Below are 44,077 nucleotides of genomic sequence, written 5' to 3' on the forward strand. Positions count from 1 at the left end.
GAGCGAGCAGTCAGCGCCTGTTAGTAGCGGTAAGCGTGCGGCTTGAACGGGCCTTCGACGGTCACGCCGATGTAGTCAGCCTGTTGCTTGGTCAGTTGAGTGACCACGCCGCCGAAGCCGCGAACCATTTCCAGGGCCACTTCTTCGTCGAGTTTCTTCGGCAGTACTTCAACGGTCAGACGCTCGGCTTTCTGGGCTGGCGACAGGTCGGCGTACTTCTGGCCGAACAGGAAGATCTGCGCCAGAACCTGGTTGGCGAACGAACCGTCCATGATGCGGCTCGGGTGACCGGTGGCGTTGCCCAGGTTCACCAGACGGCCTTCGGCCAGCAGGATCAGGTAGTCGTCGTTCTGAGCGTCGAAAGCGCCCGGGCCGGTACGGTGGATCTTGTGTACCTGTGGCTTCACTTCTTCCCATGCCCAGTTCTTGCGCATGAAAGCGGTGTCGATTTCGTTGTCGAAGTGACCGATGTTGCAGACAACGGCGCGCTTCTTCAGGGCTTTGAGCATGTTTGCGTCGCAAACGTTGACGTTACCGGTGGTGGTCACGATCAGGTCGATCTTGCCCAGCAGCGCTTTGTCGATGCTTGCTTCGGTGCCGTCGTTGATACCGTCGATGAACGGCGAAACCAGTTCGAAACCGTCCATGCAGGCTTGCATGGCGCAGATCGGGTCGACTTCGGAGACCTTAACGATCATGCCTTCCTGACGCAGGGACTGGGCCGAGCCCTTGCCCACGTCACCGTAACCGATGACCAGCGCTTGCTTGCCGGACAGCAGGTGGTCGGTGCCGCGCTTGATGGCATCGTTCAGGCTGTGACGGCAGCCGTACTTGTTGTCGTTCTTGGACTTGGTCACCGAGTCGTTGACGTTGATGGCCGGGATTTTCAGCTCGCCTTTGGCCAGCATGTCCAGCAGACGGTGTACGCCGGTGGTGGTTTCTTCGGTCACGCCGTGAACGCGGTCCAGAACCTGTGGGTACTTGTCGTGCAGCAGCTGGGTCAGGTCGCCGCCGTCGTCGAGGATCATGTTGGCGTCCCATGGCTGGCCATCCTTCAGGATGGTCTGCTCCAGGCACCACTCGTACTCTTCTTCAGTCTCGCCTTTCCAGGCGAAAACCGGGATGCCGGCAGCAGCGATGGAAGCAGCAGCCTGATCCTGAGTCGAGAAGATGTTGCAGGACGACCAGCGTACTTCGGCACCCAGGGCAACCAGGGTTTCGATCAGCACGGCGGTCTGAATGGTCATGTGGATGCAGCCGAGGATTTTTGCGCCTTTCAAAGGCTGCTCGGAAGCGTACTTGCGACGCAGACCCATCAGGGCCGGCATTTCCGACTCGGCGATGATGGTTTCGCGACGGCCCCAGGCAGCCAGGGACATGTCGGCAACTTTGTAATCGTTAAAATCTGCAGGCGTGATAACAGCGCTCATGATGAGCCTCCATTCGTAATGTATGCGAATGGGCGCCGTTGTGCGTTTAGTGTCCGGCGTGAGCCGGTCAACGCCCCATCCGAGCCTGACAGGTTGAACCTGCTGCAGCGCCCCTCGGACAGGTGGCGGGAAAACGGTAGCAAGTGAAGGTTACCGTTTTGAAACGGGGGCGATTATAGCCGTCTAGACTGATCTTCCAAAGGGTTTCTGTCGGCCAGATGAAGATCGCCAATCGCGACCATAGTAGAAGCCTCATGGAGCATGACCGCTCAGTCTGCCAAGATGGCGCCATCATTCGGCAAGACGCTCAGGAGTGAAGATGAATTTCCACACCCGCAAGTGGGTAAAACCCGAAGACCTCAACCCCAACGGCACCCTGTTCGGCGGCAGCCTGCTGCGCTGGATCGACGAAGAAGCGGCGATCTACGCCATCGTTCAACTGGGCAACCAGCGTGTGGTGACCAAGTACATTTCCGAGATCAACTTCGTCAGCGCCTCGCGCCAGGGCGACATCATCGAACTGGGCATCACCGCCACCGAGTTCGGCCGCACCTCGATCACCCTGACCTGTGAAGTGCGCAACAAGATCACCCGCAAGAGCATTCTGACCGTCGAGAAGATGGTCTTCGTCAACCTCGGCGAAGATGGACTGCCGGCGCCGCACGGGCGGACCGAGATCAAGTACGTCAAAGACCAGTTCAAGGATGACGCTGCTGTCACTGAGTAACATCAGCGGTGCCCCCTTTCGCGAGCAAGCTCGCTCCCACAGAATCGCGCAAAACCTGTGGGAGCGAGCTTGCTCGCGAAGGCGATTTTGTAGTCGCAACATAGTTCAGGTCGGCAGTGAACAGCCGGGAATGCCACGGGTCGTAGCTAAAAGCCCCCTATCGGTTCCCACGCCATGACCACGCCAACAGACGGCAAGACCCCCGACCTCTCGGCCAAGGAACAACACGAAGTCGAGAAAAACCAGCCGCCCCGCGCGGCGGTCCTGCATGAAATCATCCGCAAACAGGGCGACCAGGAACTGGAGCGCCGCATCGCCGCGCTGTGGTGGTCGGCGCTCGCAGCCGGGCTGACCATGGGCCTGTCGCTGATGGGCATGGGCCTGCTCAATTCGCGTCTGCCCGAGGGCGACGAATTCAAGGTGATCGCCAGCTTCGGCTACTGTGCAGGTTTTCTCGCGGTGATCCTCGCCCGCCAGCAACTGTTCACCGAAAACACCCTGACCGCCGTGCTGCCGGTGATGACCAAACCTACCCTGGCCAATTTCGGCCGGTTGATCCGGCTGTGGACGGTGGTGCTGTTCGGCAACTTGTGCGGGACGATTCTGGTGGCGTACGTGATGCTCGAACTGCCGATCTTCGACAGCAAGACCGACGAGGCCTTCCTCGAAATCGGCCGCAAGGTCATGGAGCACAGCGCCAGCCAGATGTTTGCCAAGGGGATCATTTCCGGCTGGATGATCGCCACCATGGTCTGGATGATCCCGTCGATGGAGAGCGCGAAGATGTGGATCATCATCCTCATCACCTATTTCATGGCGCTGGGCGATTTCACGCACATCGTGGTGGGGTCGGCGGAGGTGTCGTATCTGGTGTTTGCCGGCGAGTTGCCGTGGAGTGATTTCTGGGCGGTGTTTGCTGGGCCGACCCTGGCGGGGAATATCATCGGCGGCAGTTGCATCTTCGCCCTGATCAGTCATGCGCAGATCCGCAGCGAAAGCGGCGCGCCAAAAGAAACGGACGGGCCGAAAGAATCTGCGGATCAGGCCGAAGAGCCCGATCCGCAGCAGATCAAGAAATGATCAGTGGTGCGCGGGCTCGGCAGCGGTTGCCGGCTCGTCGCGCGTTGCATGCTTGACCAGTTTGCCGATGGTCAGGCCCTGCAACAGGATCGACGACAGCACCACGATGTAGGTGATGCTCAGCAGCAGATCGCGCTCCGGGCCCAGCGGCAGGGCCAGGGCCAGTGCCACCGAAACACCGCCGCGCAAACCACCCCAGGTCAGAATCCGGATCGTGCCGCGCGGCACCGTACGCCAGCGGCGCAGCAGGACGATTGCCGGGGCCACGGTGAGCAGGCGCGACAGCAGAATCGCAAGTGCCAGCAAGCTCGCCGCCGCTACGTGCAGCCAGTTGAACGGCAGCAGCAACAGCTCCATCCCGATCAACGCGAACAGCAAGGCGTTGAGCATGTCGTCGAGCAATTCCCAGAAACCGTCGAGGTATTTGCGCGTCATGTCGTTCATTGCCAGGTTGCGACCGAGGTTCCCGATGATCAGACCGGCAACCACCATCGCAATCGGCGCCGAGACGTGCAGTTCGGTGGCCATCGCCGAACCGCCGATCACCAGCGCCAGGGTCAGCATGACTTCGATCTGGTGCTGCTCGATGCTCTTGATCATCAGGTACACCAGATAACCGATCAGCCCGCCGAACAGCACGCCGCCGATGGCTTCGTGGGCAAACAGCATGGCCGTGGCGCCGACGGTCGGGGTTTCACCCAGTTGCGCGATGCCCAGCAACACGGTGAACACCACTACGGCGGTGCCGTCGTTGAACAGCGATTCGCCGACGATGGTGGTCTTCAGCGGCTTCGAGGCATTGGCCGTACGCAGCACACCGAGTACCGCGATCGGGTCGGTCGGGGAAATCAGCGCGCCGAACAGCAGGCAGTACAGGAAGCTCACGTGCCAGCCGAACAGGGCAAAAATGTAATAGGCGAGGCTGCCGATCACGGCGGTGGCGATCAGTACGCCGAAGGTCGCCAGCAGGCCGATGGGCCAGCGGTAGCTGCGCAGGTCATTCAGGTTCACGTGCAAGGCGCCGGCGAACAGCAGGAACGACAGCATCCAGTTCATCAGCAGATCGCCGAAGTCGATCTGGCCGATCAGTTGCTGCACGCGTTCTTCGAGACCGGGGTAACCGAGCAGGCTCAGGCCTTGCAGCAACAGGGAAAACATCAGTGCGGTAACCATCACGCCGATGGTCGGGGGCAGGCCGATGAAGCGGAAATTCACGAAGGTGAGGAGGGTGGTGAGGCAGATGAAAGCGGCGACGAGTTCAAGCATCCGGGGTCCTTTGGATGGTGGGGTAAAGATAGTGTGGGGTAGTTATACCGTGTGAGCTTCAATCGCGAGCAGGCTCGCTCCCACATTTGGAATGCGATCCTCGTGGGAGCGAGCCTGCTCGCGATGGCAGTGTGTGCGACAACGCAACTCTTCAGCCGGACACATTGACCGCAGCGACACTCCGACGTTGCAGGTAAATGAAAAACAGCGCCGTCAGCACGGTCAGCACGCCCACCAGCGCGCCAGTCCACGGCAAGTCCGCCAAGTCCGCGCCGCTGGCGACCACCAGCCCGCCGATCCACGCGCCGGCGGCATTGCCGAGGTTGAACGCGCTCTGGTTCAGGGTTGAGCCGAGGTTTGGTGCTTCATGCGCCTGATCGATGATCAGCAGTTGCAGGATCGGGCACAGGGCGAAGGCAAAAATCCCCCACAGCACCAGCGTGATCGCTGCCGGAACCACCGAGCGACTGGTCTGGCTGAACGCCGCCAGAATCACCACCACCGCCAGTGCGACACCCACCAGCGACGGCAGCAGGCGGCTGTCGGCCAAGCGTCCGCCGAGCATGCTGCCGCCGGTCAGGCCGACGCCGAATAACAACAGCATCACCGTCACGCCGTGAGGGCTGACGCCGGTGATGTCCTGCAGAATCGGCGCGATGTAGGTGAACACGCTGAACAGACTGGTGGAGGCCAGCACGCTCATGCCCAGCGCCAGCAACACGTTGACCTTGCCCAGCACCTTGAATTCGCTGGCGAGGTTGGCCTTGTCCATCGGGATGTGTTTCGGCAACCACAACCATTGGGCGAGGGCGGCGATCACACCGATCACCGAGACCGCCCAGAAGGTCGAGCGCCAGCCGGCGTACTGGCCGAGGGCAGTGCCCAGCGGTACGCCGAGCACGTTGGCCAGGGTCAGGCCGGTGAACATCATGGCAATCGCCTGCGCCCGTTTGTTCGGCGCGACCAGCCCGGCGGCCACCACCGAACCGATGCCGAAGAACGCGCCGTGGCACAGCGCGGTGACCACTCGCGCCGCCATCAGCGTTGCGTAGTTCGGCGCCAATGCGCACAGCACGTTGCCGAGGATGAACATCAGCGTCATGCCCAGCAGCGTGGCCTTGCGCGGCATGTTGGCGGTGCCGATCGCGAGGATCGGCGCACCGAACACCACGCCCAGGGCGTAGCCGGTGATCAACAGGCCGGCGTGGGGAATGCTCACGGCGAGGTCGCGGGCGACATCGGGCAACAGGCCCATGATGACGAATTCAGTGGTGCCGATGCCGAAAGCGGCAACAGCGAGTGCAAGCAAGGCGAGTGGCATGCGCAAGGTCTCTGTCGGTAGTCTTGACGCTTTGATCAGGCATACGCAGGCCGGCGACCGGTCTCGGACGAGAACGGGGCAGGCAGGAATTATTGGAATTTATCTGTGCGCAACTGAGTGCGGCGTGGTCGCTTGCAGTATAAACAGCTGCTGACACATCGCGAATCAATAATCTGACTAATTGGCTCAGGCTCAACAACAAGAATCAAGGAGTGGCACGTGCTGGCGACAGCTCTGGTGTTGGTGGCGGCGCTGTTGCACGCAGCGTGGAATACGTTGATCAAGTTCAGCGCCGAGCGGCTGCTGGTGGTGGCCTGCATGGACACCGTGGCGCTGTTGTTCGTCGCGCTGGCGTTCCCTTTCATCAGCCTGCCGCCGCCGGAAATCTGGCCATGGATTCTGGCGTCGGCGGCGTTCGAACTGCTCTATCGCTATCTGTTGATTCAGGCTTATCGGGTCGGCGATCTGGGGCTGGTCTATCCGATGATGCGCGGACTGTCGCCGCTGGTGGTGCTGGCGCTGACCCTGATCTTCGCCGGGGAAGTGCTGACCACCCAGCAGATTTTCGGGATCATGTTGATCCCGCTGGGCATGGCTTGCCTGCTCTGGCAGGGCGGCGGCGGGAAACACTTGCCGTGGTCGATGCTGCCGGTGGTGGCGCTGATCGGCTTGTGCATCGGTTGCTACACCTACATCGACGGCCAGGCGTTGCGACGCTGGTCGCATCCGCTGGATTATCTGGTCTGGGTCACGCTGCTCAGTGCCTGGCCTTTCCCGTTGCTGGCGTGGGTGGCCAAGCGTCCGGCGTTCAAGCTGTTCTGGCGCGAGCAATGGAAGCTGGGTCTGGCGGTCGGGTTCTGCGTGTTGTTCAGCTACGCTCTGGTGCTGTGGGCGATGCAGTTGGGCTCGATTGCCGAAGCGGCGGCGTTGCGTGAAATCAGCGTGATCCTGGTGGTGCTGTTCGGCATGCGTTACCTGAAAGAACCTTTCGGCCGGCCGCGGCTCTTAGCCTGTGGGCTGGTGCTGATCGGCATGCTGGTGATGAAGTTCTGACCCGCCAACACTCTAAAAACTGAAGAAGGACGGCGTTATGACGGTGGCTCTGTGGTGCGTTTTGATTGCGATTTTTCTGCCGTATCTGTGCACGGGCGTGGCCAAGGCTGTCGGTGGGTATCGGCTGAGCGACAATCACGATCCCCGGGATTTTCTCGAAAGCCTGAACGGCGTGGCGCGGCGTGCCCATGCGGCGCAACTGAACAGCTTTGAAGTGACGCCGGCGTTTGCGGCAGCGGTGATCGTTGCGCACCTGGTGGGCACGGCAGAACTGGTGACGGTCAATGTGCTGGCGGTGCTGTTTATCACCAGTCGCCTGCTTTACATCATTTGCTATCTGGCGGACTGGGCGATTCTGCGGTCGCTGGTGTGGTTTGTCGGGATGGGGCTGATTGCCAGTTTCTTCTTCGTTTCGGTCTGATTATTGAGTGCTGCCACTGGCCTCATCGCGAGCAGGCTCGCTCCCGCACTTGAGTGCATTTCCCTGTGGGAGCGAGCCTGCTCGCGATGGCGGTCTGACCGCCGAAGTCGTGGTCAGAGTTTATCTTCAACCTGTGGCACTTGCGGCAACGCCGCACCTTTCGGCCAGAGCATCCAGATCTGCCCTTGCTGCTTCATGTCGCCGGCCAGTTGCCCGGCAGCTTCGCCGGTGCCCCAGAACAGATCCGCACGAACCTCACCGGCAATCGCGCCGCCGGTGTCTTGCGCAGCGACTGGGCGTACCAGTGCCGTGCCGTCCGGGCGGGTGGTCGACAGCCACAACAGGCTGCCCAGTGGAATCACCTTGCGATCCACCGCAGCGCTGTAACCGGCGGTCAGCGGCACATTCAGCGAGCCGCGCGGGCCTTCGTTGCTGTCCGGGTTGCGGGTGAAGAACACGTAGCTCGGATTGCTCGCCAGCAGTTCCGGAATGCGCGACGGGTTGGCCTTGGCCCAGTTGCTGATCGCGCCCATGGTCACTTCTTCTTTTTTCAGCTCGCCCTGTTCCACCAGCCAGCGGCCGATCGGCCGGTACGGATGACCATTCTGGTCGGCGTAGGCGATGCGCAGTTGGCGACCGTCATCGGTCTGGATCCGCCCCGAACCCTGAATCTGCAGGAATTGCAGGTTCATCGGATCGGTCAGCCAGGCCACGACCGGCGCCTTGACGCCCTGGCTCTCGATGGTCGCCGCATCGTCGTAAGGCTTGAGTACGCGACCTTCGAGGCGTCCGCGCAGGCGCTTGCCTTTCAGTTCCGGGTAAATGCTGTCCAGCGAGACAATGATCATGTCTTCGGGCACGCCGTACACCGGCACGTTGGCGGTGGCGGTTTGCGTCAGGCTGCCGGGATAGACCGGTTCGTAGTAGCCGGTGATCAGGCCGTTGGGGTTGTCGTTCTCGGCGCGCAGGCCGAAGACGTCGAGGTTCTGCTTGAGGAATGTGCGAATCTCGCCGGCGCTTTGCGGCACGTTGGCGGCTGCCGCACAGGTCGCGCCCCAGACCGGGTCAGCTTTGAGCCGAGTGCAGGCGGTGCGCCACGAACCGAAACCGGCCACCAGATCGCTATCGGATACTGCCGGCAGGGCTTCCCAGGTAGCGCTGGAGTACGTGGCCAGGGCGTGGGTTTTCGGCTTGGCGCTGTCGCCACCGGTGCAGCCGGCGAGGATCGCCAGCAGCGGGAGGGTGGCGATGAGCGGATGACGCCAGGCCTTGAAACGGCTGTTCATGGAGAATTTCCTGTGCCGGTTGCAGAAGTGCTCCATGCGCTCAAGCAACCCTTATTGTTAATAGGGCTATTGGTGTTTGGCGGTGACCCGAGGATACTGGCCGCCGATTTCCGTGACCTGAAGCCACCATGACTCTTAAAAGAATTTCTGTTGTATTGCTGGCCTGTCTGACCTTGTCCGCCTGTGGCGGTGTCGACCCGAATTCCCCGCTGGGTCAGCGCAAGGCGATCTTCAAGCAGATGCTCAAGACCGGCGAAGACCTGGGCGGCATGCTGCGCGGACGCATCGCCTTCGACGGGCCGAAATTTGCGGAAGGTGCGGTCAAGCTCGATGCGTTGTCCCATGAGCCGTGGAAACATTTCCCGCAGGTGCGCGAAGAAGATCACACCAGCGCCAAGGACGATGTCTGGCAGAAACAGGCCCGCTTCCAGGAAATGGCCCGGACCCTCGAAGCGGCCACCGGTGAACTGGTGATCGCCAGCAAGGTTCAACCTTACAAGGCCAGCAACCTGGGGCCGGCGGTGCAGAAAGTCGAAGATGCCTGCAGTGCCTGCCATAAAGAGTTTCGCGACCACTGATGTTCAAGGGATCACGGCTTTTGGCCGTGATCCTTGGTTTGCTTACTTGTCGAGTTCGTCCAGCGCGTCCTGCAATTCCTTGCGCGATTCGGCGAGCTTGTTCTTGCGCTTGTCGATCTTCTCCGGATCTCCCTTCTTCATGGCTTTGTCCAGATCGGCCTGACGCTTGCTCACTTCGTGCTTGGCATCGAGCACCTTGTTTTCGCGTTCTTTCTTCAGGCCGGCGTCGGTGCAGTGTTCGGTGACTTCGCGCAGGGCGGTTTCGAGGCCGGCCTGCTGGTCGGCGTTGCCGCGGGACTTGGCCTGTTCGATCTGATTGATGATGCCCTGCTTCTTGGCGGCACAACCGGTCAGGCCCGGCGCGTCTTCGTCGGCCATCACGGGGGCGGCGAGGACTGCGCAGAATGACAGCAGGGCGAGCGGTGCGAGAAATTTCATAAAAGCTCCATGTGCAAAGGCAATCGGTCGGTGAAGCACTGCGCTGTTGGAGCGCTCCGGCGGACGTTGGGTTCCCGGCGGGCCGGGGATTGCGTGTTCAGAAGCCGTCGACGCCGGCGGCTTGCAAGGTTTCACTCAGGGCCAGTACCTGCGGGTCGCGAAAAAAGGCGCTCAATTGCGCCGCGCGGCCCGGGCCGATTCCGGCTTCTGCCTGCCATTGTTCGGTATTGCGTTGTGCCAGCGCCTGCCATGAATCGGCGAGTGTTGCCTGACCGGTCGGTGGCAATCCCAGGGCTTTGAGCCACTGTAGGAACGGTCGTTGGCGGGCGCCGTGAAAACTGTGTAGCAGGCGAGCACTGCTGCGCTCGCCGAGACCGGCAATGTTAGCAAGCTCCGGCCCGTCGAGGGTCAACCAATCCAACAGGCTGTTCAGGCGGCCTGTTTCCAGAAGTTTCTCCCAGGTGCCGCGACCGACATGGGGCAGGGCCAGTCCCTGCTTGCCGCTGAGCCAGGTCAGGCGCGCGAGGAACTGGCTTTCGCAGCCCGGCGTCGGTTGCCAGCAGCTCAGGGCGTGAAAGTCGCTGGCGAGCGGAACGGTCAGATCGGCGCGTTCGGTGCTGCGAAGCACCACGCTGTCCAGGCGCGGGATCGTCAGCCCGGCCAGGCTGATTGCCACCTGATCGCCGGGGCGAATGTCCAGTTTCTGCCAACGCCTGAGCGAACTGACGCTGACCCGTTTGATCTGTCGGTCATCGAGCATCACTGGCGACAGTTCGAGCACCGGCGTAATGCGCCCGGTGCGGCCGATCTTGAAGTTCACCTTGCGCACATCGGCCAGCGCCTGGGCGAAAGGGTACTTCCAGGCGACAGCCCAGTAGGGCGGGGGAGCCTGCCAGCGTTCGGCGGGCGGTCGCAGGCTCTGACGCAGAACCACCCCGTCCGTAGCGAACGGCAATGGCGAGCGATACCAGTGATCGCGCCAGTGTTGCGCGTCGTTCAGGCTGGCGACGGCCTGGGTGTAGGGCTCCGTGGTAGGGAAACCGAATTGCGCCAGGGCGACGATTCGCTCCGGCAAGTCCTTCGGCCCTTGCGGCCAGTCCCAGACAAACAGCCCGATGCCGGCGGCGTGTTCCGCGTCCAGATCCTTGCGCCCCAGCAGCCCGGCCACGGTGGCGCGAGCGTTGGCGCTGCCAGCACGTGCCTGCGTATGTCCGTTCAAGCGCCAGTAGAGTTCGCCTTGCACAAGCAGATCTGCCGATGGCGTCAGCTGTTGCGGAATGGCTCCGATCTTTTTTGCCGACGCGGTCCAGTCCTGCCCGCGAACACCATCCCCGCGACTGATCGCCTGATGCAGTCGGCCATCGCGATAGATCAAGGTCACCGCTACGCCATCGACCTTGGGTTGTACCCAGACGTTTTGGCGGTCGCGCAGCCAGGTGGCGATGTCCGCTGCGTCGTGAAGCTTGTCCAGACCGGTGTGAGCGACAGGGTGCGCAACCGGGCCTGATGCGGAGCGCACCGGGTCGCGCGGTGACGGAAGTTTGAAACACCGGCGCCATTCGTTCAGGCGCAAGCGGGACTGATCGTAGAGTTCATCGGCGATCACCGAGCGGCCTTCGCGATGATAGGCGTCGTCCCAGCGATCGATCTGTTGTTGCAGGGCGGCGACTTCGCTCGATGCCCGGGCGGCGCCCCAGTCGGGACAATCGTCAGCGAAGGCGTTGAGGTGGAAGACCGGCAGGAAAAACAACAACAGGCGCAGTGTGGCAAGCATCGTGAGCGTCCTTGCTCAGAGAGATGCTTGAAGGCTAGGCGAGGAATTGTTGTTGAGAGCGGTGGGTGTTTTGCGAGCTGTTTCCGATGCGGATGTGATGTCGCTGATTCGGGCCTCATCGCGAGCAAGCTCGCTCCCACGGAGTACGAATGAAAAAGCCCCGCACGGCGAACCGTGCGGGGCTTTTTGTACCGCCAGGAAAATTACAGGCCGGCAGCGGAACGCAGAGCGTCGGCGCGGTCGGTTTTTTCCCAGGTGAACGTGGAGAAGGTGTCTTCGCCAACAGTCTTGGTCTGCGGAGCACGGCCGAAGTGGCCGTAGGCTGCGGTTTCCTGGTACATCGGGTGCAGCAGGTCGAGCATGGTGGTGATCGCGTATGGACGCAGGTCGAACACTTCGCGAACCAGTTTGATGATCTTGTCATCGCTGATCTTGCCGGTGCCGAAGGTGTTCAGCGAGATCGAGGTAGGCTGGGCCACACCGATCGCGTAGGAAACCTGAATCTCGCAACGCTCGGCCAGGCCGGCAGCCACGATGTTCTTGGCAACATAACGGCCAGCGTAGGCAGCCGAACGGTCAACCTTGGATGGATCTTTACCGGAGAACGCGCCGCCGCCGTGACGGGCCATGCCGCCGTAGCTGTCGACGATGATCTTGCGACCGGTCAGACCGCAGTCACCTACCGGGCCGCCAATGATGAACTGGCCGGTCGGGTTGATGTGGAACTGGGTGTCCTTGCTCAGCAGTTCGGCAGGCAGCACGTGCTTGACGATCAGCTCCATCACGCCTTCGCGCAGGTCGTTGTACGACACTTCAGGGTTGTGCTGGGTCGACAGAACCACGGCGTCGATACCGACAACCTTGCCGCCTTCGTAACGGCAGGTCACTTGCGACTTGGCGTCCGGACGCAGCCAAGGCAGCAGACCCGATTTACGGGCTTCGGCCTGACGCTGCACCAGTTGGTGCGAGAAGGTGATCGGTGCTGGCATCAGCACGTCGGTTTCGTTGCTGGCGTAGCCGAACATCAGGCCCTGGTCGCCGGCGCCCTGATCTTCAGGCTTGGCACGGTCAACACCCTGGTTGATGTCAGGGGACTGCTTGCCGATGATGTTCATCACGCCGCAGGTTGCGCCGTCGAAGCCAACGTCGGAGCTGGTGTAGCCGATGTCGCAAATCACGTCACGAACGATCTGCTCCAGGTCGACCCAGGCGCTGGTGGTCACTTCACCGGCAACGATGGCCACGCCAGTCTTGACCAGGGTTTCCACCGCAACGCGTGCGTGCTTGTCCTGGGCGATGATGGCGTCCAGCACTGCATCGGAAATCTGGTCGGCGATTTTGTCCGGATGTCCTTCAGACACGGACTCGGAGGTGAAGAGGGAGTATTCGCTCATCTCGATGTTTTCCTGAATTTACCGATGGTGAGTGTCGCCAGCCGGTCGCTGAAAATGGCGGACCTGAATCTGGAAACCATTACGTAAGCCTACATAGAGGCTTTCCCCGGGAACGAGTCCCGCAGCGGTGGCCCAACGGGCCAGATCGTCCTGTTCAAACCCCAACCACAGATCACCGCAGGCCTCCCTGGCCCAACTCTGGTTGTGGCTACATAACTCTGTCACGAGCAGGCTACCGCCCGGTTGCAGCAGGCTGGCCATGTGCTTGAGCGCTTCGGCCGGCGCGGCGAAATGGTGCAACACCATGTTCAACACCACGCAATCGGCCTGAAGGCTCACGCCATTCAATGCATCGGCCAATTGCAGGCTGACGTTAGTCAGCTTTTCACGTTCACATACCTGGCGGGCCAGTTCGAGCATCGCCGCGCTGTTGTCCAGTGCGGTTACGGTGCCGAAGCGACGCGCCAGTTCCGGCAGGAAAGCTCCATCGCCGGGGCCGACTTCAATGGCCGTGGCAGCGCCATTGAAATTCAGTTTGTCGAGCAGGGCCAGCACGCTTTCACGGTACTGCGGCAGGCCGGCAATCAAATCCTGCTGGGCGCGGAATTTCTCCGCGACCCGGGCGAAAAAGTCCTGGCTGTTGGCCGCGCGTTGCCCGTGAACCTGTGCGATCCGGGATTCAACGTCGGCTGGCAGCGCCAGATTGTCGACTTCTTCTAACAATGCAGCGTGCAACTTGCCGCCCAGCAACTCGGTGTGTGGCAGGGCGCGGCGATAGAAAACCGCATTGCCTTCTCGGCGAGTCGCCACCAGATCCGCCTGCGCCAGCACTTTAAGGTGATGGCTCATGCCGGACTGGCCGATATCGAAAATCTGCGCCAGTTCCAGAACGCCGAACGAGTCATTGGCCAGGGCGCGCAATACATTCAGCCGCAGCGGATCGCCGCCAGCCTTGCACAGGGCCGCCAGCTCGTCGCAATCGTCATGGCGAATGGAAGGCACGCGTAAGTTCATAGGGCTGGCAGTCTAGTGACGGGTGGAATCCATCGCAAGGTCTATATCAAAAAGTTTTGATATTGCTCGATGGATGGCGCATTCGATTGCACTTCTCATCGCCCTGTTAGCTCTACAAACGAACAGCGGAAAGGTTTCACCAACCGAAACCGATGTTATCCATTGGAAAAACGCCTCCGGATGACTATCTGTCATTGCCCCGAGGCGTCTTGGTGAGGGAAAATGCTCGCCTTTTTTCCGTATTGATTTAACAAACCCCAGGAGATCAGCGATGCCTAGCCGTCGTGAGCGTGCCAACGCCATTCGTGCCCTCAGCATGGATGCCGTGCAAAAAGCCAACAGCGGCCATCCCGGTGCACCTATGGGTATGGCAGATATCGCCGAAGTGCTTTGGCGCGACTACCTCAAGCACAACCCGAGCAATCCATCGTTCGCCGACCGTGACCGCTTCGTGCTGTCCAACGGCCACGGCTCGATGTTGATCTACTCGCTGCTGCACCTGACCGGCTACGACCTGTCGATCGACGACCTGAAGCAGTTCCGCCAATTGCACAGCCGCACCCCGGGCCACCCGGAATTCGGTTACACCCCGGGCGTTGAAACCACCACCGGCCCGCTGGGTCAGGGTCTGGCCAACGCCGTGGGCTTCGCCCTGGCAGAAAAAGTACTGGGCGCGCAGTTCAACCGTCCTGGCCACAACATCGTCGACCACCACACCTACGTGTTCCTGGGTGATGGCTGCATGATGGAAGGCATTTCCCACGAAGTCGCTTCCCTGGCCGGCACTCTGGGCCTGGGCAAGCTGATCGCCTTCTACGATGACAACGGCATCTCCATCGACGGCGAAGTCGAAGGCTGGTTCACCGATGACACGCCGAAGCGTTTCGAATCGTACAACTGGCAAGTGATCCGCAACGTCGACGGTCACGACCCGGAGGAGATCAAGACCGCCATCGAGACCGCTCGCAAGAGCCCGCTGCCGACCCTGATCTGCTGCAAGACCACCATCGGTTTCGGTTCGCCGAACAAGCAAGGCAAGGAAGATTGCCACGGCGCCCCGCTGGGTGACGCGGAAATCGCCCTGACCCGTCAGGCGCTGAACTGGAACCACGGCCCGTTCGAAATCCCGGCCGACATTTATGCCGAGTGGGATGCCAAGGAAAAAGGCCGCGCCGCCGAAGCCGAGTGGGACCAGCGTTTTGCTGCCTACTCCGCCGCGTTCCCGACCGAAGCCAACGAGCTGATCCGTCGCCTGAGCGGCGAGCTGCCGGCCGACTTCTCCGAGAAGGCCGATGCCTACATCGCCGAAGTTGCGGCCAAGGGCGAAACCATCGCCAGCCGTAAAGCCAGCCAGAACGCCCTGAACGCGTTCGGCCCGCTGCTGCCGGAAGTGCTGGGTGGTTCGGCTGACCTGGCCGGTTCCAACCTGACCCTGTGGAAAGGCTGCAAAGGCGTCAGCGCCGAAGACGCCAGCGGCAACTACATGTACTACGGCGTGCGCGAGTTCGGCATGACCGCCATCATGAATGGCGTTGCCCTGCACGGTGGTCTGGTGCCTTACGGCGCGACCTTCCTGATGTTCATGGAATACGCCCGCAACGCCGTGCGCATGTCCGCTCTGATGAAGCAGCGCGTGATCCACGTCTACACCCACGACTCCATCGGTCTGGGCGAAGACGGCCCGACGCACCAGCCGATCGAGCAACTGACCAGCCTGCGCAGCACGCCGAACCTCGACACCTGGCGTCCAGCCGATGCCGTTGAATCGGCAGTGGCGTGGAAAAACGCTCTGGAGCGCAAGGATGGTCCTTCCGCGCTGATCTTCTCGCGTCAGAATCTGCAGCACCAGACCCGTGATGCCGGCCAGATCGCCGACATCCGTCGTGGTGGTTACGTGCTGAAGGACTGCGCAGGCGAGCCTGAGCTGATCCTGATCGCTACCGGTTCGGAAGTCGGTCTGGCCGTTCAGGCCTACGACAAACTGACCGAGCAGGGCCGCAAGGTGCGCGTGGTTTCCATGCCATGCACCAGCGCGTTCGACGCTCAGGACGCCAGCTACAAGCAATCGGTCCTGCCGTTGCAGGTTGGCGCGCGTATCGCGATCGAAGCGGCCCACGCCGACTTCTGGTTCAAGTACGTGGGTCTGGAAGGTCGCGTGATCGGCATGACCACCTACGGCGAATCGGCTCCGGCTTCGGCACTTTTCGAAGAGTTCGGCTTCACCCTGGAAAACATCCTGGGTCAGGCTGAAGAGCTGCTGGAAGACTGATCCAGAAAAGGTGTCGCCTGAACTGACGCCTTCGCGAGCAAGCTCGCTCCCACAATGTTTTAGGTTGATCACACATTTGTGTACACCAAAGAACCTGTGGGAGCGAGCTTGCTCGCGATAGCGATGGTTCAGGCGCCATCGCATCAACGGATACGCCACGGTAATCGAGAACCCCATGCCTCAACCGCGTCCCTACAAAGTTGCACTCAACGGCTACGGCCGGATTGGTCGTTGCGTCTTGCGTGCGTTGTTCGAGCGAGGCGAGAAGGCCGGGTTTGAGATTGTCGCGATCAACGATCTGGCCGACATGGCCAGCATCGAATACCTGACACGCTTCGACTCCACCCACGGCCGGTTCCCGGGCGAAGTGAAGGTCGACGGCGATTGTCTGCATATTAATGGCGACTGCGTGAAGGTCCTGCGCAGTGCCACTCCCGAAGGCATCGATTGGGCGTCGCTGGGCGTCGATCTGGTGCTCGAATGCTCCGGCGCCTACCACACCCGCGCAGACGGCCAGCGTTTTCTCGACGCCGGCGCGCCGCGTGTGCTGTTTTCGCAGCCGATGGCCAGCGAGGCGGATGTCGACGCCACCATCGTCTACGGCGTCAATCAGGATTGCCTGACCGGCGACGAACTGCTGGTGTCCAACGCCTCCTGCACTACCAACTGCGGCGTGCCGCTGTTGCGGCTGTTGGATCAGGCGGTCGGCCTGGATTACGTGTCGATCACCACGATTCACTCGGCGATGAACGATCAGCCGGTGATCGACGCCTATCACCACGAAGACCTGCGCCGCACCCGTTCGGCGTTCCAGTCGGTGATCCCGGTGTCCACCGGTCTGGCGCGTGGCATCGAGCGTCTGCTGCCGGAACTTGCCGGGCGAATTCAGGCCAAAGCCGTACGCGTGCCGACGGTCAACGTGTCCTGCCTCGACATCACGATGCAGACCGCCAGCGACACCGACGCCGGCGAGGTCAACCGGATCCTGCGCGACGCCGCCACCAGCGGCCCGCTCAAAGGTTTGTTGGCCTACACCGAGCTTCCCCATGCTAGCTGTGATTTTAATCATGACCCACATTCGGCCATCGTCGATGCCAGTCAGACCCGCGTTTCCGGCCCACGGCTGGTGAACATCCTGGCCTGGTTCGACAACGAATGGGGTTTTGCCAACCGAATGCTGGATGTTGCAGAACACTATCTGCAAACAGCGACTTCAAAAAAACCGTAGGAAGTGCGACCCATGACCGTGTTGAAGATGTCCGACCTCGATCTGCAAGGTAAGCGCGTATTGATCCGCGAAGACCTCAACGTCCCAGTCAAGGACGGTGTTGTCACCAGCGATGCGCGTATCCTGGCTTCGCTGCCGACCATCAAGCTGGCCCTGGAAAAAGGCGCGGCCGTGATGGTCTGCTCGCACCTGGGCCGTCCGACCGAAGGCGAATTCTCTGCCGAGAACAGCCTCAAGCCTGTCGCTGACTACCTGAGCAAGGCCCTGGGCCGCGAAGTGCCGCTGGTGGCCGATTACCTGGGCGGCGTTGACGTCAAGGCCGGCGACATCGTGCTGTTCGAAAACGTGCGCTTCAACAAGGGCGAGAAAAAGAACGCCGACGAGCTGGCCCAGCAATACGCCGCCCTGTGCGACGTGTTCGTGATGGACGCTTTCGGCACCGCTCACCGCGCCGAAGGTTCGACGCATGGTGTTGCCAAGTTCGCCAAAGTCGCCGCTGCCGGCCCGCTGCTGGCCGCTGAACTCGACGCACTGGGCAAAGCCCTGGGCGCACCGGCCAAGCCGATGGCGGCCATCGTTGCCGGTTCCAAGGTCTCGACCAAACTCGACGTACTGAACAGCCTGAGCCAGATCTGCGATCAACTGATCGTCGGCGGCGGCATCGCCAACACCTTCCTGGCTGCGGCCGGTCACCCGGTCGGCAAGTCGCTGTACGAGCCGGACCTGCTGGACACCGCTCGCGCCATCGCCGCCAAGGTCAGCGTGCCGCTGCCGGTCGACGTGGTGGTTGCCAAGGAATTCGCCGAGAGCGCCGAAGCGACCGTGAAACTGATCGCTGACGTCGCTGCCGACGACATGATCCTCGACATCGGCCCGCAAACCGCGGCCAACTTCGCCGAACTGCTGAAGTCGTCGAAAACCATCCTGTGGAACGGCCCGGTCGGCGTGTTCGAATTCGACCAGTTCGGCAACGGCACCAAAGTGCTGGCCGAAGCCATCGCCGAAAGCGCGGCGTTCTCGATTGCCGGCGGTGGCGACACCCTGGCGGCCATCGATAAATATGGCGTGGCGGAAAAGATCTCCTACATTTCCACCGGCGGTGGCGCGTTCCTCGAATTCGTCGAAGGCAAGGTGCTGCCGGCCGTTGAAGTCCTGGAAAGCCGGGCCAAGGCCTGAGGCCGCCCGATTGGCCAGGCAAAGGAGTGTTCAGATGGTCAAGTCGTTAGCGCTGTTGCTGCTGACCGGTACGCTGGCAGCCTGCGGGAGTAACCCGAAGGCCGAGCCGACACCGGCACCCGGCGAGGCACAGAAAGGCTGCTACCAGGCCGACTGGCAGGCCGAAACCAACCCGGTGCTGAACAAGCGCTCGGGCCCGGACGGTCTGGACAAATACGAGACGCAAACCCCGGCCAAGGAACATGGTTGTCCTTGACCGGTCTGACTCTTTACTCAAGTCCGGCGGCGTGCGCTGCCGGTCGAGGAACACGGATGAAAGGCTTGATCGCCGTTGCGGCACTGGGATTGTTGGGTGGTTGTGCGCAGTGGAACCCGTTCCAGTCGTCCGCCCCTGTGGATAACTGGACCACCTGGACCTGCGACAGCCAGGCCAAGGTGCTGTGGCGCTTCACTGATGCCGCCCGCAAGGAAGTCGATGTGCGCCTGGGCGGCGGCGATCAGGTCTATCGCCTGAAAGAAGAGCCGGGCGCCTCGGGCGCGCTGTACAGCGACGACATGCTGGCGTTTCACATCAAAGGTGAGGAAGGCCTGGTTTACTGGGTCGCCACCAATGATTTGATCGGCCGGGGCTGCAAAGCGCAGTAATTGAAACACCACGGACCCAGTGTGGGAGCGAGCCTGCTCGCGATAGCGGTGTAACAGTCACTGCATGGTTGACTGCAAGAATGCTATCGCGAGCAGGCTCGCTCCCACAGGGGCCGGGCAGAATCAAGAATCGAGTAATACCGAATCACCGGACCGGGGCCGACCCCCGATCTGCAATCACTTGAATAGCCGCCGCCGCTCCGGCAGGCTGGCACGATTAACGACCCAAACCGGGAGAGAGACACACAATGGCACTTATCAGCATGCGCCAGATGCTGGACCACGCAGCCGAGTTCGGCTACGGCGTTCCAGCCTTCAACGTCAACAACCTTGAGCAGATGCGCGCCATCATGGAAGCCGCTGACAAGACTGACTCCCCGGTGATCGTTCAGGCTTCGGCCGGTGCCCGCAAATACGCCGGCGCCCCGTTCCTGCGTCACCTGATACTGGCGGCAATCGAAGAATTCCCGCACATTCCGGTGTGCATGCACCAGGACCACGGCACCAGCCCTGACGTCTGCCAGCGTTCCATCCAGCTGGGCTTCAGCTCGGTGATGATGGACGGCTCCCTCGGCGAAGACGGCAAGACGCCGACCGACTACGAATACAACGTTCGCGTGACCCAACAAACCGTTGCCATGGCTCACGCCTGCGGCGTTTCGGTAGAAGGCGAGCTGGGCTGCCTGGGTTCGCTGGAAACCGGCATGGCCGGTGAAGAAGACGGAATCGGCGCCGAAGGCGTTCTGGATCACAGCCAGATGCTGACCGACCCGGAAGAAGCCGCTGACTTCGTCAAGAAGACTCAGGTTGATGCCCTGGCCATCGCCATCGGCACCAGCCACGGCGCCTACAAGTTCACCAAGCCACCTACCGGCGACGTGCTGGCGATCGACCGCATCAAGGAAATCCACAAGCGCATCCCGAACACCCACCTGGTGATGCACGGTTCCTCGTCGGTTCCACAAGAGTGGCTGGCGATCATCAACCAGTACGGCGGCGACATCAAAGAAACCTACGGCGTACCGGTTGAAGAAATCGTCGAAGGCATCAAGCACGGCGTGCGCAAGGTCAACATCGACACCGACCTGCGTCTGGCATCCACCGGCGCCATGCGTCGCCTGATGGCCACCAACCCGAGCGAATTCGACCCGCGTAAATTCTTCGGCGAAACCGTCAAGGCGATGCGCGATGTATGTATCGCTCGTTACGAAGCTTTCGGTACTGCCGGCAACGCTTCGAAGATCAAGCCGATTTCGCTGGAAAGCATGTATCAGCGTTATCTGAAGGGTGAGTTGAACGCCAAGGTCAATTGAGACTGGGTGTTGAGCTGATTTGAAAGAAACCCGCCGCGAGGCGGGTTTTTTTTGCCATGATTTTTCATGGCGAACTCATATTCCTGCTGGGTGAAATGTCACCTATAGCGGATAAAATCCGGATCGGTTTAGCCAAAGTTCGATATGGGTGACATTTTTATGGTCTACACAGCATGTCAGTTTAGTTTGTAGGTTAGCGGTTAAATAATTCCGTCTCCCCGTTTGTTTTCTTGTGTTTTATTTAGTGAAGGTGATGTTGTATGTTCTACCTACATTCGGTCCTCCGCGATCGACGCGAACAGTGCCGTTCAAATTGGAGTAACTTCTGTCAGGTGAACTCATGCTGATAGTGAGTACGTTGTATTCCGGGGATCCTGCTTCTGCCTGAAGGTTAAAAGAAACTGCGGATTCATTCGATAAGTTTTGATAGGTGAAACTTCCTTTAACGGTAAAGGTAAGTCCGTAATAATCCATTGTGGCCTGTGGTATGTTGCCTGTTAGCGGGTCAGAAGCAATAATGCTGAGAGTGGCGTTATGGCTTTCGCCGGCATCATACACTCGCCCGTAATAGGTTCCGTTCGGATTGACTTGACCCATGACCTTTCTCCCTCATTTGTTCGTATGGAATGTTTAAATTTTAGGATGAATGGTTTTCCATCCTTCTTATTGTGCCGTTCACGATGTTAGTTTTTAACTCGAGCTGTGGCGCCTGTTAGAAGTGACAGTTTTTTATAGTTATTTGGAATAGGTCTTGGTTTTTTTTGATATTTGGATAAATGTGGCGAGAAAAGGCAGCGGGTTTGTTTGCTTTGAATATGAAAGATTCGGACGCAGATGCCCGGGGAAATGCTGAGAGTAATAAAAGGGGGCGACTCAATGAAGTCGCCCATTTTGCACTTATTACTTCGGCTCGACATGATCCAGCGCCTGATTCACCGCCAGTTCCCCCAGCATCACCAGTTGCGCAATGCCTATTGCGGTCTTGCGGTCGGCGGGGGCGAGGGAGGCGGCGAAGTTGTTGAACATTTCGCTGGCAATAAATAGATCCGTCCCCTTATCGTAAGGTCCCCTTATCGTCGCCTTATAGTATCGATCCTATCGACGTGGGCGAACAAAGCCTAGGGAAGCCAGAATCCGTAGAAAGAACGAGTGACCGCGTAAACCGTGCCTCCAATCGATATTTCTCCCCAGATTTCATAGCCAGGATCGTTTCCAAAACCATCCGTCCCAGTAACGTTATTTTGATACGGCAGGCTAAACATAGTTGCAGAGTTCGGGGAGGTGATCGTCACCGGAGGAAAGGTAATTGTTGGCGGTGGCGGGTTATAAGGTTGGCCATTAGGTAACATGACACGGTCTGCATATATTGTGAGGAGGCTGCCAGGAACGACGTTTGGTGTGGGTGGAAAAATGAAGCGTGTTCCCGAAGCCTTTTTATAGGGGCCGGGATTTCTTTGGAAAGCGGCTGTCAGAAGATTTCCGTTGACTCCCGGCGTTCCAGCGGGAAGAAACTCAGTAGATTGAAAAGATTGCGCAATGAAGAATGGAGGAGGGGTAGTGGGAGTTGCCATGACGTTTACCTTCCATGCTGTTGGGTTGTTTTTCTTGTGTGGATTTAATCAAAAACAACGAAGATGTTAAGGTTTTCTGGATATGTTGGGCCCGACTTAAGAGAATTAACAGTTCTAGCAAGCTGGTCTTGAGCAAAAAAGAATGCACGTTCGCTTTTAAAGAATATGTAGTCAGGTTCAAGCGCCATCGCGGATAAAAATATAAATCCGGAGTTTTGGGGTGGTTGGGATGGTTGGGGCGGTTTATCATTCGGGTTGTGTATTGAAAAATGTCCATTTTCATCTTTATAAAATTTGCTGATTATCATGGCGTTATCATAAAATCTCTCATCAAGATACACTTTTTTTATGTTTTCGATCTTCACTGTTTTTGTAGTGTTTGTAGGATGTAAAGTTATCCCTATAGTTTTTTGCTCCTCTTCAACAGACTTTATTTCGCCTTCCAGTAATTTAAGTATGTTGTTTTCTGATGCCACAATACTAATTTTGGCGCCAGGCATAAAAATGATTTTTGGCTGAATGTGTGAGTCACTCATTTTTTTCAATCTCCTCGAAGGGTGTTGCATGAGATTGGATTATTTTTTTGTTAACTGAAACTGTCAGAGTTGACAGTTTTTTATGATTTTTTGAATTGCGCGTTATTCAGTTCGGCAATATGAAAACAGGTTTGAGTGGGTGGCTTTTCACATTTGCTGATAAGAAATGGTTCAAGCAATGGGGTCAACCAAAGAACCCGCCATTGGCGGGTTCTTTGGTTTCTCGCTTGCAGATCAGTGATTACATTTTTGGCTCGACATGATTCAGCGCCTGATTCACCGCCAGTTCCCCCAGCATCACCAGTTGCGCGATGCCTATCGCGGTCTTGCGGTCGGCGGGGGGGAGGGAGGCGGCGAAGTTGTTGAGCATTTCGCTGGCGGAGCCGAGGGTTTCGCTGGCGTTGGCCAGCAGGGATTCGGTGTTGTAGGCGGGGTTGGCGAAGTACATGCGGTCGGGTTCGTTGACCGTGGCCATGATGCGGGCGCCGGGGCAGAGGTAGTGGTCGAGGGCGCGTTCGGCGGCTTCGTTGAGTTTTCGGGAATCGATTGATTCGTACGGGGAAGCCGGGTCTGTTTCCGGCGGATGAGGCGTCGATATAGTCATTTGCTCAAAACCTGATTGGAGTGCCCCCGCTCTGGCTACTAATCAAAGTGGAGGCAACTGTACGCAGGTTAGTAGACCGGGGTTTCGAGCAAGCCGGCGCACCCGAGGGTGCCCTGCGCACAGTCGCCATCAGGCGCAGGAATCGAAATTCCTGACTGATAGATGCTTGTGCACAAGCTCGAAGCCACGGGCTACTAAACCCGATCACTGCGAATCAGTGACCCGAATCAAGTTACCGATGGCCCTCCAGGCGCACAAGCCGGCGGATTCTGGCGTACCGGTAGGCAGCGACGCAAGCCGTTGTAGGCTTCGGGAAGTTGCGCCGGGCTGCTTTAAACATGACCGTTTAAACGTCAGCGCTGCTGCAGGCGCCATCGCTGGCAAGTCGAATCGTCGCACCGCAACTCCCACAAGTTATTTATCGTGATCGATATCCAGCTTGCTGAACGTCACCTGCCCACCTTCACTCGTGTATCCAGTGTTGTCCTGCACATACACGCCCGCCTTGAAATACAGCGGCTTGTTGCGCCACGTCGCGCTGATCTGTGAATCCCACTGATACCCGGCCGCACTCACGCCCAGCGCGCCGCCGGGGCTCAGGTGAATGAGGTAATTGAATTCGCGATTGAGTTTGATCCCGGTGGCGAGGGTGATGACGCGGCTTTCGTCCTGATCCGGATGGGTGCGCAGTTTGATCACCAGATTGCCGGTCTCTATTTTGTCCTTGTACTGGTACTCAAGCTTGAGCATCGGCTTCTGGCTTTCATAGGCGTGGATCTGGCCGATGACGATCTTGCCGGAGCTGGGAACCTTGTTGACCGAAAGGGTTGCGCGCAGCAGGTTGTCGGCGTCCGGGTAATACCAGTTGCGCAGGGTGCCGTTGCTGTAGGTTTCGCGCAGTTCGGTGCGGGGATAGATGGCGTTTTCGGTTTTCGAGCCGGTCACCGGGGACCAGAAGAACAGGGTGCCGGTGTCGGAATGGAAGTACTGATCCTTGAAGCCGTTCACCAGTTTGGAGGTTTCGACGGTGTAGGGCGGGCTGCCAACGGGAACGCTGAGGTTCCAGGTTGCGAGGTCGATCATGTCGGTTCTTCCACTCTCTTGCTGTTGCACGCACGTGCCAGAAGCTCTAGCCCGCGGTTCTTGGGGGCGGCCTTTATAAGCGTAGAGGGATTTTTTGTTAACGGCCGTTTGGCGGATGATTGACGTCAAAGTCCTGTCGAAATGCCATCTTCCGCGGTTTTCGCGGGCTGTAGAGGCGACCGTTAGTCGGCTATTTACCGGTTTGGTTAAATGATGGCCCGATGACAGCTACAGCTTTTTCAGATCCCGGACTAGAGTGAAGGCTCAGTGACTGTACGGTTTTCACGAGAAACCACCAGAGCCCGACACAAGATGTCCCGACAAGAGAAGCAGCATGGAATGCGCGCAACCCCTGCCAGGTGAAGGCAGCTCAGTCCTTTTGATCGTTGATGACTACCCTGAAAACCTGATCAGCATGCGCGCGTTGCTGCAGCGCCAGGACTGGCAGGTGATGACCGCTGCGTCCGGTTTCGAAGCCCTCAGCCTGTTGCTCGAACACGACGTCGATCTGGTGCTGCTGGATGTGCAGATGCCGGGCATGGACGGTTTCGAAGTCGCGCGGCTGATGCGCGGCAGTCAGCGCACGCGCCTGACCCCCATCATTTTCCTCACCGCCAACGAGCAGTCCCAGGACGCCGTGATCAAGGGCTACGCCAGCGGTGCGGTGGATTACCTGTTCAAACCGTTCGATCCGCAGATTCTCAAACCCAAAGTGCAGGCGTTGCTCGAGCACCAGCGCAATCGCCGGGCCTTGCAGCGCTTGAGTCAGGATCTGGAATCGGCGCGGGCCTTCAATGCGTCGGTGCTGGATAACGCGGCCGAAGGGATTCTGGTACTGGCCGAGGATGGTTTGATCCGCTTCGCCAATCCGGCGATTTCCCGGCTGCTCAATGCGCCAGTGAAGGAATTGGAAGGGCAGGAGTTTCTCGATTTCCTGCAGAAACCGCACATTCCGCTGTGGGCCGATTCCGAGTTTTATGCCAGTTACAAACGCGGCGAGACGTTGCGCTTACACGACGCGTTGCTGCGTACCGCGCCGGGGCAGCAAGTGCCAGTGGCTTTGTCCTGCGCGCCGTTGCCAAGTGAACAGCACGCGATGGTGGTGACGGTGCTGGACATGTCGGTGGTGCGCCATCTGCATCAGCAGCTGGAATTTCAGGCCGTCACCGACCCGCTGACCGGGCTGCTCAACCGCCGGGGTTTTTACCAGACTGTGGAAAACCTGCTGCTGCGCGGCGAGCGCACGGACAGCAGTTGGGTGTTGATGTACCTCGATCTCGACGGCTTTAAAAGGGTCAACGATTCCCTCGGCCATGATGCCGGGGACCGGGTGTTGCGCTGGGTCTCCGAACAACTGAAAGCCTGTCTGCGGCCATTCGACATTCTGGCGCGGATGGGCGGTGACGAGTTCACCGCGCTGCTGGATCTGGAATTCCCCGAACAAGCGGCGAAGATCGCCGAGAAGCTCATCGAGCGGGTGTCGATCTGTCAGCAGATCGAAGGCCTTGATATTGCTTTGGGTGCGAGCATCGGCATCGCCACCTACCCGGATTGCGGTAACAACCTCGACGGCTTGATGCGCGCCTCGGACATCGCCATGTACGAAGCCAAGCGTGCCGGGCGTCAGCAATATCGCTTCTACGATCATGAAATGAACGGCCGTGCGCGCTCACGGCTGATGCTGGAAGAGAGTGTGCGCAACGCCATCGAGAACCGCGATTTCAATCTGGTGTATCAGCCGCAAGTGGCGATTGGCGACGGTCGGGTTCGCGGTTTCGAGGCGTTGCTGCGCTGGCAGCATCCGAGTGTCGGTGATGTGCCGCCGGGGTTGTTCCTGCCGTTGCTGGAAGAGGCGACGCTGATCAGCCGGCTCGGCAGCTGGATCTATCATCGCAGCGCCGGGCAGCGTAAGGCCTGGGAGGCCGAGTTCTCCAGAGATCTGGTAATCGGCGTGAGCCTGAGCAACACCCAGTTCGGCATGCCGAATCTGGTGACCGAATTGCGTCAGGTACTGGAGCGCCATGGTTTGCAGCCGCACCAGATGGAAGTGGAAGTCACCGAAGAGGCGCTGACGATCAATCCGGACGAGACCCGCAAACAGCTGAAGCTGCTGCGCAATCTCGGGGTGCGGGTGGCGCTGGACGATTTCGGTTCCGGGTCCTGCTCGCTGTCGCATCTGCGCGATCTGGAACTGGACACCCTCAAACTCGATCGCCACCTGATCGCCCGATTGCCGGACTCGTCTCGCGATGCTTCGCTGGTGCGCACGGTCATCGACTTATGCAAGGAATACGGCTTGCTGGTGATTGCCGAAGGCGTGGAAACCGTCGAGCAATACCAGTGGCTGCAAGCCCATGGTTGCGAGTACGTGCAAGGTTTCCTGGTGGCGCGGCCGTTGGTCGCCGAGGACACCGCACGCTTTGCCGAGCCATTCGACTGGAGCGCGTTGGCCGGTTGAATTCGCTACACTGGCGGCCTTTTCATGACCCGTGCCGCCCCATGACTGCGTTGAAATACCTCCAGGCCTATCCCGCGCAATTGCAGGATCAGGTGCGCCAATTGATCGCCGACAACCGCCTCGGTGATTACCTGAGCCAACGCTATCCGGGCCGCCACGATGTGCAGAGCGACAAGGCGTTGTACGGTTATGCGCTGGACTTGAAGCAGGAATACCTGCGCAACGCCCCGGCCATCGACAAGGTCCTGTTCGACAACCGCCTCGACCTGACCCACCGCGCCCTCGGCCTGCACACCACGGTGTCGCGGGTGCAGGGCGGCAAGCTCAAGGCCAAGAAAGAGATTCGCATCGCTTCGCTGTTCAAGGAGGCCGCGCCTGAGTTTTTGAAGATGATCGTCGTGCATGAACTGGCGCACTTCAAGGAATCGGATCACAACAAGGCGTTCTATAAATTATGTGAGCACATGCTGCCGGGCTATCACCAGATCGAGTTCGATCTGCGGGTGTACCTGACGTGGCGGGACATGCAATAAGACATCAAACAACGGAGCGCATGCATGGACGTGAGCAAGACCAAGAGCAGTTTCTACCGGCGCTTGTACGTGGCGTACCTGATCGACAGCGGCCTGGCCAGCAGCGTGCCGGCGCTGACCGACGTTACCGGCATGCCCCGGCGCACGGCGCAGGACACGATTGCGGCGCTGGCGGATCTGGATATCGTTTGCGAGTTCGAACAGGAAGAGGGCGCGCGCAATCATGCGGGGCGCTACCGGATTCGCGAGTGGGGGGCGATTGATCGGGGGTGGATTGAGCGCAATTTGCGGCAGATCAAGGCTGTGCTTGAGTATCCCTGAGTCTTGTGGCGTCAGGGCTGACGCCTTCGCGAGCAAGCTCGCTCCCACATTGAAATGCGTTCCCCCTGTGGGAGCGAGCTTGCTCGCGAGGGCGTTCCGACGAAGAGACCTTCAGGACCGCCGCATCCCGATATGCGGAATGTCATCCTCCAGATATTCCTCACCCGCCACCACAAACCCGTACCGCCCGTAATACCCCTGCAAATGCGCCTGCGCCGACAGGTAGATCGGCACTTCAGGCCAACGCTTCTGCGCCTGTTTCAGCGCCTGTTCCATCATTTCATGCCCCAATCCCTTGCCACGCCCGGCCGGCGCGGTCAGCACGCGGCCGATCACAACGTCACCACCCTGGGATTCCGGGTCCAGCAGGCGTAGATACGCCACCAGCTGATCACCGTCCCAGCCCATCAAATGGCAGGTGTCGCCGTCCAGATCCTGACCGTCCGGATCCAGGTACGCGCAGCGCTGTTCGACCACGAACACTTCCGAGCGCAATTTCAAAATGGCGTACAGCTGCTCCAGTCCCAGATCGCTGTGATGTTTGCAGACCCACTCGATTGTCATCTTCCGATTCCTTGAACTACGTCGCCCGATACTAAGCGCAGCGCCGAAATATGTCTGTATGGCTGAGAAATCTGTGACAAAGGCCAAAATGCCATCATTCCAATATCGCGGCCCGCCGTACTTTGTGTAATCTGCTGGGAAGCGCTGTGCAATGGCTTCAATGAGCTAATGTTAGGGCCTGGGATTCGCCGGTAAGGGGCCTTGGGGTTTTGACTGAAAACACGCCGGGCGGCCCGCCCGCTAAGGATTTTCAAGCATGCCGCGATTGCATCGAGCCTTTGCTTTGATCGGATTGCTGTTGCTGGGTCAAAGCGCTGCAGCGGAGAAATTGCGTCTGGTATTCGACGTCTGGCCACCCTTTACCGATGACACACTGGTCAACGGTGGGCTGGCGACCGACATCGTCAGCACGGCCTTGGCCCGCGCCGGTTATGCCAGCGGTTACGAGCAGGTGCCGTGGGCGCGGGCGCTGCTGGGGGTTGGCGAAGGACGTTACGACGTGTTGGTGAACGCCTGGTACAACGACGAGCGCACGAAGCTCGGGCAGTTTTCTGCCGAGTACCTGCTCAATCGAGTGCGCTTTCTCAAACGCAAAGACGCGCCCATCGAATACAGCAACCTGCAGGAACTGCACACCTATCCGATTGCGGTAGTGCGCGGCTACGCCTATTCGGCGCCGTTCGATGCCGACACCGCATTGCAGAAAGTCCCCGTGCATAACTTCGCCATGGCCGTGCGCATGCTGGCGGCGGATCGGGTCAAGCTGACCCTGGAGGACGAATACGTCGCCCGCTATTACCTGGCCCGGGAGTCACCAAAAGTGCGCAACGCGGTGGAGTTTCTGCCCAAGCCGTTGAGCGAGAACAGCCTGCACATTCTGGTCAGCCTGAAGAACCCGCAACACGAGCAGATCGTTGCCGGATTCGACAAGGCGATTGCGTCGATGAAGGCCGATGGCAGCTATGACAAGTTGCTCAGGCAGCATGGAATGTAGTCTGAAAGATTTTTAGTGCACTAACTGGCCTCTTCGCGGGCAAGCCCGCTCCCACAAGTACAGCGGCAGTTCACATATTTTGTGTACCACACCGACACTGTGGGAGCGGGCTTGCCCGCGAAGAGGCCTGTCCGGCCACCTCAATCCTCGGCGGTATCCTTGATCAGATGCGCCGCCAGCGTGCGCAACGGGCCAAGCTGCCGGCAGATCAGTGCCAGTTGCGTCTGCACCAGTCGCTGGCCTTCGTCGATTTCGTCCGGCATCTGCTCAAGCTCGTTGGCCAGCGCTTCTTCCTCATCGCTCTGAATCGCAATCGGCTGTTTGCTCGCCAGACCTTGGGCGATCTCATCGATGCTTGCCGCCAGACTCACCCCGGCGCCGTCGATCAGGTGTTCGCGCACCTCGGCCGGCAGCTGGGTTTCCCGGTGTGCGCCAAGCCCTGACAGATAGCTGAGCAAGGTGTGCGACAGCACCAGGAAGCGGAAGCCCACGTCGGCTTCTTTGCGGAAATGTCCCGGCTCCATCAGCATGTTCGCCAACGTGGTCGACAGCGCCGCATCAGCGTTGTGCGCGTTGCGCCGGGCCAGGCGATAGGCGAGGTCGTCGCTCTTGCCGGCGGCGTATTGCTGCATGATCTGGCGCAGGTAAATGCTGTTGCAGGTGAGGGTGTTGGCCAACACTTTGTTCAGGCGCCGACCCTGCCAGTCCGGCAGGAACAGGAACACCGCAAGCCCCGCAATCAGGCTGCCGAGCAAAGTATCGAACAACCGTGGCACAAACAGCCCGTAGCCATCACCGACCTGGTTGAAGCAGAACAGCACCATGATCGTGATCGCGGCGGTCGCCACGGTGTAGCGGGTGGTGCGGTTGGTAAAGAACACCACGCCGGCGGCGATGGCGAAGCACGACTGCACCAGCGGGTTCGGGAACAGATCGAACAGCGCCCAGGCAATCGTCAGGCCGATGGCGGTGCCGAAAATTCGCTGACCGAGTTTGCGCCGCGTCGCGCCGTAGTTCGGCTGGCAGACGAACAGCGTGGTGAGGATGATCCAGTAGCCTTGCGACGGGTGAATCAGGTGCACCATGCCGTAGCCGATGCTCAACGCCAACGGCAAACGCAGGGCGTGGCGGAACAGCAGCGAGGTCGGTGTCAGCTGCGTGCGCAGGCGAATCCACACGTCCTTGAAATTGCGCGGTGAACGGTCGAGCAGGCTGCTGTCGGTGGCGTCGGCCAGGGCGTCGGGGTTGCTGGCGTCGCTGAGCAAACGGTCGAGGGTGCCGAGGTTGGCCGCCAGTGCGCGCAACGAACGGAGCAGTCCGCGCCAGGCCGGGTTGCTCTGGATGCGCAGGTGTTCGAGGGAAGCGTGCAAGTCGCTCAGGGCTTCGGCGAAACTCGCGTCGTAGATGAACGGCTGGCGCATCTGGATCGATTCGGCCAGCGCCCGGCAGGCTTTGCCTTGCTGGCGCAGCAGGCGCTGGCAGCGGAACAAGACATCGCTGTGGAAAAACGCATCGGCCAGGGCGTTGTAGGGATAGTGCGAAGAGCTGGCGCGTTCGTGAATGTCTTGCGCCAGGAAGTACAGCTTCAGGTAACGGCTGACTTTCGAGCCCGGACGACCGTTGCCGACCCGGTGCAGGATGATTTCCTTGGCGCTGTTCAGCGCTGCGACGACCCGGCCGTTTTGCTGCGCCAGTTCCAGTCGCCGCGCCTCCACGTCCATCTGACGGATCGGCTCGAACAGCGAAGATTTCAGCTTCAGGTAATAGCCCAGTTCACGGAACAGCCGCGCCAGACTTTGCTGCACCGGCTGATTGGAAAACATCGCCTGCCACAGCACTGACAGCAGGCCGTACCACGCGGCGCCGGCCACCAGCAGCATCGGCTCGTGCCAGAAATCCGTGACCGCGCCACCGCGCTGATCCACGCCGATCATGGTGTAGACGGAAAGAATCAGCGTCGCCGAAGCAATCGCGCCATAACGTTCGCCGAGCGCACCGAGCATGGTCAGGCCGAAGCTGGCCAGTGCCAAAGCGATGACGAATACGATGGGGTAGGGGAAGAGCAGTTCGACGGACAGCGCCGCAACGCTGAAACACACCAGCGTCACCGCCAATGCATTGAGGCGGCCCTGCCAACTGTCGTCGGTCTCGGCCAGGGCGCTGGCGATGATCCCGAGGAACAGCGGGATCAGCAGCCCCATTTCATCCTGATACCAGCACAGCGCCATGCTGCCGGTCAGGGCGATGAACACCCGCACGCTGTAGCTGAATTTATCCAGCGCCCACAGGCGCCGCAAAGACTGACGAAACGAGGTCGAGGACATGAAGTGCGAAGGCCTTCCGAGGCGATGCCGCTAAATTGAGCCAGTAATGACGCCGACGCAATGGCGCCGATCACATCTGACAGCAAAAAGTGTTCCCTACAGCTTCAGCGATAACAAATGTGGGAGCGAGCTTGCTCGCGAAAGCGGTATGTCATTCAACATATGTGTCGACTGACAGATTGCATTCGCGAGCAAGCTCGCTCCCACAGGGTTTTGTATATGGCTTTGGGTCAGACGTACTGCGCGGCTGCGTAGCCGGAAGCCCAGGCCCACTGGAAGTTGAATCCGCCCAGATGCCCGGTGACGTCGAGCACTTCGCCGACAAAGTACAGGCCCGGGCTTTTCAGCGATTCCATGGTCTTGGACGAGACTTCGCGGGTATCGACGCCACCGAGGGTGACTTCGGCGGTGCGGTAGCCTTCGGTCCCGGCCGGGACGACTTTCCAGCTGCCCAGCTTCTCGGCGATCTCCGCCAGTTCAGCATGGGTGTACTGCTTCATCGGTTTGGAGACGAACCAGTTGTCTGCCAGCAGGTTGGCCATCTTCTTGGTGAAGATTTCGCCGAGCAGGGTTTTCAGTTCGCTGTTCGGACGCTCGGCGGTTTGCTGTTGCAGCCAGCTCGCGGCGTCGTGATCGGGCAGCAGGTTGATCTCGACCGTGTCGCCCGGCTCCCAGAACGAGGAAATCTGCAGAATCGCCGGGCCGCTCAGACCACGGTGAGTGAACAGGATGTTCTCGCGAAAGCTCTGATCGTTGCAGCTGACCAGACAATCCACCGAGGTGCCGGACAGCTCGGTGCACAAATCCTTGAGCTGATCGGTGATGGTGAACGGCACCAGCCCGGCGCGGGTCGGCAGCAGGTCGTGGCCGAACTGTTTGGCGACCTGATAACCGAAACCGGTCGCGCCCAATGTCGGGATCGACAGGCCGCCAGTGGCGATCACCAGCGACTGGCACTGGATCTGCCCGAGTGTGGTGTCGAGCAGGTAACCGCCTTCAACCTTTTCGATGGTCTGGATCGAAGTGTCCAGGTGCAGGTTGACGCCGACCTGATCGCACTCGTCCAGCAGCATGCCGAGGATGTCGCTGGATTTGTTATCGCAGAACAGTTGGCCGAGCTTTTTCTCGTGATACGGCACGCCGTGCTTGGCGACCATGCCGATGAAGTCCCACTGGGTGTAGCGGGCCAGCGCGGATTTACAGAAGTGCGCATTCTGCGAGAGAAAATTGCTCGGTTCGGTGTACATGTTGGTGAAGTTGCAGCGCCCACCGCCGGACATCAGGATTTTCTTGCCGGCCTTGTTCGCGTGGTCGAGCAGCATCACCTGACGCCCGCGCCCGGCGGCGGTCAGTGCACACATCAACCCTGCGGCGCCAGCGCCAATGATCACGACTTCGGTAGAGCGCAAAACGGTGTCCTCACACAAAATTCAAATTCACCGGAAACCAATGTGGGAGCGAGCTTGCTCGCGATAGCGGTGTGTCAGTCACAAAGATATCAACTGACAGATTGCAATCGCGAGCAAGCTCGCTCCCACAGGGATCTACTTTGGATGGTAGACCGCTTACAAAACGCGAACGCGCAGCGAACGCCCCTTGATCTTGCCGTTGTTCAAACGCTGCAGCGCCTGCATGACCACGGTGCGTTCAACAGCTACATAGGACTGGAAGTCGAAGATCGCGATCTTGCCGACCTGGGCGCCCGGAATGCCGGCTTCACCGGTCAGTGCACCAAGAATGTCGCCCGGACGCACCTTGTCTTTACGGCCGCCAGCGATGCACAGCGTGCTCATCGGCGGTTGCAGCGGGGCACCGCCCTGGGATTTGAGGTTGTCCACCTGATCCCAGTTCAGCGGGGTTTTCTGCAATTGTTCGATGGCTTGCGCGCGGTGCGCTTCCGACGGCGCCACCAGGCTGACCGCAATGCCTTTCTCGCCGGCACGACCGGTACGGCCGACGCGGTGAATGTGGATTTCCGAGTCGCGGGCCAGTTCGACGTTGATCACCATGTCCAGCGAGTCGATGTCCAGACCACGGGCGGCGACGTCGGTGGCGACCAGCACCGAAGTGCTGCGGTTGGCGAACATTGCGAGTACCTGATCGCGGTCACGCTGTTCCAGATCGCCGTGCAGGCCGACGGCGGAAATGCCTTTGGAGGTCAGGTGGTCGACGGTTTCCTGCACTTGCTGCTTGGTGAAGCAGAAGGCCACGGTGGAGGCCGGACGGAAGTGATGCAGGACCTTGGTCACCGCACTCATGCGCTCTTCCGGGGAAATCTCGTAGAAGCGCTGCTCGATCTGAGTGTCGTCGTGGAACGCTTCGGCCTTGACCGTTTGCGGGTCACGCATGAACTTCGAAGCGAGTTGCTTGATGCCCACCGGGTAGGTCGCCGAGAACAGCAGGGTCTGACGACGGGACGGAGTCTGCTCGATGATGTCTTCGATGGCGTCGTAGAAACCCATGTCGAGCATGCGGTCGGCTTCGTCGAGGATCAGCGTGTTGAGGCCGTCGAGGACCAGCGAACCCTTGCGCAGGTGCTGCTGGATGCGGCCCGGGGTGCCGACGATGATGTGCGCGCCGTGCTCCAGCGAGGCGATCTGCGGACCGAACGACACGCCGCCGCACAGGGTCAGGACCTTGATGTTGTCTTCGGCGCGGGCCAGACGACGGATTTCCTTGGCGACCTGGTCAGCCAGCTCGCGGGTCGGGCAAATCACCAGTGCCTGGCAACCGAAGTAGCGCGGATTGATCGGGTTCAGCAGGCCGATGCCGAACGCGGCGGTCTTGCCGCTGCCGGTCTTGGCCTGGGCGATCAGGTCCATCCCCTTGAGGATCACCGGCAAGCTCTGCGCCTGGATCGGCGTCATCTGGGCATAACCGAGGGAGTCGAGGTTAGCCAGCATGGCAGCGGACAGCGGCAAAGTATTAAAAGCGGTGGCGATGGTGGTCACGGGACTGGCCTGCAAAACAAAATGTCGCGCAGTGTACCAGTCCAGTGGCCATTAGCCCTAAGACTCGATGTGTTCTTCCGGACGTCTGACGCGCCGTCCGTCATTCTTGGATAGCTGGGAGAAAATCGTCGCGGCCAGCATGGCCATGATCCCAACCGTCACGAACGTAAGCTGAAACGCCCCCAACACGGTCTCAACGCCGTCATTCCCGATCTCTGCCGTAAAGCCGCCGAGCAACGCCCCGGCGCATGCCACCCCGAGGCTCAGCGACAATTGCGCCACCACCGACAGCAAACTGTTGCCGCTGCTGGCGCTGGCGTCGTCGAGGTCGATCAGGGTCACGGTGTTCATCGCGGTGAATTGCAGCGAGTTGATCGCCCCGAGAATCGCCAGCAGGCACAGCAGCAGCCAGTACGGCGTCTGCTCGCTGACCAGGCCCATGCTTGCCAGCATGATCCCCAGAAACAGCGTGTTGCCGGTCAGCACGATGCGATAGCCCAGACGCTCGATCAGCGGGCGCGCGCCCCACTTGGCGACCATCGCGGCAGCCGCCAGCGGCAGCATGCTCATCCCGGCCTGGGACGGCGAATATCCCAACGCCACTTGCAGCAGCAACGGCACCAGGAACGGCAGGGCGCCGCTGCCCAGGCGCGCGAACAGGTTGCCGAGAATGCCGACCGCGAAGGTGCGGGTCTTGAACAGCGACGGCGCGAACAGCGGGTTTTCAATGTGCCCCGCGCGCAGCCAGTACGCCGCCAGACACGCCATGCCGCCGAACAGCAACAGCATCACCCGCAGGTGCGGCAGGTGCAGTTCGCCGAGGCCTTCCATGGCGATGGTGATCAGCACCATCGCCGCGCCGAACAGCAGGAAACCGAGGCTATCGAAACGTGTGCGCTCGGTGCCGCGCAGGTCGGGAATGAATTTCCACACTGCGTAGCAACCGATGACGCCGACCGGCAGGTTGATCAGGAAGATCCAGTGCCACGTCAGGTATTCCACCATCCAGCCGCCCATGGTCGGGCCGATCAGCGGGCCGAGCAGGCCGGGAATGGTGATGAAACCCATGATCCGCACCAGTTCCGAACGCGGGTAGGCGCGCAGCACCACAAGGCGCCCGACCGGCAGCATCAGCGCACCGCCGAGGCCCTGAATCACGCGCGCGCCAATCAGCATGCTCAGGCTGCTCGACAAGGCGCACAGCAGCGAGCCGAGGCTGAACAGCAGGATCGCGCCGAAGAAGATTTTCTTGGTGCCGAAGCGGTCGGCGATCCAGCCCGAGGCCGGAATCAACAGGGCCACGGTGAGCATGTAGGCGATGATCACGCCCTGCATGCGCAGAGGGTCTTCGGCAAGGTCCCTGGCCATGGCCGGCAGGGCGGTGTTGAGAATGGTCCCGTCGAGGGACTGCATGAAGAACGCGATGGCGACGACCCACGGCAACCAGCGGGCGGTGATGGCGTCGAGCGGCGGGCGGTTGGGCATGGAACCTCTGGTGATTGGGGTTAATGCATATCCATGGTCGAGCTCGGTCAACGTGGGAGCGAGCTTGCTCGCGAAAGCGGTAAATCAGTCGACATCAATGTTGAATGAAATGCCCTCTTCGCGAGCAAGCTCGCTCCCACAGGGTGTCACAGCGTCAAGGTCAATCGGCTCACCAGCGCTCCCGGCAAAAGCGCCGACGAGGTATTGCGCTGGCTGTAGGTGCTCGCCGACAGCAGCAACTCCCGCTCGGCGGTCAACGCTTCCAGCTGCGAACCCAGCAGGCTGTAGGCGCTGTCGTCGAAACGCATGGTGCTGACCGGCGCCTGAATCTCGCCGTTTTCAACCCAGAACGTGGCAAACCGGGTCATGCCGGTCAGACGCGCCGCCGGTTGATCGGAGAAGTTCAGGTACCACAAGTTGCTGATGTACAAGCCGGTGCCCAACTGCTTGAGGATCTCGGCCTGCGGCAAATCACCCGCGCCCATGTTCAGCGCGCTCGGCGATTCGCCACCGCCTGCACCGTTGGCTGTCAGACCGTATTCGGCAGCACTGCGCGAACTGACCAACTGATCACCCGCTTTGCCTTCGATGATCAACCGCAGATCGCTGCGCGGGTAACCTTCGCCGGAGAACGCCGGGCTCAGCGAGCCGCTGACTTTTTCGTCGAGGGACACCAGCGGACTGAACGCCTGATCGCCGGCATACAGCTTCTGCAACGGGCTGCTCTTGCTGGCAATCGACTGCGCCGAGAAACCGCCCCAGCACAGCATGCCCATGATTTCTTCCAGGGCTGCGGGCGCCAGATAGGCTCGGTATTGGCCGGGCGGCAAGGTGCGCAGCGGGCGACCGAGGAACTCGAGTTGCTCGCGGGCCTGCTGGATGCGTCTGGCGAAATCTTCGCTGTTCCAGTCATGCCCGGCGTAGCTGGCCTTCACTGCTTCGCCGTTCTCGTGGAACAGGCTGAAGTCGAAGTTGAAGCTGTTGGCCTGATGCCAGCCGAACGCGCCGGAAGAGCTGGCAAAGCCACGGCTGATCGGACCTGCAGCGTAGAAACCGACCAGATCCAGACCTTCGGCCGCCTGGGCAATTTCAGCCACGACCTGCTCGGTGTCCGGCAGCGGATGTTCCTGCACGTTCTTGCTCTGCCAGCCGTTGTGGTTGAGCAGCAGGTACGGATCCTGCGGCAGCAGCGGCAGGGTTTCGCGCAGTTGCTGCAAGCCTTCGGCGAGACGTTGCAGGTCGGTGGCCTGCTCACCGGACAGCGTGATGTGCAGGTCGGCATGGCGACCGTCGTCGATCAGTTTCAGACCGATACCGGCTTGTTGCACTTGCCCGGCCTGACGCACCTTGGCGTGGTTGAAGCGCACGAAGGCCGACGATTCGGCGTCGTAACTCAGGGTGAACTGTTCCGGCTCGCGCACGGCATCGCGCAGCCAGTTGACCAGCACCTTGAACGCCTCGGACGGGTTCTTGGAAATACTCATCAGGCGTCTCCCCCAAACACATCAACATTGCTGAACACGCAGGCCGGCGACGCATGGCCGACGCGGATCACCTGGTTCGGTTCGCCCTTGCCGCAGTTCGGCGTGCCCAGCACCTGAGTGGTGCCGGCGTTGCCGACGGCGCGCAGGCTCTTCCAGAAGTGCGCGGAAATACCCCGGTAGTTCGGGTTTTTCACCACGCCCTTGAGTTCGCCGTTTTCGATCAACTGGCCCCATTCGCAGCCGAACTGGAATTTGTTGCGTGCATCGTCGATCGACCATGAGCGGTTGGTGCTCATCAGAATGCCGTTTTCGATGCCGCTGATCAGTTGCTCCAGCGGCTGGTCGCCTGGCTCGATGTTGAGGTTGGCCATGCGATCGATCGGTGGGCGGTTCCAGCCGCAGGCGCGGCTGTTGGCGACACCGTCCAGCCCCGCGCGGAACTGCGACAGGGCACCGCCCAACGGACGGACCAGCAGGCCTTCGCGAATCAGGAATTGTTTGCTGGCTTTGGAACCGTCGTCATCGTGACCGTAACTCGCCAGTTCTTCGGGAATACCCGGATCGAACGTCACGTTGAGCAGTTTCGAGCCGTATTGCAGGCTGCCGAAATCCGAAGCTTTGACGAAACTGGTGCCGGCGTAATTGCGCTCGTCCCCGAGAATCCGGTCGAGCTCCAGCGGGTGGCCGATGGATTCGTGGATCTGCAGCATCATCTGGTCGGGCATCAACAGCAGGTCGCGCGGGCCTTGCGGGGTGTTCGGCGCGAGCAGCAGTTGCAGCGCCTGATCGGCGACTTGCGGGCCGGCGCCAATCAGGCCGCAACGGCTGATTACGTCGGCGCTGCCCTGCTGACCGAAGTTCTCGCGGCCGAGGCTGCGGGTCTGGCTGTCGTTGCCGTCGTAGGCGGTGACGTCCAGGCCCGGGTAGACGAAGCGCTGGGCCTGGCGCAATTCGGCGCCGGCGCTGCTCAGGTAGATCTGTTCGACGTGGGTGATGCCGATGCTCACTTCCCAATTCACCAGGCGCTCATCCTTTGGCACCGAGGCAGATTCCGCGCCAAGCAGCTCGAAGCATTCGCTCAGGGACGGGAAGGGTTGTTCGAGATTGGGTGAAAAGTAGTCGGCGCGGTCGCTGGACACCGGCTGCTGGCTCAGGTCGAGCAGGGCGTGGGGCTTGATCCGCCGGGCCTGTTGCTCGGCACGCTCAAGGGCGGCTTGCAGGCCTTGTTGCGACAGGTCATTGGTCGCGGCGTAGGCTTCGACGCCGTTGACCCGGACGGTGAGCATCGCGCCTTCGTCGCGGCTCAGGCTCGGCGGCTCGGCGACATTCTTGCGCACCGACAGGTACTGGCCGGACTCGCGGACATACCGCAAGGAAAAGAACTCGGCGCCCGTGCGCAAGGCAGCGAAGCGCTGCTTGAGCTGGGGGTGGAAATCGAACATCAGGGAAACCTCCTTGTTATGGGAGAAACGGCGAAGCGGATTCGGCGGGGAGGGGGTGAAACGATTGGGCGAGGACTAGAGTAGGCCTGCGAGGGGGTAGGATCAAGTGAAGAGGGGGTGTAGGGGGATTTACTGTAGGAAGCAGGGAGATAGGTGGTGATTAGTAGGGCCTCATCGTCGGAACGCCGCCCGGAGCAGGCTCGCTCCCACAGTTGAAATGCATTCCAAATGTGGGAGCGAGCCTGCTCGCGATTAGCCTTGATGCGGTGTAGCCGAATTACTGAGCAACAGCACTCACATCGCGCAGCGCCTTGCCTTTCACCGGCGCATCGCCAGCGACGTAGTACGGCGCCTTGCTGCGCGGCAGCGGCTGGCGGCCACGGATCTTGTCGGCGATTTTCTCGGCCATCATGATCGTCGGCGCGTTCAGGTTGCCGGTGGTGATGATCGGCATGATCGAGGCATCGACCACGCGCAGACCCTGCATGCCATGCACGCGGCCTTCGCCATCCACTACGGCCATGTCGTCGGTGCCCATCTTGCACGAGCAGGACGGGTGGAACGCGGTTTCGGCGTGCTCGCGGATGAACTTGTCCAGCTGCTCATCGGTTTGCACTTCGATGCCCGGGCTGATTTCACGGCCACGGAAGGCGTCCAGTGCAGGCTGCTGCATGATTTCACGGGTCAGGCGGATGCCGTCGCGGAATTCCTGCCAGTCCTGCTCGGTGGCCATGTAGTTGAACAGGATGCTCGGGTGCTGGCGCGGATCCTTGGATTTGACCTGGATGCGACCGCGGCTCGGCGAACGCATGGAACCCATGTGCGCCTGGAAGCCGTGCTCCTTCACACCGTTGCTGCCGTTGTAGTTAATCGCGACCGGCAGGAAGTGGTACTGAATGTTCGGCCATTCGAACTCTTCGCGAGTACGGATGAAACCGCCGGCTTCGAACTGGTTGCTGGCGCCGATGCCGGTGCCGTTGAACAGCCACTCGGCACCGATGGCTGGCTGGTTGTACCAGAGCAGCGACGGGTACAGCGAGACCGGTTGGGTGCAGGCGAATTGCAAGTACAGCTCGAGGTGATCCTGCAGGTTTTCGCCGACGCCCGGCAGATCGTGAACGACCGGGATGTCGAGGCTTTCCAGCAGTTTCGCCGGGCCGACGCCGGAGCGTTGCAGCAGTTGCGGCGAAGCGATCGCGCCGGAGCAGACGATGACTTCTTTGCGGGCGCGGGCTTCAACGCGCTCTTCGGCAGCGCCGACCAGGTAGCGCACGCCAACGGCACGCTTGCCTTCGAACAGAACCTTGTCGGTCAGGGCGTGAGTGACGATGGTCAGGGTCGAACGCTTCTTGGCCACGTCCAGGTAACCACGGGCGGTGGAGGCACGACGGCCTTTCGGCGTCACGGTGCGGTCCATCGGGCCGAAGCCTTCCTGCTGGTAGCCGTTCAGGTCTTCGGTGCGCGGGTAACCGGCTTGTACGCCGGCTTCAACCATGGCGTGGAACAGCGGGTTGTTGCCCGCTTTTGGCGTGGTCACGCTGACCGGGCCTTCGCCACCGTGGTAGTCGTTCGGGCCGATGTCGCGGGTTTCCGCTTTACGGAAGTACGGCAGGCAATCGAGGTAGGTCCAGTCTTCCAGGCCTGGCAGTTTTGCCCAGCCGTCGTAGTCCATCGCGTTGCCACGGATGTAGCACATGCCGTTGATCAGCGAGGAACCGCCGAGGCCTTTGCCGCGACCGCATTCCATCCGGCGACCGTCCATGTGTGGCTCTGGATCGGTTTCGTACGCCCAGTTGTAGCGACGGCCCTGCAGCGGAAATGCCAGTGCGGCTGGCATCTGCGTGCGGAAGTCCATGCGGTAGTCCGGGCCGCCGGCTTCGAGAAGCAGAACGGTGACGCCTTCGTCTTCAGTCAGACGGGTCGCCAGGGTGTTACCGGCAGAACCGGCACCCACAATGATGTAATCGAATTCTTGGGACATTGAATGCACCCTCTTTGAAAGTTGGTCAGGTCAGGCCTGGCGAGTGCTTTGCACTCGATCGCGAGCAGGCTCGCTCCCACAGTGAATCGGGGATGACACAGGTTTGGTGGATGACACCAAACCTGTGGGAGCCAGCCTGCTGGCGATGACGGCCTCGCAGGCGAAGCGATTGATGCCTTAGAACACCGAGACGTAATCGCCCAGCTCGACCTGTACCGATTTGATGCGAGTGAAGTTGTTCAGCGAGCTGATGCCGTTCTCACGGCCGACGCCCGACTGCTTGTAACCGCCAACCGGCATTTTTGCGTCGGACTCGCCCCAGGCGTTGATCCAGCAGATACCGGCTTCCAGTTGATGAATCACGCGATGGGCGCGGTTCAGGTCGCGGGTGACGATACCGGCGGCCAGGCCGAAGTCGGTGTCGTTGGCGCGGCGGATCACTTCTTCTTCGGTTTCGTAGGTCAGGATCGCCATCACCGGGCCGAAGATTTCTTCACGAACGATGGTCATGTCGTCGGTGCAGTCGGTGAACACGGTCGGAGCCACGAACGCGCCTTTGGCGAATTCGCCGTCGGTCATGCGCTCGCCGCCGCACAGAACGCGGGCGCCTTCTTCTTTACCCTTGGCGATGTAGCCCAGCACGTTTTCCATGTGCGCGAAGCTGACCAGCGGGCCGAAGTTGGTGTTTTCGTCTTCCGGGTTGCCAACGCGGATGCGGGCAACGCGCTCGACGATCTTGGCTTCGAAAGCGGCTTTCAGGTGGCTCGGCACGAACACGCGAGTGCCGTTGGTGCAGACCTGACCGGAGCTGTAGAAGTTGGCCATCATGGCGGTGTCGGCGGCGCGATCCAGGTCGGCGTCGTCGCAGATGATCAGCGGGGACTTGCCGCCCAGTTCCATGGTCACGTCTTTGAGCGACGAAGCCGAAGCGCTGGCCATGACTTTCTTGCCGGTGTCGGTGCCGCCGGTGAAGGAGATCTTCTCGATGCGCGGGTGCTCGGTCAGCCAGGTGCCGACTTCACGGCCGCTGCCGGTCAGGACGTTGAACACGCCGTTCGGAACGCCGGCTTCGGTGTAGATCTCGGCCAGTTTCAGGGTGGTCAGCGAGGTGACTTCGCTTGGCTTGAAGATCATCGCGTTACCGGCCGCCAGGGCTGGTGCGGATTTCCACAGGGCGATCTGGATCGGGTAGTTCCACGCGCCGATACCGGCAACCACGCCCAGCGGCTCGCGACGGGTGTAGACGAATGCGGTGTCACGCAGCGGGATCTGCTCGCCTTCGATGGCGGGTACCAGGCCTGCGTAGTATTCCAGCACGTCGGCGCCGGTGACGATGTCGACGTACTTGGTTTCGGAGAAGGCTTTACCGGTGTCCAGGGTTTCCAGGGCAGCCAGTTCATCGTTGCGCTCGCGCAGGATGTCGACGGCGCGACGCAAGATGCGCGAACGCTCCATGGCGGTCATCGCGGCCCAGATTTTCTGGCCTTTTTCGGCGCTGACCACAGCACGCTCGACGTCTTCCTTGGTCGCACGTTGCACTTGTGCGAGGACTTCACCGTTAGCCGGGTTGATGGCTTCGAAGGTGGCATCGCTGCCGGCGTCGGAGTACGCGCCATCGATGTAGAGTTTTTGCAGTTCGAAACGGGCCATAGTGTCCTCGCAAGTGCATAAGTGGTTGGCGTTGACCACCGCGATCAGGCTGCGGTGGCGTTCAGGGGCCGAGCGTTTTCTGTGTGCTCTAGCTCACCTTCTTGGCCAATTGGAAATCCATGTATTCGTAAGCGATCTGTTGCGCCTGCGCAGTGTCGAAAGCGTCTCCCGACAGCGCGCCGCGCAACCACAAGCCATCGATGAGAGCTGCCAGTCCACGGGCGGCGGTGCGCGCATCTTCGAGCGGCAACACACGGCGGAACTCGCAGCACAGGTTGGAATACAGACGGTGATCGTTGATCCGCTGCAACCTGTGCAAAGACGGCTGGTGCATGCTGGTGGCCCAGAAGGCCAGCCAGGTTTTCATTGCCGGGCCATTGACCTGGCTGGCGTCGAAGTTGCCTTCGATGATCACCTGCAGATGCGCCCGGGGGCTGCTGTCTGCCAGCGCCTGACGGCGCGCGGTGACGTTCTCGCTGAGGACGCTCATCAGATACCGCATCGTGGCGGCGATCAGGCCATTCTTGTCCTGAAAATAGTGACTGATGATGCCATTCGAGACACCGGCCAAACGGGCGATCAGCGCAATGCTGGCGTCCCCCATTCCGACCTGATCAACCGCCTGCAAAGTGGCTTCGATCAGTTGTTGGCGGCGGATGGGTTGCATACCGACCTTGGGCATCTTGCACATCTCCTTAGGCCTTCCGACGGGCGAATGACGCCGATCGGATTGAGGGCCAGTCTATTTTGTTTTGATTGAACGTTCAATCAACAAAGAATAAGATCTGCGACAAATCGTCGCTGCCTACAGATTTTTCCTACGTGTAAGTGGCGATAAACCGACATCCGAAAATGCTCGAAACCTGCGCGGGGCAAGGCGCGGTTCGACGTTCGATGGACGTGTTGAATGGGCAAGACGCTCAAGGCCAGGTTTCGGATGAACGTCCATGCCTCGGCCACGACGGCGATTCGCGGTGCCATCTCTGCAGGTTCGGGCTTTTTTCGGGGTGTCTTTATATCACCCGCCGGTCGGCTGCCAACTAACCGATTGGTCGGGTTCCGTGTTGCCTTGTGTTCTTCTCTCGCACTGCCTGGAGCATTTGTGCCATGAGTTCTGCCTCGCTTATAAAGACCCCGCCCGAGAAGGTGACGGTCAACGGTTGGGTGTTCTACACCTCTACCGCGCTGATTCTGTTGTTGACCGCCATTCTGATCATCGCCCCGCAAGAGGCCGGCAGAATGCTGGGAGTGGCTCAGGCCTGGTTGTCCCGCAGCTTCGGCTGGTACTACATGGTGGTGATCGCCGCTTACCTCGTTTTCGTGGTGGGCCTGGCGTTTTCCTCCTACGGCAAACTCAAACTGGGTAGCAAGGATGACACCCCGGATTTCAGCTATGGCGCCTGGGCGGGAATGCTGTTCTCGTCGGGTATCGGTATTTCGCTGCTGTACTTCGGCGCCTCCGAGCCGCTGGATCACTACTTCAATCCGCCGGAAGGCGCGTCGGCCACCAACCTGGCGGCACGTCAGGCTGTTCAGCTGACGTTCCTGCACTGGGGCCTGCACGGCTGGGCGATCTACGCGCTGGTCGGTCTGGCCGTGGCGTATTTTGCTTACCGTCACAACCAGCCCCTGGCGCTGCGTTCGGCGCTGTACCCGCTGGCAGGTGAGCGCTGGGTCAAGGGC

General features: G+C 60.3%; 39 protein-coding genes, 1 pseudogene and 1 riboswitch. Of the genes and pseudogenes, 16 read left to right on the forward strand and 24 right to left on the reverse strand.

Going from position 1 to position 44,077, the window contains the following annotated elements:
- Positions 1–20: 20 nt before the first annotated feature.
- Positions 21–1,430 (reverse strand): adenosylhomocysteinase, encoded by a 1,410-nt coding sequence (gene ahcY / locus N8H71_RS27275; RefSeq protein ID WP_007959684.1) that lies wholly within the window; start codon positions 1,428–1,430, stop codon positions 21–23.
- A gap of 23 nt (positions 1,431–1,453) precedes the next feature.
- Positions 1,454–1,552, reverse strand: a riboswitch (S-adenosyl-L-homocysteine riboswitch).
- A 197-nt stretch (positions 1,553–1,749) separates the two neighbouring features.
- Here ahcY and N8H71_RS27280 point away from each other — a divergent pair.
- On the forward strand, positions 1,750–2,157 hold the full coding sequence (locus N8H71_RS27280) for an acyl-CoA thioesterase (protein ID WP_279309735.1): 408 nt from the start codon (positions 1,750–1,752) through the stop codon (positions 2,155–2,157).
- Between the two features lie 174 nt (positions 2,158–2,331).
- Positions 2,332–3,237: a formate/nitrite transporter family protein gene (locus N8H71_RS27285; protein ID WP_262196377.1), complete on the forward strand. Its 906-nt coding sequence runs from the start codon at positions 2,332–2,334 to the stop codon at positions 3,235–3,237.
- Here N8H71_RS27285 and N8H71_RS27290 read toward each other — a convergent pair whose 3' ends face one another.
- Together N8H71_RS27290 and N8H71_RS27295 are read right to left on the reverse strand one after the other, a co-directional pair.
- Positions 3,238–4,503, reverse strand: a complete 1,266-nt coding sequence (locus N8H71_RS27290; protein WP_085667394.1) for a cation:proton antiporter — start codon at positions 4,501–4,503, stop codon at positions 3,238–3,240.
- A 151-nt stretch (positions 4,504–4,654) separates the two neighbouring features.
- On the reverse strand, positions 4,655–5,824 hold the full coding sequence (locus N8H71_RS27295; RefSeq protein ID WP_262196378.1) for an MFS transporter: 1,170 nt from the start codon (positions 5,822–5,824) through the stop codon (positions 4,655–4,657).
- Between the two features lie 219 nt (positions 5,825–6,043).
- Between N8H71_RS27295 and N8H71_RS27300 the strand changes: the two genes are divergently transcribed.
- Both N8H71_RS27300 and N8H71_RS27305 read left to right on the forward strand, forming a co-directional pair.
- Entirely contained in the window at positions 6,044–6,877 is an 834-nt protein-coding gene (locus N8H71_RS27300; RefSeq protein ID WP_262196379.1) for an EamA family transporter, read from the forward strand.
- A 37-nt stretch (positions 6,878–6,914) separates the two neighbouring features.
- On the forward strand, positions 6,915–7,298 hold the full coding sequence (locus N8H71_RS27305; RefSeq protein WP_007959694.1) for an MAPEG family protein: 384 nt from the start codon (positions 6,915–6,917) through the stop codon (positions 7,296–7,298).
- A 113-nt stretch (positions 7,299–7,411) separates the two neighbouring features.
- On the opposite strand, the gene mltA is transcribed toward N8H71_RS27305, so the two are convergent.
- On the reverse strand, positions 7,412–8,584 hold the full coding sequence (gene mltA, locus N8H71_RS27310; RefSeq protein ID WP_262196380.1) for a murein transglycosylase A: 1,173 nt from the start codon (positions 8,582–8,584) through the stop codon (positions 7,412–7,414).
- Positions 8,585–8,712: 128 nt separating this feature from the next.
- On the opposite strand from mltA, the gene N8H71_RS27315 reads away from it, so the two are divergent.
- Positions 8,713–9,162, forward strand: a complete 450-nt coding sequence (locus N8H71_RS27315; RefSeq protein WP_007959696.1) for a c-type cytochrome — start codon at positions 8,713–8,715, stop codon at positions 9,160–9,162.
- A 42-nt stretch (positions 9,163–9,204) separates the two neighbouring features.
- Here N8H71_RS27315 and N8H71_RS27320 read toward each other — a convergent pair whose 3' ends face one another.
- From N8H71_RS27320 to N8H71_RS27335, 4 genes are all read right to left on the reverse strand, one after another.
- Entirely contained in the window at positions 9,205–9,600 is a 396-nt protein-coding gene (locus N8H71_RS27320) for a DUF1090 domain-containing protein (RefSeq protein ID WP_007959697.1), read from the reverse strand.
- 97 nt (positions 9,601–9,697) lie between these two features.
- Positions 9,698–11,374, reverse strand: coding sequence for an NAD-dependent DNA ligase LigB (gene ligB, locus N8H71_RS27325; protein WP_262196381.1), 1,677 nt, complete (start codon positions 11,372–11,374; stop codon positions 9,698–9,700).
- A gap of 203 nt (positions 11,375–11,577) precedes the next feature.
- Positions 11,578–12,768 carry a methionine adenosyltransferase gene (gene metK, locus N8H71_RS27330; protein ID WP_011336330.1) on the reverse strand — a complete coding sequence of 397 codons (1,191 nt, stop codon included), beginning with the start codon at positions 12,766–12,768 and terminating at the stop codon, positions 11,578–11,580.
- 18 nt (positions 12,769–12,786) lie between these two features.
- Positions 12,787–13,782 carry an ArsR/SmtB family transcription factor gene (locus N8H71_RS27335; RefSeq protein WP_085689688.1) on the reverse strand — a complete coding sequence of 332 codons (996 nt, stop codon included), beginning with the start codon at positions 13,780–13,782 and terminating at the stop codon, positions 12,787–12,789.
- A 271-nt stretch (positions 13,783–14,053) separates the two neighbouring features.
- Between N8H71_RS27335 and tkt the strand changes: the two genes are divergently transcribed.
- From tkt to fba, 6 genes are all read left to right on the forward strand, one after another.
- The gene (gene tkt / locus N8H71_RS27340; protein WP_221535732.1) at positions 14,054–16,051 is read left to right on the forward strand and encodes a transketolase; all 1,998 of its coding nucleotides are present in this window, start codon (positions 14,054–14,056) and stop codon (positions 16,049–16,051) included.
- A 175-nt stretch (positions 16,052–16,226) separates the two neighbouring features.
- On the forward strand, positions 16,227–17,279 hold the full coding sequence (gene epd, locus N8H71_RS27345) for an erythrose-4-phosphate dehydrogenase (protein WP_179693422.1): 1,053 nt from the start codon (positions 16,227–16,229) through the stop codon (positions 17,277–17,279).
- Positions 17,280–17,291: 12 nt separating this feature from the next.
- Positions 17,292–18,455, forward strand: coding sequence for a phosphoglycerate kinase (locus N8H71_RS27350; RefSeq protein WP_011336326.1), 1,164 nt, complete (start codon positions 17,292–17,294; stop codon positions 18,453–18,455).
- A 34-nt stretch (positions 18,456–18,489) separates the two neighbouring features.
- Complete coding sequence (locus N8H71_RS27355) at positions 18,490–18,711, forward strand: hypothetical protein (RefSeq protein ID WP_007959706.1); 222 nt, start codon at positions 18,490–18,492, stop codon at positions 18,709–18,711.
- A gap of 56 nt (positions 18,712–18,767) precedes the next feature.
- Positions 18,768–19,100: an MliC family protein gene (locus N8H71_RS27360; RefSeq protein WP_262196382.1), complete on the forward strand. Its 333-nt coding sequence runs from the start codon at positions 18,768–18,770 to the stop codon at positions 19,098–19,100.
- Between the two features lie 248 nt (positions 19,101–19,348).
- Entirely contained in the window at positions 19,349–20,413 is a 1,065-nt protein-coding gene (fba, locus tag N8H71_RS27365; protein WP_007959708.1) for a class II fructose-bisphosphate aldolase, read from the forward strand.
- Between the two features lie 237 nt (positions 20,414–20,650).
- Here fba and N8H71_RS27370 read toward each other — a convergent pair whose 3' ends face one another.
- The 6 genes and pseudogenes from N8H71_RS27370 to N8H71_RS27395 all read right to left on the reverse strand — a co-directional run bounded on the left by N8H71_RS27370 (position 20,651) and on the right by N8H71_RS27395 (position 24,207).
- Positions 20,651–21,010, reverse strand: coding sequence for a hypothetical protein (locus N8H71_RS27370; RefSeq protein WP_262196383.1), 360 nt, complete (start codon positions 21,008–21,010; stop codon positions 20,651–20,653).
- Positions 21,011–21,313: 303 nt separating this feature from the next.
- Positions 21,314–21,448 (reverse strand): annotated as a pseudogene (locus tag N8H71_RS27375) (DUF6124 family protein); the annotation flags it as partial.
- Positions 21,449–21,531: 83 nt separating this feature from the next.
- Complete coding sequence (locus N8H71_RS27380) at positions 21,532–21,984, reverse strand: hypothetical protein (protein WP_262196385.1); 453 nt, start codon at positions 21,982–21,984, stop codon at positions 21,532–21,534.
- A 44-nt stretch (positions 21,985–22,028) separates the two neighbouring features.
- Positions 22,029–22,520 carry a hypothetical protein gene (locus N8H71_RS27385; RefSeq protein ID WP_262196386.1) on the reverse strand — a complete coding sequence of 164 codons (492 nt, stop codon included), beginning with the start codon at positions 22,518–22,520 and terminating at the stop codon, positions 22,029–22,031.
- 241 nt (positions 22,521–22,761) lie between these two features.
- The gene (locus N8H71_RS27390) at positions 22,762–23,124 is read right to left on the reverse strand and encodes a DUF6124 family protein (protein ID WP_262196387.1); all 363 of its coding nucleotides are present in this window, start codon (positions 23,122–23,124) and stop codon (positions 22,762–22,764) included.
- A 414-nt stretch (positions 23,125–23,538) separates the two neighbouring features.
- Positions 23,539–24,207, reverse strand: coding sequence for a polysaccharide lyase family 7 protein (locus tag N8H71_RS27395; protein ID WP_262196388.1), 669 nt, complete (start codon positions 24,205–24,207; stop codon positions 23,539–23,541).
- 334 nt (positions 24,208–24,541) lie between these two features.
- Between N8H71_RS27395 and N8H71_RS27400 the strand changes: the two genes are divergently transcribed.
- From N8H71_RS27400 to N8H71_RS27410, 3 genes are read left to right on the forward strand one after another with little or no spacing between them, the layout of a single operon-like run.
- Positions 24,542–26,665, forward strand: a complete 2,124-nt coding sequence (locus N8H71_RS27400; RefSeq protein ID WP_262196389.1) for a putative bifunctional diguanylate cyclase/phosphodiesterase — start codon at positions 24,542–24,544, stop codon at positions 26,663–26,665.
- A 41-nt stretch (positions 26,666–26,706) separates the two neighbouring features.
- Positions 26,707–27,198 (forward strand): M48 metallopeptidase family protein, encoded by a 492-nt coding sequence (locus N8H71_RS27405; protein ID WP_262196390.1) that lies wholly within the window; start codon positions 26,707–26,709, stop codon positions 27,196–27,198.
- A gap of 24 nt (positions 27,199–27,222) precedes the next feature.
- Positions 27,223–27,519, forward strand: coding sequence for a winged helix-turn-helix domain-containing protein (locus N8H71_RS27410; protein WP_008033286.1), 297 nt, complete (start codon positions 27,223–27,225; stop codon positions 27,517–27,519).
- 111 nt (positions 27,520–27,630) lie between these two features.
- On the opposite strand, the gene N8H71_RS27415 is transcribed toward N8H71_RS27410, so the two are convergent.
- Positions 27,631–28,083 (reverse strand): GNAT family N-acetyltransferase, encoded by a 453-nt coding sequence (locus N8H71_RS27415; protein ID WP_039767984.1) that lies wholly within the window; start codon positions 28,081–28,083, stop codon positions 27,631–27,633.
- 256 nt (positions 28,084–28,339) lie between these two features.
- Here N8H71_RS27415 and N8H71_RS27420 point away from each other — a divergent pair, with 256 nt between their 5' ends.
- A complete protein-coding gene (locus tag N8H71_RS27420) occupies positions 28,340–29,077 on the forward strand; it encodes a substrate-binding periplasmic protein (protein ID WP_262196391.1) in 738 nt (245 codons plus the stop codon).
- A 140-nt stretch (positions 29,078–29,217) separates the two neighbouring features.
- On the opposite strand, the gene yccS is transcribed toward N8H71_RS27420, so the two are convergent.
- The 9 genes from yccS to betI form a co-directional block, all read right to left on the reverse strand.
- On the reverse strand, positions 29,218–31,401 hold the full coding sequence (gene yccS, locus N8H71_RS27425; protein ID WP_007959728.1) for a YccS family putative transporter: 2,184 nt from the start codon (positions 31,399–31,401) through the stop codon (positions 29,218–29,220).
- A gap of 230 nt (positions 31,402–31,631) precedes the next feature.
- The gene (locus N8H71_RS27430; RefSeq protein ID WP_262196392.1) at positions 31,632–32,810 is read right to left on the reverse strand and encodes an NAD(P)/FAD-dependent oxidoreductase; all 1,179 of its coding nucleotides are present in this window, start codon (positions 32,808–32,810) and stop codon (positions 31,632–31,634) included.
- 156 nt (positions 32,811–32,966) lie between these two features.
- Positions 32,967–34,352 (reverse strand): ATP-dependent RNA helicase DbpA, encoded by a 1,386-nt coding sequence (gene dbpA, locus N8H71_RS27435; RefSeq protein WP_262196393.1) that lies wholly within the window; start codon positions 34,350–34,352, stop codon positions 32,967–32,969.
- Positions 34,353–34,409: 57 nt separating this feature from the next.
- Positions 34,410–35,837: a multidrug transporter subunit MdtD gene (mdtD, locus tag N8H71_RS27440; protein WP_007959733.1), complete on the reverse strand. Its 1,428-nt coding sequence runs from the start codon at positions 35,835–35,837 to the stop codon at positions 34,410–34,412.
- Positions 35,838–35,983: 146 nt separating this feature from the next.
- Complete coding sequence (locus N8H71_RS27445; RefSeq protein ID WP_262196394.1) at positions 35,984–37,321, reverse strand: TldD/PmbA family protein; 1,338 nt, start codon at positions 37,319–37,321, stop codon at positions 35,984–35,986.
- Positions 37,321–38,763 carry a TldD/PmbA family protein gene (locus N8H71_RS27450; protein WP_262196395.1) on the reverse strand — a complete coding sequence of 481 codons (1,443 nt, stop codon included), beginning with the start codon at positions 38,761–38,763 and terminating at the stop codon, positions 37,321–37,323. The genes N8H71_RS27445 and N8H71_RS27450 overlap by 1 nt, the downstream gene beginning before the upstream one ends.
- A 277-nt stretch (positions 38,764–39,040) precedes the next feature.
- Positions 39,041–40,744 (reverse strand): choline dehydrogenase, encoded by a 1,704-nt coding sequence (gene betA / locus N8H71_RS27455; protein WP_262196396.1) that lies wholly within the window; start codon positions 40,742–40,744, stop codon positions 39,041–39,043.
- A 177-nt stretch (positions 40,745–40,921) separates the two neighbouring features.
- Positions 40,922–42,394 (reverse strand): betaine-aldehyde dehydrogenase, encoded by a 1,473-nt coding sequence (gene betB, locus N8H71_RS27460; RefSeq protein ID WP_085709136.1) that lies wholly within the window; start codon positions 42,392–42,394, stop codon positions 40,922–40,924.
- Positions 42,395–42,482: 88 nt separating this feature from the next.
- Positions 42,483–43,076, reverse strand: coding sequence for a transcriptional regulator BetI (betI, locus tag N8H71_RS27465; RefSeq protein ID WP_085688616.1), 594 nt, complete (start codon positions 43,074–43,076; stop codon positions 42,483–42,485).
- Positions 43,077–43,501: 425 nt separating this feature from the next.
- Between betI and N8H71_RS27470 the strand changes: the two genes are divergently transcribed.
- Positions 43,502–44,077, forward strand: a 576-nt coding sequence (locus N8H71_RS27470; protein WP_262196397.1) for a BCCT family transporter, incomplete at its 3' end; no start/stop codon positions are given.

Source organism: Pseudomonas koreensis (assembly GCF_025447595.1).
Lineage (GTDB): Bacteria > Pseudomonadota > Gammaproteobacteria > Pseudomonadales > Pseudomonadaceae > Aquipseudomonas > Aquipseudomonas koreensis_H.

Coding starts and splice junctions, on each gene's coding strand:
- ahcY (WP_007959684.1), bottom strand. CDS start 1,430: ATGAGCGCTGTTATCACGCCTGCAGATTTTAACGATTACAAAGTTGCC.
- N8H71_RS27280 (WP_279309735.1), top strand. CDS start 1,750: ATGAATTTCCACACCCGCAAGTGGGTAAAACCCGAAGACCTCAACCCC.
- N8H71_RS27285 (WP_262196377.1), top strand. CDS start 2,332: ATGACCACGCCAACAGACGGCAAGACCCCCGACCTCTCGGCCAAGGAA.
- N8H71_RS27290 (WP_085667394.1), bottom strand. CDS start 4,503: ATGCTTGAACTCGTCGCCGCTTTCATCTGCCTCACCACCCTCCTCACC.
- N8H71_RS27295 (WP_262196378.1), bottom strand. CDS start 5,824: ATGCCACTCGCCTTGCTTGCACTCGCTGTTGCCGCTTTCGGCATCGGC.
- N8H71_RS27305 (WP_007959694.1), top strand. CDS start 6,915: ATGACGGTGGCTCTGTGGTGCGTTTTGATTGCGATTTTTCTGCCGTAT.
- mltA (WP_262196380.1), bottom strand. CDS start 8,584: ATGAACAGCCGTTTCAAGGCCTGGCGTCATCCGCTCATCGCCACCCTC.
- N8H71_RS27315 (WP_007959696.1), top strand. CDS start 8,713: ATGACTCTTAAAAGAATTTCTGTTGTATTGCTGGCCTGTCTGACCTTG.
- N8H71_RS27320 (WP_007959697.1), bottom strand. CDS start 9,600: ATGAAATTTCTCGCACCGCTCGCCCTGCTGTCATTCTGCGCAGTCCTC.
- ligB (WP_262196381.1), bottom strand. CDS start 11,374: ATGCTTGCCACACTGCGCCTGTTGTTGTTTTTCCTGCCGGTCTTCCAC.
- metK (WP_011336330.1), bottom strand. CDS start 12,768: ATGAGCGAATACTCCCTCTTCACCTCCGAGTCCGTGTCTGAAGGACAT.
- N8H71_RS27335 (WP_085689688.1), bottom strand. CDS start 13,782: ATGAACTTACGCGTGCCTTCCATTCGCCATGACGATTGCGACGAGCTG.
- tkt (WP_221535732.1), top strand. CDS start 14,054: ATGCCTAGCCGTCGTGAGCGTGCCAACGCCATTCGTGCCCTCAGCATG.
- epd (WP_179693422.1), top strand. CDS start 16,227: ATGCCTCAACCGCGTCCCTACAAAGTTGCACTCAACGGCTACGGCCGG.
- N8H71_RS27350 (WP_011336326.1), top strand. CDS start 17,292: ATGACCGTGTTGAAGATGTCCGACCTCGATCTGCAAGGTAAGCGCGTA.
- N8H71_RS27355 (WP_007959706.1), top strand. CDS start 18,490: ATGGTCAAGTCGTTAGCGCTGTTGCTGCTGACCGGTACGCTGGCAGCC.
- N8H71_RS27360 (WP_262196382.1), top strand. CDS start 18,768: ATGAAAGGCTTGATCGCCGTTGCGGCACTGGGATTGTTGGGTGGTTGT.
- fba (WP_007959708.1), top strand. CDS start 19,349: ATGGCACTTATCAGCATGCGCCAGATGCTGGACCACGCAGCCGAGTTC.
- N8H71_RS27370 (WP_262196383.1), bottom strand. CDS start 21,010: ATGGGTCAAGTCAATCCGAACGGAACCTATTACGGGCGAGTGTATGAT.
- N8H71_RS27380 (WP_262196385.1), bottom strand. CDS start 21,984: ATGGCAACTCCCACTACCCCTCCTCCATTCTTCATTGCGCAATCTTTT.
- N8H71_RS27385 (WP_262196386.1), bottom strand. CDS start 22,520: ATGAGTGACTCACACATTCAGCCAAAAATCATTTTTATGCCTGGCGCC.
- N8H71_RS27390 (WP_262196387.1), bottom strand. CDS start 23,124: ATGACTATATCGACGCCTCATCCGCCGGAAACAGACCCGGCTTCCCCG.
- N8H71_RS27395 (WP_262196388.1), bottom strand. CDS start 24,207: ATGATCGACCTCGCAACCTGGAACCTCAGCGTTCCCGTTGGCAGCCCG.
- N8H71_RS27400 (WP_262196389.1), top strand. CDS start 24,542: ATGGAATGCGCGCAACCCCTGCCAGGTGAAGGCAGCTCAGTCCTTTTG.
- N8H71_RS27405 (WP_262196390.1), top strand. CDS start 26,707: ATGACTGCGTTGAAATACCTCCAGGCCTATCCCGCGCAATTGCAGGAT.
- N8H71_RS27410 (WP_008033286.1), top strand. CDS start 27,223: ATGGACGTGAGCAAGACCAAGAGCAGTTTCTACCGGCGCTTGTACGTG.
- N8H71_RS27415 (WP_039767984.1), bottom strand. CDS start 28,083: ATGACAATCGAGTGGGTCTGCAAACATCACAGCGATCTGGGACTGGAG.
- N8H71_RS27420 (WP_262196391.1), top strand. CDS start 28,340: ATGCCGCGATTGCATCGAGCCTTTGCTTTGATCGGATTGCTGTTGCTG.
- yccS (WP_007959728.1), bottom strand. CDS start 31,401: ATGTCCTCGACCTCGTTTCGTCAGTCTTTGCGGCGCCTGTGGGCGCTG.
- mdtD (WP_007959733.1), bottom strand. CDS start 35,837: ATGCCCAACCGCCCGCCGCTCGACGCCATCACCGCCCGCTGGTTGCCG.
- N8H71_RS27445 (WP_262196394.1), bottom strand. CDS start 37,321: ATGAGTATTTCCAAGAACCCGTCCGAGGCGTTCAAGGTGCTGGTCAAC.
- N8H71_RS27450 (WP_262196395.1), bottom strand. CDS start 38,763: ATGTTCGATTTCCACCCCCAGCTCAAGCAGCGCTTCGCTGCCTTGCGC.
- betA (WP_262196396.1), bottom strand. CDS start 40,744: ATGTCCCAAGAATTCGATTACATCATTGTGGGTGCCGGTTCTGCCGGT.
- betB (WP_085709136.1), bottom strand. CDS start 42,394: ATGGCCCGTTTCGAACTGCAAAAACTCTACATCGATGGCGCGTACTCC.
- betI (WP_085688616.1), bottom strand. CDS start 43,076: ATGCCCAAGGTCGGTATGCAACCCATCCGCCGCCAACAACTGATCGAA.